Here is a 45,015-nt window from a genome sequence, read left to right on the forward strand (position 1 = left end):
AACTGGAATGAGTGGTGCCGGAGCATGCGTCTGATGTGGCGCAGGCGCGCGCATCAACATCTTGTCATTCTCAGCCATGCTTTCATTGCTGCAGATCCGGGATTGCTGTCTCGTCTTGCACATACACAGGAACTGGCGGTGTCATTGATTATGACAGTGCATGCGTTCGGTATGGCGGTCTTGCTGGCTGGGCAATGATTGGGGCTGCGGCTGAGATGGCTGCTTACGGCCCTGCCTGCCAGTGGCTTTTTCTTGAAGGTGAGACTGATGCCTGGGCAGTGACGCTCGGAAACGCCGCCCCCGCAGTCGGGCACGATCATTTCGTTATTCAGCCACCCTTTCCCGGGGGCTCTGTTCTGATGGCATTGCTGCTGAATGTCGGGCTGTACAGCCTGATGATCCATTACTTCCCATCAACTGCATTCTCCTGGTTGGGGGTAACTCTTCTTCTGCTGTCACTGATAGTGACATTGCCTGGGCTGGCCATTTTGCTGAAACGAATTACAGCCCGTCTTCAGCGCCCAGGATTTATCAGGGTTGCACGACACTCCGGAAAGGAATAACCGGTATGAAAAAGGTTTCAAAGCCCCTGGGAGCTGGATTACTCATTGTGGCAGTTCTGCTGATGGTGCTCTTTGTTCTTGCACAGACAACGCAGTTGCCCTCTGACAATAATGACGATAATTTCTGGTATGTGCTGTCTGGTTTTATCACTCTCACTGCCGCGCTGTGCACCATGGTCTTTTTTACGTTGTTCAGGCAGCAAAATCCTTCTCCCGTTACGCCTGATGGCGAAAATAATCACGCTCAAGAAAAATCGCCGGATCATTATGATTTTACTGCACTAAGCAAATATCTCAGAAGACGTTACTCGTCGTTCTGGCGGCGCAAGGTTCGTCTGCTGCTGGTCACCGGCGATGAGGCGGCAATCGAACTGCTGGTTCCAGGCCTGCAGGAAAACCAGTGGCTTGAAGGCAACCGTACCGTTCTGATTTACGGCGGCAGTCTGACTGCTGAGCCCGATAAGGAAAAATACACCGCGCTGCGTAAACTGCGTCGCGGGCGCCCACTGGACGGGATTGTCCGGATCATGCCTCAGTCGCTTAATCTGACCCCGCAAATCAGTGACAGCGACCTTCGCGGGCTGGAAAAAATCAGTGAATTGCTGCATTACTCAGCACCTGTCTGGCTGTGGCAGTTGTGTGACAGCAAATGGGCGCAGACAACGCGCACTGAGCAGGCGGTCGGGGCAACGTTCCCGCTGCGTGCAAAAGCTGATGATATTGCCCGTCAGCTCAAGCTGATGCTGTCGTCCCTGCGAACGCAGGGAGTGAGCCAGATCGCGGAAAACAACAGTCATGACTTCCTGCTGCGCCTGGGCCAGCACTTTAAAGACGGTGGCATCGCTCGCTGGGCTCAGCAACTGCTGCCATGGCTGGCCGCCTCCCAGCAACGCGTTCCGCTGCGTGGCCTGATGTTCAGTCTGCCAGGGTATAAACCTGTCGATACGTCAGAGGAAACAGCCGGTGCTGAGACATTTATCCCTGAGTCACAGCGCCATGCGCTGACCCTGCCGTTAACCTGGCAGGGCATTGTGGATGACTGTACCCGCGTGCGTGGCCGTCGTGTCGGTATGGCATGGGGAGCTTTCTGCGCTGCCGCCGGACTGGAATCTTCGCGCCGGCCAGGATCTGATAAACCAGGCTCACGCGCTGTGGCCGGGGCTTTCCGGGGCCGAACAGTTGGGCACTCAGTGGCAGCAAAAGCTTGCCCTGAACGGGACTCCGGATGATTCGCTCGCAGGCTGGCATCAGGGCATGCTTAAACTTCAGAGCCTGAGCGAACAGCTCAACGCCCTGGATGGGCAGAAGGGGAAATACATGACCGTCAGCGAGCTGAAATCGCAGGTGTTTGCCGCCATTCAGGCATTTAATAAATCCGTGCCGGTGGAGGAGCAGCTCCGTCAGATATCGGAGCGGCAAGAGCCAGGGATGATCCCGCAGGCGCAGAAGCTTCAGGTGGAGCAGCACTTACAGCAGCTCATCACCCGATACTCGGCGCTAACCAACCGGGAATAGCACTCCTGGCCGGGCAGTTTGTTTGCACTGCAACCGCGCTGAATAGTCATGTGAAAAAGCGCCTAAGGGCATTTTTTCGCGCTGCGGCAGCGTCAGATACAAAAAACCACGCAGTTGCGTGGTTTTTTTATGCTGTCTTCCAGCTGTCATGAGATTCCGTGAAGCCCCATGAGCCAACGGCAACTCTTAGACGTTGAACAGGAAGTTCATTACGTCGCCATCTTTAACGATGTAGTCTTTGCCTTCGGCGCGCATCTTACCGGCTTCTTTCGCGCCTTGTTCGCCTTTGTAAGCGATAAAGTCTTCATAGGCGATAGTCTGAGCGCGGATAAAGCCTTTTTCGAAATCGGTGTGAATTTTACCCGCCGCCTGCGGCGCGGTCGCGCCGACAGGGATCGTCCACGCGCGGACTTCTTTAACGCCGGCGGTGAAGTAGGTTTGCAGGTTCAGCAGCTCGTAGCCTGCGCGGATAACTCGGTTCAGGCCCGGCTCTTCCAGGCCCAGTTCGGCCATAAACTCATCGCGGTCAGCGTCGTCAAGTTCCGCAATATCGGATTCAACGGCGGCGCAGACGGCAACCACCACTGAGCCTTCGGCGGCAGCGATTTCGCGGACTTTATCGAGATACGGGTTGTTCTCGAAGCCGTCTTCGTTGACGTTAGCGATGTACATGGTTGGCTTCAGGGTCAGGAAGCTCAGGTATTTGATGGCGGCTTTATCTTCGTCCGTCAGCGCCAGCGCGCGCAGCATGCCGGCGTTTTCGAGCTGCGGCAGACATTTTTCCAGCGCGACCAGTTCAGCTTTCGCGTCTTTATCGCCGCCTTTTGCCTTCTTCTGTACGCGATGAATTGCGCGTTCGCAGGTATCAAGATCGGACAGCGCCAGCTCGGTGTTGATAACGTCGATATCGTCAGCCGGGTCCACTTTGTTGTTCACGTGGATGATGTTGTCGTTTTCAAAGCAGCGAACAACGTGGCCGATAGCTTCGGTTTCGCGAATGTTGGTCAGGAACTGGTTACCCAGGCCTTCGCCCTTGGATGCGCCTTTTACCAGGCCCGCGATGTCGACGAATTCCATGGTAGTCGGCAGGATGCGCTGTGGTTTAACGATTTCGGCCAGCTTATCCAGACGCGGATCGGGCATCGGTACGACACCGGTGTTCGGCTCAATAGTACAGAAGGGGAAGTTGGCCGCTTCAATACCCGCTTTGGTGAGCGCATTGAACAGGGTGGATTTGCCGACGTTGGGCAAACCGACGATACCGCATTTGAATCCCATGATTTAAATCACCTTAATCTTTGGATAATCAACCTGTTACATTGAACAGATTGTAGAAAAGTAAATAGCTTCGCCTATTATACACGGTGTGCGGCAAAAATTCCGCACGTCGGCCGGTTATTGCGCTTTAAATGCGTGTAAACGGTTGGTCGCTTTGGTCAGGCCTTCTTTCAGCCAGACTTCCGTGCAGCGCGCGGCTTCATCAACGGCCTCATCAATCAGTTTCTGCTCGCTAAGCGGCGGTTTACCTAATACAAAGCCGACAACTTTGTTTTTATCGCCCGGATGGCCGATTCCGACGCGTAAGCGATGAAAGTTCGGGTTATTGCCCAGTTTGCTGATGATATCCTTCAGGCCGTTATGCCCGCCGTGGCCGCCGCCGAGCTTAAATTTCGCCACGCCGGGCGGTAAATCCAGCTCATCGTGCGCGACCAGGATCTCATCGGGATTAATCCGGTAAAAGGTGGCCATCGCCGCCACGGCTTTACCGCTGAGGTTCATAAAGGTGGTCGGCACCAGCAGACGGACATCCTCGCCGGCAAAGTTAATCCGCGAGGTGTAGCCGTAGAATTTGCTCTCTTCGCGCAGCGGGGCGCGGTGGCGGTCGGCCAGGAGGTCTACATACCAGGCGCCCGCGTTATGGCGTGTTGCCGCGTATTCCGCACCGGGGTTAGCCAGGCCGACAATCAATTTTATCGTCACTTTTATATCCTGCATGGGTCGTTCTCTGGCGCGTAGTGTACTGTCTGCGAGCGCGCTTGACAAAATTCTGCCAGCGCAGCGCTATCGCCACGATAATTTCGCCGGTGAACCATTAGAATTTGATGTTGTTCAGTAAGTTATTTGTAAACTTTTGTTGGTTTGATGTTCGCTAATGTGATCGCCAACGCAATCACTCTTCTGCCCGTTGTCTATACTAGACCTATAAGTTCTGAGGGTACTCTCAGATAACCCAAGGTTCCGGAGGTGACATATGAAACGCAGAAACGCTTCGTTACTCGGTAATATACTGATGGGTTTAGGGTTGGTCGTCATGGTTGTTGGCGTCGGCTACTCCATTTTAAACCAGCTTCCGCAGCTTGACCTGCCGCAGTTTTTCGCGCACGGCGCAATTCTAAGCATCTTCGTCGGTGCCGTTCTTTGGCTTGCCGGCGCGCGCATCGGCGGTCATGAACAGGTCGGCGACAGATACTGGTGGGTGCGTCACTACGACAAACGCTGCCGTCGCGACCAGCATCGCCACAGCTAAGTCAGTCCGTTGCCTGCACCTGTCGCCAGGCGGGTGCAATTTTGTGAACTTATCCGCACTGCCGCCAGCCGCGATCTAACCGGCTGGCTGACTATGTTACTCCTGCTTATTTTACTCCCGCAACGCCCGTCCCGCTGATATTGTTGCCCCAGTTGATAAATATGCGCTTGACCCTGACGTAACGTCAGGCTGCAGAGTAGCGCCACTGGCAGACAAAAGGAGCAGTCATGTTAATTCAGGTGGGGGAACTGGCGAAACGCGCCGGAATGACCGTCCGTACGCTGCATCACTATGAACAAACCGGGCTGCTGACGCCTTCGGCCAGAAGCGCGGCGGGTTATCGGCTGTACGATCTGGCGGCCGTTCAGCGGCTGCATATGATTAAGGCGCTGGCACAGGCCGGGCTGGAACTCGCCGCTATTAAGGAGCATCTCGATCGCGGTTCGCTTTCGTTATCCGATTTGCTGGTGCAGCAAATTGCCACCCTTGATACGCAGCTGCGCACTATTTCAACGCTGCGCGAAAGGCTGGCGCTGCTCCGCGATGAGCTGGGTAGCGGGCATGAACCCGATCTGGAGTCCTGGCTACAAACCCTGGAGCTTATGAAAATGTACGATCGTTGGTTTAGTCCGCAGGAGCTACAGACGCTGCCGTTCGCAGAACAGGATGAACAGCGCAATCAAATCTGGCAGGCGCTGGTCATTGAAGCGCGGCAGCTGATGCAGGAGAACTGCTCGCCTGATTCGCCGTCGGCGATGGCGCTGGCTACCCGCTGGATGGAGCGCCTGGAGCTTGACACCGCCGGGCGGCCGGAGTTTCTCACCCGCCTCAATGAGATGCACGCTGCGGAACCGCAAATGCGCGCGCAAACCGGTATCACGCCCGAGGTCGTGGACTACATTACCCACGCCTTTGCGCAAAGTAAGCTGGCGATTTGGGCGCGCTATCTGAACGCCGACGAGCTGGCGTTTACCCGTGAGCACTACTTCGATCGGCTGATGGAGTGGCCGGGGCTGGTATCGGCGCTGCATCAGGCCTGCGCTGAGCAGACCGATCCGGCATCCGAGGCGGGGCAAAATCTTGCGCGGCAGTGGCTGGCGCTGTTCCAGTCGTATGCCGGCACCAGCCCGCAGACCCAGCAAAAGTTTCGCCACGCGATGGAGCGCGAACCGCATCTGATGAAGGGGACGTGGATGACGCCGCCGGTGCTCGGCTGGCTCCAGCAGGCGATAGGCGTGATGATGCAGGCGCGAACGCCCGCATCCCGCTAGTTAAATATCCGCCAGCGCGGCGTTGCGATCGGGGTAGAAGCTCAGGCGTCCGGCAATGGGCTGGACTCCGGCGCGCGCCAGGGTACGCAGCGGCTGAAACTCCAGATTAGACACCCGCAGCTCGCAGCCTTCCGGCAGCTTTTTCACGAAGCGCTGGAAGGCATCCAGGCCGCCGGCGTCCAGCACCGGCACCGCATCCCATTTCAGCACCACGATCCGCTTACCCTCAATCCGCGTTTCCAGATCGTTAAACAGCCCCTCGGCGGCGGCGAAGAACAGCGGGCCGATAACCCGCAGCACCAGCACGTCGTCGGGCACGTCTACGTTGACCGGGGCCAGGCGCGTCATGCGGGCGATACGGCGCATAAACAGCAGCGAAGCCAGCACGATACCGACGCTAATCGCGATGACCATATCAAACAGCACCGTCAGCGACATGCACATCAGCATGACCACGATGTCGTCTTTTGGCGCGTAGCGCAGCAAATTCACCACCTTGTGCGCTTCGCTCATATTCCACGCCACCATCAGCAGCAGCGCCGCCATCGCCGAAAGCGGCAGCCAGGAGAGCAGCGGGGCAAGGATCAGCAGCGCCATGATCACCAGCAGCGCATGGATCACCGCGGAGATCGGTGAGGTCGCCCCGGCGCGCACGTTTGCCGCCGAGCGGGCAATCGCCGCGGTCGCGGTAATGCCGCCGAAGAAAGGCGCGACGATATTGCCCAGACCCTGACCAATCAGCTCGCTGTTAGCCTTATGCTTGGTGCCGGTCATACCATCCAGCACCACCGCGCACAGCAGCGATTCAATGGCGCCGAGCATCGCCATTGAGAATGCCGCCGGCAGCAGCGCCTGCAGCGAAGCCCAGCTGAGGGTGAAATCAGAGCCCGGCATATCCCAGGGCAGCACCAGCTGCGGCAGCAGCTGCGGAATGCCGCTTCCCTGGCTGCCGTCGGCGAGCGTGTAGTGGAACTGGGAGCCGATGGTAGCGACGTGGCCGCCCAACAGGGTGACAACCGCCATCACCGCACAGCCCGCCAGCAGCGCGGGAAGATGACCCGGCAGGCGGATCCCAAGGCGCGGCCAGATGATGAGGATTGCAAGCGTCACGATGCCAATCGCGGCGTCGCCAACGTTGATCGTCGGCAGCGCCATAATCAGTGCGGAGACTTTCTGCAAATAGTGCTCCGGCACGTGCGCCATCTGCAGGCCAAGGAAGTCCTTAATCTGCATGGTACCGATAGTAATCCCGATACCTGAGGTAAACCCGAGGGTCACCGAGAGCGGGATATATTCAATCAGCCGCCCGAAGCGGGCCAGGCCGAAGAGAATTAAAAAAATACCGGACATCAGCGTCGCGACCAGCAGCCCGGCGAGGCCAAACTGCTGCGATACCGGGTAGAGGATCACCACAAAGGCGGCGGTCGGGCCGGAAACGCTAAAGCGCGAGCCGCCGGTCAGCGCAATGATGATCCCGGCGACGGCGGAGGTATAGAGTCCGTACTGCGGCGCTACGCCGCTGCCAATTGCCAGAGCCATTGCCAGCGGAATGGCAATAATCCCCACCGTTATCCCGGCAATCAGGTCGCGGGTGAAGCGCGAAGCGGTATATTTTTCTTTCCAGCAGGCGTCGATGAGAGCGCGGAAAGGCATCACGTGTGAGGAGAATAATCTGTTCACGATAATGTTTCATCCATGGGCATGGGCGCATCATCTGTCAACTAAATGGCAGGTGAAGGAGGCAATAGTCATACAAATTGGTTTGAGAGACAAAAAAACCCGCCTCAGCGGGTTTCTTTGGGCCGTGCTCGATTAATGCTCGAACATTGCAGAGATAGATTCTTCGTTGCTGATACGACGAATCGCTTCTGCCAGCATACCGGAAAGCGTCAGGGTGCGGACTTTTTCCAGCGCTTTGATTTCTGGCGCCAGCGGGATGGTATCGCAGACGACGAATTCATCAATCACAGAGTTTTTAATGTTCTGGATAGCGTTGCCGGAGAAAATCGGGTGAGTAGCGTAAGCAAAGACGCGTTTAGCACCACGTTCTTTCAGCGCTTCAGCCGCTTTGCACAGCGTGCCGCCGGTATCGATCATGTCGTCAACCATGACGCAGTCGCGGCCTGCCACGTCGCCGATGATATGCATCACCTGGGAGACGTTAGCGCGCGGACGACGTTTGTCGATGATTGCCATATCGGTATCGTTCAGCAGTTTGGCGATAGCGCGGGCGCGCACGACGCCGCCGATGTCCGGAGAAACCACGATCGGGTTATCCAGATTCAGCTGCAGCATATCTTCCAGCAGGATTGGGCTGCCGAATACGTTATCAACCGGAACGTCAAAGAAGCCTTGGATCTGTTCAGCGTGCAGGTCAACGGTCAGCACGCGGTCAACGCCAACGCTGGACAGGAAGTCCGCAACCACTTTAGCAGTGATTGGCACACGGGCGGAACGAACGCGGCGGTCCTGACGAGCATAGCCGAAGTAAGGAATAACAGCGGTGATACGACCCGCCGAAGCGCGACGCAGGGCATCAACCATAACAACCAGTTCCATCAGGTTGTCGTTGGTGGGAGCACAAGTGGACTGGATGATGAAAATATCACCACCGCGTACGTTTTCATTGATTTGTACGCTGACTTCGCCGTCGCTAAAACGACCTACAGCGGCGTCGCCAAGAGAAGTGTACAGGCGGTTGGCAATACGTTGTGCTAGTTCCGGGGTGGCGTTACCAGCAAAAAGCTTCATATCAGGCACGAGAAGAACCTCAGGCATGCGTCCAGTGGTGGATGAAAAGGGCCAAAAACTGTGCGGCGGCGCCATTCCATCCAGGCGGTGTATTTAAAGAGAGCGATGCAACGTCTGGAACAGGGTGACGTTGTCACCGTAACTCAATTTGCCCGGCGTACTTATCGTTGCTCACGCTAAAACGGAGCAACTTAGAGTAGGGCTAGCCTGAGCGGCGAGATGTTAACTCCTCGCGCAACAAAGCCTTGTAGCCATTCCGGGGCTTTCTCCAGCACCTGACGAGCGGCAGATTCGGTGTCAAATTCAGCAAAGACACACGCTCCTGTGCCAGTCAGGCGCGACGGCGCATATTCTAACAGCCAGGAAAGCGCCGCATCAACCTCGCGAAAACGTTTTCTTGCGATAACCTCGCAATCGTTGCGAAATTCACATTTTAGCAACGTATTTATTGACCTGATTGGGGTATCTCGTGGTAGCTCGGGGTCGCGAAAGATGATCGGAGTAGGAATGCTGACGCCAGGGTGGGCGACGAGGTACCACTTTTCCTGCGGTTCGACCGGGGTCAGAATTTCGCCGATGCCTTCGGCAAAGGCCGCATGACCGCGGACGAAAACCGGCACATCGGCGCCGAGCTGCAGCCCGAGCGTTGCCAGCTGGTCTTCAGACAGCCCGCAGCCCCAAAGCTGATTCAGCGCTACCAGCACCGTGGCGGCGTTGGACGAACCGCCGCCCAGCCCGCCGCCCATCGGCAGGCGCTTCTCGATGCTGATATCGGCGCCGCTGCCGGCTGCCAGCCGCCCGCGTTCTGCCGCCGCCTGCATCAGCAGCCTGGCGGCGCGAATAATCAAATTCTCTTCATTCGGCACGCCGTCCACCGGCGTCAGCAGGCGCAGTTCGCCGTCATCGCGCGCTTCTATGGTTAACGTATCGCCATAATCGAGAAACTGGAACAGCGTCTGCAGCTGGTGATAACCGTCGGCGCGCTGCCCGGTAATATATAAAAACAGGTTCAGCTTCGCGGGAGAGGGCCAGCGGGTCATCATTTCACAATCCAGTTATCCATTTTCAGCTTGATGCGCTGACTGCCGTTGTTGAGCTCCATATTGGCCGGCAGCGATGGCGTGGTATCGCTGGTATATCCGCCGTAGGTGACGCGCCAGGTTTTGCCGTTTTGCGTATAGTTCAGGGTGCTCAAACGATACTGCTGATCGAGGGTGTAGTCGGTCGCATCCCCCGGCAGGCCGACGATCCACTGACGCAGGCTGTTCAGCGGGATCGGCATTCCGGTCAGACGGCCAATCATCTCTTCCGCGTCGGTTGCGGTGTAGGTCTGACCCTTGTTATCGATCAGCGTCACGCTACCCGGCTGCGCGGTGAGCGACAGCTCGGTGCTGCCCAGCGGGTTGGTCAGCAGCAGGCGGTAGCGATCCTGACCGGTCTGCTGCCAGAAGAAACGGGCGTAAACCTTTTGCTCGTCTGAAAGATAAGCAAAGGCGCCGCGGGTCTGGAACTGGCTAAGATTGCGGACATCCTGCTGGTGCTGACGCCACTGCGGCGAGTCCGGGCTTTTACCGGGGCCTTTCGGGGCGTTGAGCGTACAGGCGGTCAGGACCAGGCTTGCCAGGGGCAACAGGCGGAGCAGTCGATTCATAATGATGACAAATCCTTGATGTCTACAGTGAAATCCGGCGAAGAGTGAATACGCACACGATTTGTGTAGCGGGTTACAATAATAACCTTTAATGCTAGCGTTGCCCGGCGGTAGCGTCTACGTTCAAATTGTCTGAAATCAAAAAATTACCGTTAGTGGCTGTTACGCATTGGCTATTACTCCAAAAGGGGAGCGTCTCTTTTATTGATTCCGCGCATCCTGTATGATGCGCTCAGACTAACCTTAGCAACGCTGGTACTACTCCCTCACAATGACCCTTTTAGCTCTTGGCATTAATCACAAAACAGCCCCGATAGCGCTGCGAGAACGCGTAACGTTTTCGCCGGACACGCTCGATGAGGCGCTGGAGAGCTTGCTGGCTCAGCCAATGGTGCAGGGAGGTGTGGTGCTGTCGACCTGTAACCGCACGGAGCTCTATCTCAGCGTTGAGGAGCAGGATAATCTGCAGGAAGTGCTCATCCGCTGGCTGTGTGATTACCACCATCTTAATGAAGACGATCTGCGAAACAGCCTCTACTGGCACCAGGATAACGATGCGGTCAGCCATCTGATGCGCGTCGCCAGCGGCCTGGATTCGCTGGTGCTCGGCGAGCCGCAGATCCTCGGCCAGGTTAAAAAAGCCTTTGCTGATTCCAGCCGCGGGCATCTCAACGTCAGCGAGCTGGAGCGGATGTTCCAGAAGTCATTCTCCGTTGCTAAGCGCGTGCGGACCGAGACGGACATTGGCGCCAGCGCGGTCTCCGTCGCATTCGCCGCCTGTACGCTGGCGCGACAAATCTTTGAATCGCTGTCGAGCGTTACCGTACTGCTGGTTGGCGCCGGGGAGACCATCGAACTGGTGGCCCGCCACCTGCGCGAGCACCACGTACGCAAAATGGTCATTGCCAACCGCACCCGTGAACGCGCCCAGGTGCTGGCTGATGAAGTCGGCGCTGAGGTTATCGCCTTGAGCGACATCGATGAACGGCTGAAAGACGCCGATATTATTATCACTTCCACCGCCAGCCCGCTGCCGATAATTGGCAAAGGGATGGTGGAACGTGCGCTGAAGGCGCGCCGCAATCAGCCGATGCTGCTGGTCGATATCGCGGTGCCCCGCGACGTCGAGCCTGAAGTGGGCAAGCTGGCGAACGCCTATCTCTACAGCGTGGACGACCTGCAAAACATCATTCAGCACAACCTGGCGCAGCGTAAAGCCGCCGCGGTGCAGGCGGAATCGATCGTCGAGCAGGAAACCAGCGAATTTATGGCTTGGCTGCGCGCCCAGAGCGCGAGCGAGACTATCCGCGAATATCGCTCCCAGTCCGAACAGGTCCGCGAGGAGCTGACGCTAAAAGCGCTGGCGGCGCTGGAGCAGGGCGGCGATGCCCAGGAAATCATGCAGGACCTGGCGCGTAAGCTGACTAACCGCCTGATCCACGCGCCAACCAAATCTCTTCAGCAGGCTGCCCGTGACGGGGACGATGAACGTCTGCATATTCTGCGCAACAGCCTCGGGCTGGAATAGCGCCATTTCTCTCTTTTTTCAGGACAGGGTTAATTCACACCTATGAAGCCTTCTATTGTTGCCAAACTGGAAGCTCTGTACGAACGCCATGAGGAAGTTCAGGCGCTGCTGGGGGATGCTGCGACCATCGCCGATCAGGATCGGTTCCGCGCGCTGTCGCGCGAGTACGCGCAGCTGAGCGACGTTGCACGCTGTTACACCGAATGGCGCCAGGTGCAGGATGATATTGAAACCGCGCAGATGATGCTTGACGATCCGGAGATGCGCGAAATGGCGCAGGAAGAGCTGCGCGACGCCAAAGATAAGAGCGAAGAGATGGAGCAGCAGCTGCAGGTTCTGCTGCTGCCGAAAGATCCGGACGATGAGCGTAACGCCTTTGTCGAAGTCCGCGCCGGTACCGGCGGGGACGAAGCGGCGCTGTTTGCCGGGGATCTGTTCCGCATGTACAGCCGCTATGCGGAAGCCCGCCGCTGGCGCGTGGAGATCCTCAGCGCCAACGAAGGCGAGCACGGCGGCTATAAAGAAGTGATTGCTAAAATCAGCGGCGACGGCGTCTACGGCCGGCTGAAGTTCGAGTCCGGCGGCCACCGCGTACAGCGCGTGCCGGCGACCGAATCCCAGGGGCGTATCCACACTTCCGCCTGTACCGTCGCGGTGATGCCGGAGCTGCCGGAAGCCGAAATGCCGGACATCAACCCGGCCGATCTGCGTATCGACACCTTCCGCTCCTCCGGGGCGGGCGGGCAGCACGTTAACACCACCGATTCCGCTATTCGTATTACCCACTTACCGACCGGTATCGTCGTTGAGTGCCAGGACGAACGCTCCCAGCACAAAAACAAAGCGAAAGCGCTGTCGGTGCTGGGTTCGCGCATTCGCGCCGCGGAAGTGGCCAAGCGTCAGCAGGCGGAAGCGTCTACCCGACGTAACCTGCTGGGCAGCGGCGATCGTAGCGATCGTAACCGCACCTATAACTTCCCGCAGGGCCGCGTGACCGACCACCGCATCAACCTGACGCTCTACCGTCTGGATGAAACGATGGAAGGTAAGCTGGATATGCTCATTGAGCCGATTGTCCAGGAGTACCAGGCCGATCAGCTGGCAGCGCTTTCCGAGCAGGAATGATGATTTTTCAACAGTGGCTGGCGCAGGCGATTGCCCGACTGAGCGACAGCGAAAGCCCGCGCCGCGACGCGGAGATCCTGCTGGGACACGTGACCGGCAGGGCGCGGACCTGGCTCCTCGCCTTTGGCGAAACGGCGCTCACTGACGACCAGCTGGCCGAGCTGGAGGCGCTGCTGAGCCGCCGTCAGCGCGGCGAGCCGATCGCGCATCTGGTGGGGCAGCGCGAATTCTGGTCGCTGCCGCTGCTGGTGTCACCGGCGACCCTGATCCCGCGTCCGGACACCGAGTGTCTCGTCGAGCAGGCGCTGGCGCGGCTGCCGGCGACGCCGTGTCGGATCCTCGATTTAGGTACCGGCACCGGCGCGATTGCGCTGGCGTTAGCCAGCGAGCGTCCGGACTGCCGGGTGACGGCGGTCGATTTTATGCCCGACGCCGCCGCGTTAGCCGCGCGCAACGTGGCTCAGCTCGGCATCACCAACGTGACGGTGCTGCAGAGCAACTGGTTCAGCGCGCTGGCGGGCCAGCAGTTTGAAGCCATCGTCAGCAACCCGCCCTATATCGACGAAACCGACCCGCATCTTGCGCAAGGCGACGTTCGCTTCGAGCCGAAAACGGCGCTTGTCGCCGCCGATAACGGTCTGGCCGATCTGGCGCACATCGTTCGCCAGGGGCGTCATTTCCTGACGCCTGATGGCATAATGCTGCTGGAGCATGGCTGGACGCAGGGCGCCGCGGTGCGCGGGCTGTTCCACGACGCGGGATATATTGATGTTGTGACCTGCCGCGATTACGGCGATAACGACCGCCTGACGTTAGGACGTTTCCCGGCTACGGATAAGAAGGTTGACGTATGAATCTGTTTAACGCGGTGCTGTATCTGCATATCGCGGCGGTGGTCGTGTCGGTCAGCCTGTTCGCGTTACGCTACTGGTGGAGCTACAGCGGCAGCCCGTGGCTTAATCGGCGCTGGGTACGTATCGTCCCGCACTGTAGCGACACGCTACTATTTCTTAGCGGCGCCGGATTAATGGCAATAACGCACTATCTGCCGTTTACTGAAGACGGCACATGGCTGACTGAGAAGCTGTTTGGCGTTATTATTTACATTGCATTGGGTTTTATCGCGCTGGGCCGTCGGCGTCCGCGCAGCCAGCAGAGCAGGTTTATCGCTTTCCTGCTGGCTTTGGTGGTGTTGTTCATCATCATACAACTCGCCATCACAAGAACACCGTTACTGGGGTAAGTCATGAGGTCACTAGCTGATTTCGAATTTAATAAAGCGCCACTGTGCGATGGAATGGTCCTCATTTCTGAATTGATCCGCGACGACTTTCCAACAGGTTACGTGCAGGACGAGCTGGAGCGGCTGCTGAGCCTGGCGCAGGAAGAGATCGCGACCTCGTGGGATCAGGAGCGTCAGCTGGAGCGGCTGCTGGAGCTTTTCTATCATGAATGGGGCTTCAGAGACTCCCACGGCGTCTACCGGCTGTCCGATGCCCTGTGGATTGATAAGGTATTGATTAACCGTCAGGGGAGCGCCGCGTCGCTGGGGGCGATCGTGCTGTGGATTGCCCAGCGCATGTCTCTGCCGGTGGTGCCGGTGATTTTCCCGACGCAGATGCTGCTGCGCGCAGACCCTGAAACCAGCGAAGAGATGTGGCTGATTAACCCGTTCAACGGGGAAACGCTGAACGAGCACACGCTGGAAGTGTGGCTGAAGGGCAATATTAGCCCGGTGGCCGAGCTGTTCAATGAGGATCTTGATGAAGCGGATAACGCGGAAGTGATCCACAAGCTGCTCGACACCTTAAAATCGGCGCTAATGGAAGAGCGGCAGATGGAGCTGGCCCTGCGCGCCAGCGAAGCGCTGCTGCAGTTCAATCCGGAAGACCCGTACGAGATCCGCGACCGCGGGCTGATTTACGCCCAGCTCGAGTGCGACCACGTTGCGCTGCTGGATCTGAACTATTTCGTCGAACAGTGCCCTGAAGACCCGATCAGCGAAATGATCCGCGCGCAAATCAACACGATTTCGCACAAACAAATTACATTGCATTAGTCGATATACGCGAATACGCCGCGCTGAGGCGGCGTTTACGTATGACGCGTATTTATCTGGAATGATTCCGGTTACACCCTGATAAGGCGATCTTATGAAACAAAAAGTGGTTAGCATTGGTGATATCAACGTAGCAAACGACCTGCCTTTCGTCCTGTTCGGCGGGATGAACGTGCTGGAATCCCGCGATCTCGCGATGCGTATCTGCGAACACTACGTGACGGTGACGCAGAAGCTGGGCATTCCTTATGTGTTCAAAGCCTCTTTTGATAAAGCCAACCGTTCTTCCATCCACTCCTATCGCGGTCCGGGTCTGGAAGAAGGGATGAAGATTTTCCAGGAGCTGAAGCAGGCTTTCGGCGTGAAAATCATCACTGACGTTCATGAAGCAAGCCAGGCGCAGGCCGTGGCCGATGTTGTCGATGTGATTCAGCTGCCGGCGTTCCTCGCTCGTCAGACTGACCTGGTTGAAGCGATGGCGAAAACCGGGGCGGTGATCAACGTTAAGAAACCGCAGTTCGTGAGCCCGGGCCAGATGGGCAATATCGTCGACAAGTTCATTGAAGGCGGCAACGACCAGGTGATTCTGTGCGACCGCGGCGCTAACTTCGGCTACGACAACCTGGTTGTTGATATGCTGGGCTTTGGGGTGATGAAAAAAGCCTCCAACAACTCGCCGGTTATCTTTGACGTTACCCACGCGCTGCAGTGCCGTGACCCGTTTGGCGCCGCTTCCGGCGGCCGTCGGGCGCAGGTTGCTGAACTGGCGCGTGCGGGTATGGCGGTTGGTATCGCGGGTCTGTTTATTGAAGCGCACCCGGACCCGGATCATGCGAAATGCGACGGCCCGTCCGCGCTGCCGCTGGATAAGCTGGAGCCGTTCCTGAAGCAAATGAAGGCTATCGACGATCTGGTTAAAGGCTTTGACGAGCTGGATACCAGCAAGTAACGGCCCCTGATAAGACAAAAGCCTGTCGGTTGCAAAACCGGCAGGCTTTTTTATGCGGCAGACCGCAGCGAATCTCCCCCGGCCGGGGGGCGGTGAATCAGGCAAAAATGGTCATCAGATAGGCGGCGAATAGCGCCAGGTGCGCCGCGCCGTTCAGCACGTTCGTCCGTCCGGTCGAGAAAGATATCTGGCACAGCAGCAGCGAGGCGACCATCACCACCATTTCCGGCGCGCCGAGGCCAAAGTGCAGCTCATTGCCGGTTAAAAAGGCAATCAGGGTCACTACCGGTACGGTCAGAGAAATGGTGGCCAGCACCGAACCGAAGAACAGATTCATCGCGCGCTGCACCTGATTGTTTAACACCGCCTTCAGGGCGCCCAGGCCTTCCGGCGAGAGGATCAGCAGCGCCACCAGGAAACCGGTAAAGGCCACCGGCGCGTTCATGCTGGTCAGGAGCGTCTCCAGCGGGTTGGCGTTCATCTTAGTTACCGCAATCACGGCAATCAGGTGAATGAGCAGCCAGACGGTGTGCCAGCCGCTGCTGTGCGCCGACGGCTTACCGTGATGCGGGTCATCGTCATCGCCGTCATCTTCATGCTCATAAATAAACAGGCTCTGGTGCGTTTTGGTCTGAATCAACAGGAACACGCCGTACATGGCCGCAGAAATAAGCGCCACCAGCAGCGCCTGGCCGGTCGAGAAATTGGCGCCAGGCAGGGCCATTGGAAACACCAGCACGATAATCGCCAGCGGGAACAGGGCGATTAAATACTGCTTAATACCGAACAGATTCATATACTGCGTGGCGAATTTACGCCCGCCCAGCAGCAGCGAGAAGCCGACCAGGCCGCCGGTAACGATCATGATGATGGAATACAGGGTATCGCGCATCAGCGTCGGCGCGGCGTCGCCGGTAGCCATCAGCGCGGAAATCAGGCTGACTTCAAGAATAACCACCGACAGGCTTAAAATTAACGATCCGTACGGCTCGCCCAGGCGGTGGGCCAGCACGTCCGCGTGGCGTACTACGCTGAATGCGCTACTGAGAATACCGACTAACGCCAGAATATTAATCGCAATAACCACTGGCAGTGACTGGCTACTTCCGAAGAAGAAAAGCACCGCCAGTGCCAGCAGCGGAAATACGAGGGACGTCTCCTTGTGGCGGGTTTTTACCGCCTCATGTGCATGGGTCATGAACCATCTCCATATTGTGCAGGTGTTATAATTATAGATACTGTAAGTTGATAAAATAACAGACATTACGGAAATTGATTTGTTTTTTTACTTAAATTTACCGCTATCAACCACTAATGGTGTTAGATTGCTATAACCTGCTGTTATTATGCTTTTATATTTACTATTCAGATAATTACTAAAGTCCACTTCTCACTCCCTCGCGCCTTGCGTAGCGCAATATTGCGTTCCAGACTTAAATTCCAGCCCCTTTCTGGAGAACACTATGCCTTATCACAGTAAAAAAGACCTACCCGACAGCGTCCGCCACGTCCTGCCTGAACATGCCCAGGAGATTTATAAAGAAGCCTTTAATAGCGCCTGGGACCAGTACAAGCATAGCGAGGACCGTCGGGGCGACGCCAGCCGCGAAGAGACGGCGCATAAAGTGGCCTGGGCGGCGGTAAAACATGACTATCAAAAAGGAGACGATGACCGCTGGCACAGGAAGTCATAGCCGATCCTGCTACCCGCGCGGCGCCTGAGCGGCGTTAATTGCTAATTGCCAAATAAAGCTGGATAATAATTCAGCAATGTTTCACAAGAATGTTTCACAGGGATGGCATCAGATAAACGCCGGGAAGCGGGCAGTGGCGGAGGTAGTAGAAGTGTTAACACGTGATTTCTTAATCAATGCGGATTGTAAAACGGCGTTTGGCGCTATTGAGGAATCGCTACTCTGGTCGGCAGAGCAACGGGCGGCCTCGCTGGCGGCCACGTTAGCCTGTCGTCCGGATGCGGGATCGGTCTGGATTTTTGGCTACGGTTCGCTGATGTGGAACCCGGCTCTGGAGTATCGCGAGTCCTGTACCGGTACGCTGCCGGGCTGGCACCGCGCCTTTTGTCTGCGACTCACCGCCGGGCGCGGAAGCGCGCATCAGCCCGGACGCATGCTGGCGCTGAAAGAGGGCGGGCGCACCACCGGCGTCGCCTATCGCCTGCCTGACTGCACGCTGGAAGAAGAGCTAACCCTGCTCTGGAAGCGGGAGATGATCACCGGCTGCTATCTGCCGACCTGGTGCAAGCTGGAGCTTGACGACGGCAGGACGGTCAACGCGCTGGTCTTTATTATGGATCCGCGCCATCCGCTGTTCGAAGCCGATACCAGCGCCCAGGTGATCGCGCCGCTGATCGCCAAAGCCAGCGGTCCGCTAGGCACTAACGCTCAGTACCTTTTCTCGCTGGAGCAGGAGCTGCGCAAGCTCGGCATGCACGATGATTGCCTCGACGAGCTGGTCGGCAAGGTGCGAAACCTGCTGGGTGATAGCAGCCAGCCGGGGCTGGCCTGAGAAATGCCCGGGAAACCCGGGCATGAAGACGCGTTTGAATCTGTAGTCAGAACGAGCTCAGCGGATGCCTCAGGCGGGAACGTAGCTGATTGAGTGCTCCAGCGACTGGCTGTGGCTGTCGATAAGCACGTTCCAGGTTCCGCTGTAGGGCACGGTCATATACGCGCTGTCCCGGTCCTGCACGCTCAGCACATCCGCGTGGCTGTCGCCTGGAACCTTTGCGCTCATCAGGTGAATATGGCAGCGCTCTGAACAACGAACCACCAGCGTATCACCGCCAAACAACGTCAAACTTGCTTTTACCATTGCCATTTTCCTACCCCGTATTTGTCAGTCCACAGCATCCTGCCCGTTCAATCCTGTGCGTGATATTGTTCACACTTTGCTCATGGCATAACACCAAATGGGGAAGGTACGGATGATGATTTTGATCAAAAAAAAGGATAAAGATTAAACAAAAATGATGTTGTTCCTGAAAGCATTCAGCTGGCATATTTTTTAACGCAATAAACGCTGCCAGCCTGACATTTAATCCTGCTAAAGAGGGTTAACTCAGAAGGTCAGGACTTTATCCGCCGCCAGCGTCCACTGCGCCAGCTCAACCAGCGTACCGATCTCGACGCCCTCAATCAGCGGCAGGGAGGTTATCCCGCGGCCGTCGGTGCAGGTTTTGCACAGCTTCACCGGCACATTCTGCGCGGTGAGGATCTCCAGCATCTGCTGAATGTTATAGCCTTCCGCCGGTTTTTGACCGCGCAGCCCCGCGGTGACCGCATCGGACATTAAAAACACCTTCAGCACCAGTTCGGACTGCTGTTCACGCAGGGCAATCGCCAGGCGCAGGCTGTTGAACAGGGATTCGCTACCGTAGGCAGCGCCGTTGGCGATAAGCACAATACTTTGCATAAGGACTCCTTTGTATAAGGCACGGTTATTGCTTAGCTGAAGTATAAAGCGTTAACCCGGGAGGGGGTATGAATAATACGGCTGGCACTGTGCCTGAAGCAAACGACTGGTTCCAACATGCGCGTCAGCTCCAGAAGCAGCAGCTGCGTCAGCTGGCGCAGCAGGGAGCGCTGGCCAATCAGATCAGCGCCCTGGTGCATATGCTGCAGTGCGAGCGCGGGGCGTCCAATATCTGGCTGTGCTCCGGCGGCCGGCTCTACGCCGCGGAGTGTCGCGCCGGCGGGGCGCTGGTGAATGAACAGCTGGTCGCCTTTCGCCTGGCGCTGGAGCCGGCGCGCAGCAGCGCCAGCAGCGCCCTGTGCTGGCGTATCGCCAGCGCGGTGTGGTATCTCGGGCAGCTTCCCGCCCTGCGCGAATCCGTAGGCCTTCGCACCATTGCCGCCGAAGAGGCGACCGGCCAGTTCAGCCGCATTATCCGGCATCTGCTGAATATCGTCCCGCAGCTGAATGACAGCATCGACGATCCGCAGATAGCCGGAGGGATGGTGGCGCTCTACAGCTTTATGCAGGGCAAGGAGCTGGTGGGGCAGGAGCGCGCGCTGGGGGCGTCAGGCTTTGCCCGCGGTCAGTTCAGCGACGAGCTGCGCCAGCTGCTGGTGGACCGAATCGACGGGCAGCAGCCGTGCTTTGACAGCTTTCTGGCCCTGGCCGACGCCGCGCAGACCGCGCTGTTTAATGAGCAGTGCCAGGCCGGCCTCGAAATAGAGCAGCTTCGGCGCATCGCCTGCACCCGTCTGCCCTCGGCGGATAGCGGCGAGACGGCGCTGCGCTGGTTCTGCGCCCAGACGCAGCGGCTGGAGCTGATGCGCGGTCTGGAAGAGCGGCTGATTAGCGATCTGCTCGATGCCGCCGATCGGCTGCTGCAGGGGAGCGGACCGGAGATGCCCCCCGACCGGTGGCCGGAAGAAGAGGGCGGCGATGACGTTGCGCGACGGCTGGACAGGCAGCTGCTGCCGCTGGTGCGCCGGCAGGCGTATGAGCTGCAGCAGCTCTCCGGCCAGCTGGCGTCGCTAAAAGATAGCCTCGAAGAGCGCAAGGTCATTGAGAAGGCCAAAAGCGTCCTGATGTCCCATCAGGGAATGAACGAAGAGCAGGCCTGGCAGGCGCTGCGCAAGATGGCGATGGATAAGAATCAGCGGATGGTGGAAATCGCCCGCGCCCTGCTGATTGTGAAGTCATTATGGCCGCTAACCCCAAAGGAGTAGGTGCACAATGAGTGGGCATTCTCTGCCTGTAGACGGTGCAATTTTGGCCCTGACCGCCGCCGCAGCAGGGGGAAAACCGGCAAAAACGGCCATATGGAAAACTGGCATCCCGTTTGCATTAGATAAATCGAGTTAGTTCATCATTTTTGGGCAGCAGGCCAACGGCGGCATGCGGGTCCATGGATAAAGGCGTCCTGCAGTGCGTAAGCACTGTCGGGCGCTTTTTTTTTGCGCGTTCTGGAGCGGGTATGGGCGATAAGATTTCGATAACACGGCGGCGTTTTCTACAGGCAGGGGCCGCGCTTGGCGGCGCGATGCTGCTGCCTGGGGTGATGCAGTCAGCGTGGGCGGCAGGCTCCGATAAGCCGGAGCAAACCACCGTGCGGGTGGGCTTTATTCCGCTAACCGACTGCGCGCCTTTGGCGATCGCATCGCTGAAAGGCTTTGATAAAAAATACGGCATTACTCTTGTGCCGACCAAAGAGGCCAGTTGGGCGGCGGTGCGCGACAAGCTGATCTCCGGCGAGCTGGATGCGGCGCATATCCTCTACGGCCTGCTGTACGGCCTCGAGCTGGGTATTGCCAGCAAACCGCAGTCAATGGCCAACCTGATGACCCTCAACCGCAACGGGCAGGCCATCACCTTGTCGCGCGATCTGCAGGACAAAGGCGTCACCGATCTTGCCGCACTGAAGCGGCTGGTTAGCCAGAGCGCGCCGGGCAGCTACACCTTTGCCCATACCTTTCCTACCGGCACCCACGCGATGTGGCTCTATTACTGGCTGGCCAGCGGCGGCATCAATCCGTTTGATGATGTGCGCACCGTCGTCGTGCCGCCGCCGCAGATGGTGATGAACATGCGGATCGGCAACATGGTGGGCTTCTGCGTCGGTGAGCCGTGGAACGCGCGGGCCATCAACGATCGCATCGGTTTTACCGCCGCGACGTCGCAGGAGATCTGGCCGGATCATCCGGAAAAAATTCTCGGCACCCGCAGCGAGTGGGTGGAGCGTAACCCGAACACCGCCCGGGCGCTGGTTGCGGCGGTGCTGGAGGCTTCGCGCTGGATAGAGGCTTCGCCAGACAACACCCGCGAGACGGCGCGCATCCTGGCGAAGCGCGCGTGGCTGAATACCAAAGAGCAGTACCTCACCGGGCGGATGCTGGGTGAATACGACAACGGATTGGGGCGCCGCTGGCAGGACGCGCACCCGATTCGTTTCTACGATCGCGGCGAAGTCAGCTTCCCGTGGCTGTCGGATGGCATGTGGTTTATGACCCAGTTCCGACGCTGGGGGCTGCTCAAAGCGGCGCCGGATTATCAGGCGGTGGCGCAGCGTATTAACCGGATTGACGTCTGGAAAGAGGCGGCGCAGGCCGTTGGCGGCATCAGCGCGCCGGGTCAGGTGATGCGTAGCAGCACATTGATGGACGGAACGGTCTGGACGGGGGCCGATCCTGAAGGCTACGCCCGCGGCTTTGCGATTCAACGTAAGGGGGCATGAGATGAAACACGCGCAAAAAAATAGTACCCAACCGGCAGTAGCCCGCGCTGAAAACGCGCCGGGCGAAGTGATTATCCTGCCTCCGGTGCAGGTCCGGCGCCCAACGCCCGCCGTCAGGCGCTGGCTGCGCGAAAGCGTCCAGCGGGTGCTGCCGCCGCTGCTGGGGCTAGGGCTGCTCCTGCTCTGCTGGCAGCTGGCGGCGATCAACGGCAAAGGTTTTCCAACGCCGCTCAGCACGCTTGATTCGGCGCTGACGCTGTTTGCCGATCCGTTTTATCAGGATGGTCCTAACGATATGGGCATCGGCTGGAACGTGCTGGCATCGCTGCAGCGCGTGGCGGTTGGCTTCGGTCTCGCGGCGCTGGTCGGCATTCCGCTCGGCTTCCTGATTGGCCGTTCGCTGTTCTTTGCCCGCATGTTTAATCCGCTGATCGCGCTGCTGCGTCCGGTCAGCCCGCTGGCCTGGCTGCCAATCGGCCTGCTGCTGTTCCAGAAAGCCGAACCCGCGTCGAGCTGGACCATTTTTATCTGCTCCATCTGGCCGATGGTGATAAATACCGCCGAAGGCGTACGACGTATCCCGCAGGACTACCTCAACGTAGCGCGCGTTTTGCAGCTCTCCGAATGGACGGTGATGCGCCGCATTCTCTTCCCGGCGGTGCTGCCCGCGGTGCTGACCGGGGTGCGCCTGTCGATAGGCATTGCCTGGCTGGTGATTGTCGCCGCCGAGATGCTCACCGGCGGTCTGGGGATTGGGTTCTGGATCTGGAACGAATGGAACAACCTCAACGTGGAAAACATCATTATCGCCATCGTCATTATCGGCGTCGTCGGCCTGCTGCTTGAGCAGGGCCTCATGCTTATCGCCCGCCGCTTCAGCTGGCAGGAAAAATAGGGAGTCGTTATGAAACCACTAATTCAGGTACAGGCCGTCAGCCAGCGTTTCAATACTGCCAGCGGCGAGTTTCTGGCTCTGCAAAACGTCTCCTTCGATATCTACGAAGGGGAAACCGTCAGCCTGATTGGCCACTCCGGCTGCGGCAAATCGACGCTGCTGAATCTGATTGCCGGGATCGCGCTGCCGACGGAAGGGGGCCTGCTGTGTGATAACCGCGAAATCGCCGGGCCGGGACCGGAGCGGGCGGTGGTGTTTCAAAACCACTCCCTGCTGCCGTGGCTGACCTGCTTTGACAACGTGGCGCTGGCGGTGGATCGGGTCTTTCGCCGCACCATGAACAAGGCCGAGCGCAGGGAGTGGATTGAGCACAACCTCGATCGGGTGCAGATGGGCCATGCGCTGCACAAGCGCCCGGGGGAGATTTCCGGGGGAATGAAGCAGCGCGTGGGGATCGCCAGGGCGCTGGCGATGAAGCCAAAGGTGCTGCTGCTGGATGAACCGTTCGGTGCGCTCGACGCCTTGACCCGCGCCCATCTGCAGGACGCGGTCATGCAAATTCAGCAGGCGCTGAACACCACCATCGTGATGATTACCCACGACGTTGATGAGGCGGTGCTGCTGTCGGATCGGGTAATGATGATGACCAACGGCCCGGCGGCGACGGTCGGTGAAATCCTCGATATCAATCTGCCCCGGCCGCGCAATCGCGTGCAGCTGGCGGACGATAGCCGCTATCACCACCTGCGCCAGCAGATCCTGCATTTCCTCTACGAAAAACAGCCGAAAGCGGCGTAGGGGGCGGCGATGAAGCGGCAACTGGTGATTATCGGCAACGGGATGGCGGCCACCCGATTAGCGGAAACGCTGGCGGCGCGGGCGGACGGCGCGTTTCACATCACGATTATCGGGGATGAACCTTGCCAGGCCTATAACCGCATCCAGCTGTCGCCGGTGCTCGGGGGGGAGAAAACGCTGGCCCAGACGCTGCTGCTGCCCGCGCAGTGGTATCAGCAGCACGACGTGACGGTACGGACCGGGGAGACGGTTGAGGCCGTCGACGTGCGGGCGCAAACCCTGCGCACCACCCGGGGCGAGCTGCGCTGGGATGAGCTGATTTTCGCCACCGGCTCGCAGGCAGTGATTCCGCCGCTGGCGGGCGCCGGGCTGCCGCACGTTTACGCCTTTCGCACGCTTGCCGACGTCGAGGGCATTCTGGCGACCGGCGGCCCGGCGGTGGTGATTGGCGGCGGCGTGCTGGGCGTTGAGGCCGCCGCCGCCCTGCGTCGTTCTGGTGATGAGGTCACTTTACTGCACCGCGGCGAGTGGCTGATGGAGCAGCAAACCGATCGGTTTGCCGGCCAGCAGCTGCAGAGCCAGCTGGAGGCGCGGGGAATTGGCTGCGTGACGGCGTGTCGTATCGCGGCTATTGGCGAGCGCGACGTGGTGCTGGAGGACGGCAGAACCTTTGCCGCCAGCCGCGTGGTGCTGGCAACCGGCGTCCGTCCCAATATTCAGCTGGCGCAGCGCAGCGGCCTCGACTGCCGGCGCGGAATTGTCGTCGATCGCCAGATGGCTACCGCGCTGCCGGGCGTCAGCGCGATTGGCGAATGTTGTGAAATAGACGGCCGCACCTGGGGGCTGGTGGCGCCCTGCCTGCGCCAGGCCGAAGTGCTGGCCGCGAGGCTGTGCGCAACGCCGGAGGCGGACTTTAGCTGGCAGGACAGCGGGACCCGCCTGAAGGTGACCGGTATTGAGCTGTTCAGCGCCGGCGAGCTGCGGGCCGAGGAGCGGGATGAGCAGTGGACCAGCTGGGATCCGCTGGCCCAACACTACCGCCGGCTGCTGCTGAGAGACGGCAAGCTGCGCGGCGTTTTATTGCTCGGCGACTGCGCGAACGCGGCGCCGCTGACGGCACAGCTGGGAACCAGCGCGCCGCCGGAATGGCTTTTTGATCCTTCTTCAACGCAGCCGCGCGCTGCAGGACAAATCACTATGACAAAACCTGTTTTGGTGCTGATCGGACACGGCATGGTCGGCCACCACTTTCTTGAGCAATGCGTCAGCCGGAACCTGCATCAACAGTATCGTATCGTGGTGTTTTGCGAAGAGCGCTACGCCGCCTATGACCGGGTGCATCTGTCGGAATATTTCGCCGGCCGCAGCGCAGAATCGCTGTCGCTGGTGGCGGGGGACTTCTTTACCGATCACGGGATCGAGCTGCGCCTGAGCGAGCCGGTTGCCGCCATTGACCGCGAGGCGCGGGTGGTTCGCGATGCCCGCGGCCACGAAACCCACTGGGACAAGCTGGTGCTGGCTACCGGCTCTTACCCCTTCGTCCCGCCGGTACCGGGCCACGATCTTGACGGCTGCTTCGTCTACCGCACGCTGGACGATCTCGACCGGATCGCCGCCAGCGCCAGCGGGGCGAAGCGCGGAGTGGTGATTGGCGGCGGCCTGCTGGGGCTGGAGGCCGCCAATGCGCTCAAGCAGCTGGGGCTGGAAACCCACGTGGTGGAGTTTGCGCCGAACCTGATGGCGGTGCAGCTGGACGGCCCGGGGGCGGCGATGCTGCGGGAGAAAATTAGCGATATTGGCGTCGGAGTGCATACCAGCAAAGCGACCCAGGCCATCGTGCGCGATGCCGGGGGGCTGACGCTTAATTTCGCCGACGGCGGCTCGCTCGGTACCGATATGGTGGTGTTCTCCGCCGGCATCCGCCCGCAGGATGCGCTGGCGCGCAGCGGCGGGCTGGCGGTAGGTGAGCGGGGCGGTATCTGCATCGACGATCGCTGCCGTACCTCCGACCCGGACGTGCTGGCTATCGGCGAGTGCGCCCTGTGGGAGAATAAAATTTACGGACTGGTGGCACCGGGCTATCAGATGGCGAGAACGGCGGCGGCGAACCTCGCCGGAGAGGAGGCGCGCTTCAGCGGGGCGGACATGAGCACTAAGCTCAAGCTGCTGGGCATCGACGTCGCCTCCTTCGGCGACGCTCAGGGGCGCACGCCCGGTAGCCAGAGCTATCAGTGGACCCACGGGCCGGAGCAGATCTATAAAAAAATCGTCGTCAGCAAAGATGGCAAAACGCTGCTTGGCGGCGTGCTGGTCGGCGACGCCAGCGATTACTCCACGCTGCTGCAGATGATGCTCAACGACATGGCGCTGCCGGCGCGCCCGGAAAGCCTGATCCTGCCCGCTCTCGAAGGGAGCGCACCGAAAGCGCTCGGCGTAGCGGCGCTGCCGGACAGCGCGCAAATCTGCTCCTGCCACAACGTCAGCAAAGGCGATATTTGCCAGGCGGTCAGCGGCGGCGCGGGCGACATGGCGGCGATCAAAAGCTGTACCAAAGCCGCTACCGGCTGCGGCGGCTGTAGCGCGCTGGTCAAGCAGGTGATGGAGTATCAGCTCTCCGCCCAGGGCGTCGAGGTCAAAAAAGATATCTGCGAGCACTTCCCGTGGTCGCGGCAGGAGATTTATCACCTGGTGCGCGTGAACCACATTCGCACCTTTGAACAGCTGATTGCCCGCTACGGACAGGGGCACGGCTGCGAAATCTGTAAACCGCTGGTGGCCTCGGTGCTGGCTTCCTGCTGGAACGAATATCTGCTGAAGCCGGCGCATTTGCCGCTGCAGGATACCAACGACCGCTACTTCGCCAACATCCAGAAGGACGGCACCTATTCGGTGGTTCCGCGGATGGCGGCCGGAGAGGTGACGCCGGATGGCCTGATTGCCATTGGGCAGATTGCCAAACGCTATCAGCTGTACAGCAAAATTACCGGCGGCCAGCGTATCGATCTCTTCGGCGCCCGCCTGGAGGAGCTGCCGGCTATCTGGCGCGAACTGGCGGAGGCCGGGTTTGAAACCGGCCACGCCTACGGGAAATCCTTGCGCACGGTGAAGTCCTGCGTCGGCTCCACCTGGTGTCGCTACGGCGTGCAGGATTCGACCGGCCTGGCGGTGACGCTGGAGCATCGCTACAAGGGCCTGCGCGCGCCGCATAAGATCAAAATGGCGGTCTCCGGCTGTACGCGGGAGTGCGCCGAGGCGCAGGGCAAAGATATTGGGGTGATCGCTACCGAGAAGGGCTGGAATCTTTACGTCTGCGGCAACGGCGGCATGAAGCCGCGCCATGCGGATCTGTTTGCCAGCGATATCGACGACGCGATGCTGATCCGCACCGTCGACCGCCTGCTGATGTTCTATATCCGCACCGCCGATCGCCTGCAGCGCACCAGCACCTGGCTGGATAACCTTGAGGGCGGCATCGGCTATCTGCGCGAGGTGATCCTCGAGGATAGCCTCGGGATCGGCGAGGAGCTGGAGCAGGAGATGGCGCGGGTGGTGGAGAGCTATCAGTGCGAGTGGCAAACCACCCTTAACGATCCGCAGCGACTGGAGCTGTTCCGCTCTTACGTCAACAGCGAGCAGCCGGATGACGCGGTGCAGCGCCGGTCGCTCCGCGGCCAGCCGCAGCCGGTGACGGCGCCCGTGCTGCACGAAGGCGCGCCTTCGGCCCGCCCGTGGCAGGCGATTTGCGATCTCGAAGCGATCCCCGCCGAGGCCGGGATCGGCGCGCGGCTCGGCGAGCGGCAGATCGCGCTGTTCCGCTTTGGCGAGCAGATTTACGCGCTCGATAACCTTGAGCCGGGCAGCGACGCCAACGTGCTGTCGCGGGGGATCCTCGGCGACGCCGGAGGAGAGCCGATCGTTATCTCCCCGCTTTACAAACAGCGTATTCGCCTGCGCGACGGCCGCGCCTGCGATGGCGGCGAGCAGGCGGTACGCGCCTGGCCGGTAAAAGTTGAGAACGGTAAAGTGTGGGTGGGCAACCAGGTTCTGCTGGCGCGGGCGGAGGCTTCCTGATGGCGGAGACGCGAACTACCTGCCCCTATTGCGGAGTGGGCTGCGGCGTGCTGGCTGAAGTCGATGCCGGGGGCCAGGTCAGCGTGCGGGGCGATGCCGAACATCCGGCTAACCTCGGACGCCTGTGCGTAAAGGGCGCGGCGCTCGGGGAAACCACCGCCCTGGCCGGACGGCTGCTGACGCCGGAGCTGGATGATAAACCCGTCGGGTGGCCGCAGGCGCTGGCCGCCGCCGGTTCACGGCTGCGGGAGATCATCGACCGCTACGGTCCGCAGGCGGTGGCGTTCTATGCCTCAGGCCAGCTGCTGACCGAGGACTATTACGCCGCCAACAAGCTGATGAAGGGCTTTATCGGCGCGGCCAATATCGATACCAACTCGCGGCTGTGTATGTCCTCGGCGGTGACGGGCTACAAGCGGGCCTTTGGCGCCGACGTGGTTCCGTGCAGCTACGAAGACGTTGAGAACAGCGATCTGGTGGTGCTGGTGGGCTCGAATGCCGCCTGGGCGCATCCGGTGCTTTATCAACGTCTGGCGCAGGCAAAGCGCGACAACCCGCAGCTGCGGGTGGTGGTTATCGATCCTCGACGCACCGCCACCTGCGATATCGCCGATGTGCACCTGGCGCTGGCGCCCGGCAGCGACGGCGGTCTGTTTGTCGGCCTGCTGAACGCCATTGCCGGCGCCGGGCCGCTGGCCGGCCATTTTAGCGATCAGCAGCAGGCGCTGGCGGCGGCGCAGGAGTGGGATGTGGCAACCGTCGCCGAATTCTGCGGCCTTGAGCCGCAGCAGGTTGCCGATTTCTATCGTGACTTTATCGCCGCGCCGCGCGCCGTCACCCTCTACACCATGGGGATTAACCAGTCGGCCAGCGGCAGCGATAAGTGCAACGCCATTATTAATGTTCACCTGGCGAGCGGTAAATATGGCCGCTGCGGATGCGGGCCGTTTTCGCTGACCGGACAGCCAAATGCGATGGGCGGTCGCGAAGTGGGCGGGCTGGCAACCATGCTGGCGGCGCATATGAACTTCGAAGCGCAGGATTTACATCGCCTCTCGCGCTTCTGGGGTACCGAACGGCTGGCGCAGACGCCGGGGCTGACGGCGGTCGATCTGTTTGCCGCCATCGGGCGCGGGGAGGTGAAAGCGGTATGGATCATGGGCACCAACCCGGTGGTTTCGCTGCCGGATAGCCACGCGGTGAGCCAGGCGCTGGCCGCCTGTCCGCTGGTTATCGTCTCCGACGTTGCCGCTGACACCGATACCGGCCGCTTTGCCCATATCCGTTTTCCGGCGCTGGCGTGGGGCGAAAAGAACGGCACCGTCACCAACTCGGAGCGCCGTATCTCCCGCCAGCGCAGCTTTCTGCCGCCGCCGGGCGAGGCGAGGGCCGACTGGTGGATCATCTCCCGCGTCGCGGCTGAGCTGGGCTTTGGCGAAGCCTTTTGCTGGCAGCATGCGCACGACGTCTTCAGCGAACACGCCGCGCTTTCAGGGTTCGAGAATGACGGCCAGCGGGCGTTTGATATCGGCGGGCTGGCCAGCCTTAGCCGCGAGGAGTGGGACGGCCTGGCGCCGGTATGCTGGCCGGTCAGCCGCAGCGGAGCCGCGCTGAACCTGCACCAGGGCTGGCACCGCGATGGCAAGCTGCGCATGGTGCCGGTGACGCCGCAGGGCACCCGCGCCGAAACCGACGCCTTCTATCCGCTGATCCTCAACAGCGGGCGCATCCGCGATCAGTGGCACACCATGACCCGCACCGGAACCGTGCCGCGTCTGATGCAGCATATTGCCGAACCGGTGGTGGAGGTGGCTCCGGCGGATGCCCGGCGCTGGCAGCTGCAGAACGGCGAGCTGGCGCGGATCTGGTCGCGCAATGGCGTCATGGTCGCCAAAGTGCTTATCAGCGACGGGCAGCGCTGCGGCTCGCTGTTTGTGCCGATGCACTGGAATAATCAGTTTGCCCGCCAGGGACGGGTGAATAATCTGCTGGCCGCGGTGACCGACCCGCACTCCGGCCAGCCGGAAAGCAAGCAGGTGGCGGTGGCGATCGCCGCCTGGCTTCCGGCATGGCACGGCGAGCTGTTCTGTCGTCAGCCGGTTCCGCTACCGGAATGGCTCCACTGGCGGCGGCGGGCGGCGGTGGGGGTAACGCACCTTTCTCTGGCCGGGGATAAAAGCCCGCGCGCCTGGCTTACCGACTGGTGCCAGCGCCAGGGCTGGCAGGTACAAGTCGCTCAGGCCGGGGCGCTGTGGAATCTGCTGGCGTGGCATGAGGGCGCCCTGATGCTGGGCTGGTGGAGCGACGCGCGCGAACCCGTCGTGGAAAGCGAATGGATTATCGCGGCCTTTAGTTCCCCGCCGCCGACGGCCGAGCTTCGCCACGCGCTGCTGAGCGGCAGAAAAGGGGGCGAAGTCGCGCCGCGCGGGCGGATCATCTGCAGCTGCTTTAGCGTCGGCGAACGGGCGATTAGCGACGCTATCGCCGGGGGCTGCCGCACGCCGGCCGAGCTGGGGGAGAAGTTAAAATGCGGCACCAACTGCGGCTCCTGTATCCCGGAACTGAAAGCGCTGTTAATGGAAAATAAGGCCCAGGCATAAGATTCAGCATATTCCTGAAATTGGCCAAAGGGCTGCGGGCGATGGCAAAAAACGGTAAACTTAGGTTCTGTTGCCATCCTTCGCGAGCCTATGTCATCCGTTTAATGCCTTTGCCATTCCGCCTTACGCCACTCCTCCCCGTACTCCTGCTGCTGGCCGGCGCACCGGTTTGTGCCCTGCAGGGAAGCAACGCTTTTAGCGAGAAACAGACGACGCTGCCCGATCTTGGCATCGCTCCCCAGCTTGATGAAGATGCGCAGCATTTTGCCGAAATGGCGAAAAAGTTCGGCGAGGCCAGCATGAGCGATAATGGTCTTACTACCGGCGAGCAGGCGCGGATGTTTGCGATCGGCAAGATTGGCACCGAGGTCAGCCAGCAGCTGGAAAGCTGGCTATCGCCGTGGGGCAACGCCAACGTTGATTTGCTGGTGGATAAGGAGGGCCGCTTTACCGGCAGCAAGGGCAGCTGGTTTGTGCCGCTGCAGGATAACGGCGACTTCCTCACCTGGAACCAGTATGCGGTGACCCAGCGCGATAGCGGCCTGGTGGGCAATATCGGCCTGGGGCAGCGCTGGCGGGTCGGAACATGGCTGCTGGGCTATAACTCATTTTACGATAAGGTGCTGGATGAAAGCCTGGCGCGCGGCAGCATCGGGGCCGAGGCGTGGGGAGAGTCGATACGCCTGTCGGCTAATTACTACCATCCGCTGGGCGGCTGGCAGCAGGGTGAGAGCCTGGCCCAGGAGCAGCGCATGGCAAGCGGCTACGACGTTACGGCCCAGGCGCGGCTGCCCTTTTACCAGCATATTAATACCAGCGTCAGCGTCGAGCAGTATTTCGGCGACAGCGTTGATCTGTTCCATTCGGGCACCGGCTACCATAATCCGGTGGCGGTCTCGGTGGGGCTCAACTACACCCCGGTTCCGCTGGTGACGGTTACGGCAAAGCATAAGCAGGGCGAAAGCGGACTCAGTCAGAACAACGTCGGGCTGAATCTGAACTATCGCTTCGGCGTGCCGTTAAAACAGCAGCTGGCGGCCGACGAGGTGGCGATCAGCCGCTCCCTGCGCGGCAGCCGCTACGACAGCCCGGAGCGCGATAATCTGCCGGTGGTTGAGTATCGTCAGCGCAAATCGCTGTCGGCCTATCTGGCTACGCCGCCGTGGGATCTGCAGTCCGGGGAAACGGTACAGCTTAAGCTGCAGGTTCGTAGCCTGCATGGGATTAAATCGCTGAAATGGCAGGGGGATACGCAGCTGCTGAGTTTGACATCGCCCGTGGATGCCAGCAGCCCTGACGGCTGGAGCGTGATTTTGCCGGCCTGGAGCGGTGAGCCGGGCGCGACCAACCTGTGGCATCTGTCGGTGGTGGTAGAAGATAAAACGGGTCAGCGCGTCTCTTCCAATGAGATCGCACTGGCGCTGACCGAGCCGCTGGTAAAATTCTCGGCCCAGGGCGTATCCTGGCGGGAACTGCCCTAGAAAACTCGCTCCTGGTGTACCCAGACCGCGGCTTCGACGCGCGATTTCAGCTTCATTTTCTTCAGCATATGCTTAACGTGTACCTTGACGGTACTTTCGGTGATCTCAAGACGGCGCGCGATCATTTTGTTCGGCAGGCCCTGGGCGATAAGCTTGAGAATATCGCGCTCGCGCGGGGTCAGCTGGCTGATATCGCGGTCCGAGGTGGCGCGGTTGGCGCGCAGGCTGGCCGCCAGCACCGGCGTTAACGCCTCGCTCAGCACCATCTCGCCGGCAGCCGCCTGCTGCAGGGCTTTCAGCAGATCTTCCGGCTCCATGTCTTTGAGCAGATAGCCGTCAGCGCCGCGTTTTAAGGCGGTGACCACGTCCTCTTCATGGTTGGAGACGCTGAATACCACCACCCGGCCGGAGAGCGATTTCTCGCGCAGCTTATCGAGGGTTTCCAGGCCGTTCATGCCCGGCATGTTGAGATCCAGCAGGATCAGGTCTGGATCCAGCGACTCCGCCAGCGCAATACCTTGTTCGCCGTTACTGGCTTCGCCGATCACCTGGATGTCGGATGCCATGCTAACCAGCTGTTTAACGCCGGTGCGCAGCATCGGGTGATCGTCAATGAGAAGGATGGTTGCCCGTTCCTGTTGACTCATGGGGTTCTCCTATTGGATTGAAAACGATTTTTCCGGGATAAAAGTGACGACCACTTCGGTACCGCCCGTCTCGCGACGGCGTACCTGGCAGTCTCCGCGCAAACTCTGGGCGCGATCCCGCATAATAATTAAACCGTAATGGTTACTACGTTCGGCATGGTCGGGTACGCCGCGGCCATTATCCGCGACCGCCAGCCTGACCTGATTATCCCGCAGCGACACGGTTACGGTGACTTCCGTCGCTTTGGCGTGCTTCAACGCATTACTGAGCGCCTCGCGGGCGATTTGCAGCACATGGATCGCCTGGTGCGAGGGGACGAAACGCGGCGGCAGCTGGTAGTCCAGCTTTACCGTAAAGCCGAAATGGGCGCTATATTCCAGGCAGCTCGCTTCCAGCGCCGGACGCAGTCCCGGTTCGGTTAACTGTAGCCGGAAGGTGGTCAGCAGCTCGCGCAGCTGCGCCCAGGAGGTATTCAGCTCATTACGAATCTGGCCCAGCAGCTGGCGACTCTCTTCCGGTAAATTCTCTCCCTGCATCTGCAGACAGCTGACCTGCATCTTCATGCAGGAGAGCGACTGGGCAATCGAGTCATGCAGTTCGCGAGCGATAGTGGCGCGCTCCTCCATGACGATCAGCTGCTGCTGATGCTCCTGATGCCTGTCCAGCGCCAGCGTCGAGGTCAGCTGCTCGACCAGGGTATCCACCAGCTGCTGCTGATCGTGGCTCAGATGGCGGCCCACCGGCAGGGTGGCCAGCAGAATGCCGTACTGGTTATGGGCATCAGACAGCCGCCACTTCAGCGTTGCGCCGCCGTCGGGCAGGGGCGGCAGATCGCGCGGACATAAATAACAGCCTTTATCATCGCAGTGAAAATCTGAATGACAGGCGAATTCCTGATGGTTGTCTTCATCTTCGAAGTCATAGACCCTGACTTCAATATCGCGCAGCAGCGTCAGCCCCTGCAGGCCGTTGAGCACCGGCGAGATTCGCTCGCAGAGCGGGGCGCTGGAGTGCAGGCGGCGGTTGGCCTGCCACAAAAAAGCGAGGATTTCGTTTTTCTGCTCCAGACCCGCGGTTTTTTCCTGCACCCGCCGCTCGAGCACGGAATAGCTTTCCGCCAGCTCTTCCGACATGTTGTTCAGCGCCATCCCGAGGGTGGCCATTTCATCGCGTCCGCGGATGTGCACGCGCTGGGTAAAGTCGCGATGGCTGATCGCGCGGGCCATCTCCAGCAGCTGTTTCCACGGGCGTAGCAGCCTCGCCCGCAGCCAGACGATGGTGAACAGAAACAGCAGCGCCATGCCGCAGCCTAAGATCCGCTGGATCCAGACAACGTGCCTGATGCGCTGTTCGGTCGTATGGTCAAAGGCGGTGACCAGATGGTCTATCCGGTCGACAAAGCTGGCGACATCGGTGGCGACGGTCGCCTGATTTTGCGCATGCCGCATCCCCGGCGCCAGCTCCTGCTGCCAGTAGTGCTGTAGCGCTTTAAGCTGGTTTTGCTGGCCGTCACGCAGGGCGGCGTCCTGCAGCTCTTTGCTAAATACGGTGGCGGTCATTTCGTCGATCAGCCTGCTGTCGCTCGCGTTGAGCGGCACCGCGGCCAGCAGGCGATAGCTCTGCATTCTCAGCGAGCCCGCTTTGTTAATCGCGTGCGCGCTGCCCTGGACGCCGTGCACCAGCCGCGCGGATATGCCGATCCCGGTGACGCCAATGGCCGTCGAAAGCAGGACAATCAGCGCCAGTTGATTCACCAACGTGAGCGGGGTAAAAAGACGTTTTAACATAGAATGAGTGGCTCCTGACCGGCAAACCATCCGGGAGTGGGACCTATTCTCGGATATCCGATGGAGTATACCCATACCTATAAAGGATTACCCCTTAATTGTCGGTGGTAGGTGGTCTGCCAGGAGGGGATCGGTCAAAGCTGGCAGCCTTGTGAAAAACCACACTTTTTTAAGCGAAAATAACTACCCCCTTCGGAGGATGATTTTTTTTTAAGCCAATTGGTGACAACTTTTCCTTTGATTTATATCAACTTACTGCCGCCTGTAACCCCTAATGTATCTGCGGGATATATGAATAATCAGAGGTATATATGAGTCAATCTTCCCTCCCGGAGAAGACTACCACTTCGGTCATCACCGACTGGCGTCCGGAAGATCCTGAGTTTTGGCAGCAGCGCGGTCACCGTGTCGCCAGCCGCAACCTGTGGATCTCCGTGCCGTGTCTTTTGCTGGCGTTTTGCGTTTGGATGTTGTTCAGTGCCGTGGCCGTTAACCTGAATAAGGTCGGCTTTCAGTTTAGGACCGATCAGTTATTTATGCTGACCGCGCTGCCGGCGCTGTCTGGCGCGCTGCTGCGCGTGCCTTATGCGTTCATGGTACCGCTGTTCGGCGGCCGCCGTTGGACGGCATTCAGTACCGGGATCATGATCGTACCTTGCGTCTGGCTGGGCTTCGCGGTGCAGGATACCTCTACGCCGTTCAGCGTCTTCGTTATCATCTCCCTGCTGTGCGGTTTTGCCGGGGCAAACTTTGCTTCCAGCATGGCGAACATCAGCTTCTTCTTCCCGAAACAGAAGCAGGGCGGGGCGCTGGGTATTAACGGCGGTCTCGGCAACATGGGCGTCAGCGTCATGCAGCTGGTTGCGCCGCTGGTGGTGTCTGTGTCTATTTTCGCCGTCTTCGGCGGGACCGGCACCGAGCAGCCGGATGGTTCAATTCTGTATCTCGAAAACGCGGCCTGGATTTGGGTTCCGTTCCTTGTCGTCCTGACTCTGGCGGCATGGTTCTTTATGAACGACCTGTCGGCCTCGAAAGCCTCGCTGCGCGAGCAGCTGCCGGTGCTCAAGCGTGCGCATCTGTGGATCATGGCGCTGCTGTACCTGGCGACCTTCGGCTCGTTTATCGGCTTCTCCGCCGGCTTTGCGATGCTGTCTAAAACGCAGTTCCCGGACGTGCAGATCCTGCACTACGCCTTCTTCGGGCCGTTTATTGGCGCCCTGGCGCGCTCTACCGGCGGGGCTATCTCTGACCGTCTGGGCGGGACCCGCGTCACGCTGGTCAACTTCGTGGTGATGGCTATCTTCTGCGGCTTGCTGTTCCTGACGCTGCCGACTCACGGTGAAGGCGGTAGCTTTATCGCGTTCTTCGGCGTGTTTATGGTGCTGTTCCTGACCGCCGGGCTGGGGAGTGCATCTACCTTCCAGATGATTTCGGTTATTTTCCGTAAAATGACCACCGATCGGGTGAAGGCGCAGGGCGGTAGCGAAGCGCAGGCGATGCGTGAAGCGGCGACTGATACGGCGGCGGCGCTGGGCTTTATCTCAGCGATCGGTGCGATTGGCGGCTTCTTTATCCCGAAAGCGTTCGGTATCTCTTTGGATCTGACCGGCTCTCCGGCGGGGGCGATGAAAGTCTTCCTCGTGTTCTACGTGGCCTGCGTAATCATTACCTGGCTGGTTTACGGACGTAAGCAGAAGTCCTAAGCGACGCGGTTTACCGGCAAAAGGCGCAATCTGATTTGCGCCTTTTTTTACCCCGCAAATCGTTGCCGCTGCCGTCGCGCGGCGGCGCGCAGAAATTCAGCAAAACCGTCCCCGGTCGTCCGGTCTACCCCTTAATACCTATATGGATAATGCTCGTGCTTCGAATGGCGTACTTTTCCACTAAAAACCTTATAAAACAGTTAGATAAAAAATAGAAAAAGCTAATACCAAAGTGGTATCTGGCGATTTGGGCGATGTTTATAAGGCATTTCGCATTGATCGTTATCAATTCTCTCCCTCTTTCATAGCGTTACCTTCGCTGCAAATCCAGCAATGTCGATTTATCAGAGAGCCGTCAGGCTCCAAACAGGAGAAACCCATGAGTAAATTCCTGGACCGGTTTCGCTACTTCAAACAGAAGGGCGAGACCTTTGCCGATGGGCACGGCCAGCTTCTACACACCAACCGGGACTGGGAGGATGGATACCGCCAGCGTTGGCAGCATGACAAAATCGTGCGTTCCACCCACGGTGTAAACTGCACCGGCTCATGCAGCTGGAAAATTTATGTCAAAAATGGCCTCGTCACCTGGGAAACCCAGCAGACGGACTATCCGCGTACCCGCCCGGATCTGCCCAATCATGAGCCTCGCGGCTGCCCGCGCGGCGCCAGCTACTCCTGGTACCTGTACAGCGCTAACCGCCTGAAATATCCGCTGATGCGTAAGCGCCTGATGAAAATGTGGCGTGAGGCTAAGGTTCAGCACAGCGATCCGGTTGCGGCCTGGGCTTCGATTATTGAAGATGCTGATAAAGCCAAAAGCTTCAAGCAGGCGCGCGGCCGCGGCGGCTTCGTACGCTCATCCTGGCAGGAAGTGAATGAGCTGATTGCCGCGTCCAACGTTTATACCGTCAAAACCTACGGCCCGGACCGCGTCGCGGGCTTCTCGCCGATCCCGGCGATGTCGATGGTCTCCTACGCTTCCGGCGCGCGCTACCTGTCGCTGATTGGCGGCACCTGCCTGAGCTTCTACGACTGGTACTGCGACCTTCCGCCGGCGTCTCCGCAGACCTGGGGCGAGCAGACCGACGTACCGGAGTCCGCCGACTGGTACAACTCGAGCTACATTATTGCCTGGGGCTCTAACGTTCCGCAGACCCGTACCCCGGACGCCCACTTCTTTACCGAAGTCCGCTATAAAGGCACCAAAACCGTTGCCATCACGCCTGACTACGCCGAAATCGCCAAGCTGTGCGACCTGTGGCTGGCGCCGAAGCAGGGTACCGATGCGGCGATGGCGCTGGCGATGGGCCACGTTATGCTGCGCGAGTTCCATCTCGACAAGCCGAGCCAGTACTTCACCGACTACGTCCGTCGCTACACCGACATGCCGCTGCTGGTGATGCTGGAAGAGCGCGACGGCTACTACGCGGCGGGCCGTATGCTGCGCGCGGCCGATCTGGTCGATTCTCTCGGCCAGGAAAACAACCCGGAATGGAAAACCGTGGCGATTAACGCCAACGGTGAGATGGTGGCGCCGAACGGTTCAATCGGCTTCCGCTGGGGTGAAAAAGGCAAATGGAACCTTGAACAGCGCGATGGCACATCCGGCGAAGAAACTGAACTGCAGCTGAGCCTGCTGGGCAGCCAGGATGAGATCGCGCAGGTCGGCTTCCCGTACTTTGGCGGCGAAGGCACCGAACACTTCACCAGCGTTGAGCTGGAAAACATCCTGCTGCATAAGCTGCCGGTAAAACGCCTGCAGCTGGCGGATGGGACGACCGCTCTGGTGACCACCGTTTATGACCTGACTATGGCCAACTACGGCCTGGAGCGCGGTCTGGACGATGAAAACTGCGCCAAAAGCTATGATGACGTCAAGGCGTACACGCCGGCGTGGGCTGAAAAAATTACCGGCGTTGCCCGGGCAAACATTATTCGTACCGCCCGTGAATTCGCCGATAACGCCGATAAGACGCACGGCCGCTCGATGATCATCGTCGGAGCGGGTCTGAACCACTGGTATCACCTCGATATGAACTATCGCGGCCTGATCAACATGCTGGTGTTCTGCGGCTGCGTCGGCCAGAGCGGCGGCGGCTGGGCGCACTACGTGGGTCAGGAAAAGCTGCGTCCGCAGACCGGCTGGCAGCCGCTGGCGTTTGCCCTTGACTGGCAGCGTCCGGCACGTCACATGAACAGCACCTCTTACTTCTATAACCACTCCAGCCAGTGGCGCTACGAGTCGGTAACCGCGCAGGAGCTGCTGTCGCCGCTGGCGGATAAATCCCGCTACACCGGCCATCTGCTGGACTTCAACGTGCGCGCCGAACGTATGGGCTGGCTGCCGTCCGCGCCGCAGCTTGGAACTAACCCGCTGCGCATCGCCGAAGAGGCGAAGAAAGCCGGTATGACGCCGGTTGACTACACCGTGAAGGCGCTGAAAGAGGGCTCCATCCGCTTTGCCGCGGAGCAGCCGGAAAACGGTAAAAACCACCCGCGTAACCTGTTCATCTGGCGTTCTAACCTGCTGGGCTCTTCCGGTAAAGGTCATGAATATATGCTGAAGTACCTGCTCGGTACCGAGCACGGTATTCAGGGGATGGATCTGGGCAAACAGGGCGGCGTGAAGCCGGAAGAAGTGGAATGGCAGGATAACGGCCTCGACGGCAAGCTGGACCTGGTGGTAACGCTGGACTTCCGCCTGTCGAGCACCTGCCTGTACTCCGACATCGTGCTGCCGACCGCGACCTGGTACGAAAAAGACGACATGAATACTTCGGATATGCATCCGTTTATTCACCCGCTCTCTGCCGCCGTCGACCCGGCCTGGGAATCGAAAAGCGACTGGGAGATCTACAAAGGCATCGCGAAGAAATTCTCCGAAGTCTGCGTCGGGCACCTCGGAAAAGAGACCGACATTGTGACCCTGCCAATCCAGCACGACTCGGCCGCCGAACTGGCGCAGCCGCTCGACGTGAAGGACTGGAAAAAGGGCGAATGCGACCTGATCCCAGGGAAAACCGCGCCGCACATTATTCCGGTTGAGCGTGACTATCCGGCAACCTGGGAACGCTTCACCTCCATCGGCCCGCTGATGGAGAAAATCGGCAACGGCGGTAAGGGGATTGCCTGGAACACCCAGAGCGAGATGGATCTGCTGCGCAAGCTCAACTACACCAAGGCCGATGGCCCGGCGAAAGGCCAGCCGATGCTGGATACGGCGATTGACGCGGCTGAGATGATCCTCACCCTCGCGCCGGAAACCAACGGCCAGGTGGCGGTGAAAGCCTGGGCGGCGCTGAGCGAGTTTACCGGTCGCGATCACGCGCACCTGGCGCTGAATAAAGAAGACGAGAAAATTCGCTTCCGCGATATCCAGGCCCAGCCGCGCAAGATTATCTCCAGCCCGACCTGGTCAGGACTGGAAGATGAGCACGTCTCCTATAACGCCGGCTACACCAACGTTCATGAGCTGATCCCGTGGCGTACGCTCTCGGGTCGTCAGTCCCTCTATCAGGACCACCAGTGGATGCGTGACTTTGGTGAAAGCCTGCTGGTGTACCGTCCGCCGATCGATACCCGCTCGGTGAAAGCGGTGATGGGTAAGAAATCAAACGGCAACCCGGAGAAAGCGCTCAACTTCCTGACGCCGCACCAGAAATGGGGCATTCACTCGACCTACAGCGACAACCTGCTGATGCTGACCCTCGGTCGCGGCGGGCCCATCGTGTGGATGAGCGAAGCGGATGCCAAAGAGATGGGCATTGAAGATAACGACTGGATTGAAGTCTTCAACAACAACGGCGCCCTGACCGCGCGTGCGGTAGTGAGCCAGCGCGTGCCGGCCGGGATGACCATGATGTACCACGCGCAGGAACGAATCATGAACCTGCCGGGTTCGGAAATTACCGGTCAGCGCGGCGGGATCCACAACTCGGTGACCCGCATTACGCCAAAACCGACGCATATGATCGGCGGCTATGCGCACCTGGCATACGGCTTTAACTACTATGGCACCGTCGGATCGAACCGCGATGAGTTTGTGGTTGTACGTAAGATGAAGAACATTAACTGGCTGGATGGCGAAGGCAATGACCAGGTACAGGAGAGCGTAAAATGAAAATTCGTTCACAAGTCGGCATGGTGCTGAATCTCGATAAATGCATCGGCTGTCATACCTGCTCAGTCACCTGTAAAAACGTCTGGACCAGCCGTGAAGGGACCGAGTACGCGTGGTTCAACAACGTTGAAACCAAGCCGGGCGTCGGTTTTCCGACCGACTGGGAAAACCAGGAAAAATGGAAGGGCGGTTGGGTTCGTAAGATCAACGGCAAACTGCAGCCGCGTATGGGCAACCGCGCGATGCTGCTGGGTAAAATCTTCGCTAACCCGCATCTGCCGGGTATCGACGACTACTACGAGCCGTTTGATTTTGACTACCAGACGCTGCATAACGCGCCGGCTGATAGCAAAGCGCAGCCGATTGCTCGTCCGCGTTCGCTGATCACCGGCCAGCGCATGGCTAAAATCACCAAGGGTCCGAACTGGGAAGACGATCTGGGCGGTGAGTTCGAGAAGCTGGCGAAAGATAAGAACTTCGAGAACATGCAGAAGGCGATGTACGGCCAGTTCGAAAATACCTTCATGATGTATCTGCCGCGTCTGTGCGAGCACTGTCTCAACCCGGCGTGCGTGGCGACCTGTCCGAGCGGCGCTATCTACAAGCGTGAAGAAGACGGCATCGTGCTGATCGACCAGGACAAGTGCCGCGGCTGGCGGATGTGTATCACCGGCTGCCCGTACAAGAAGATCTACTTCAACTGGAAGAGCGGTAAATCTGAGAAATGCATCTTCTGCTACCCGCGCATCGAAGCGGGCCAGCCGACCGTGTGTTCAGAAACCTGCGTCGGCCGTATCCGCTACCTTGGCGTACTGCTGTATGACGCGGATGCGATTGAAACCGCGGCGAGCACCGAAAACGAGAAAGATCTGTACCAGCGTCAGCTGGACGTCTTCCTCGATCCGAATGACCCGAAAGTCATCGAGCAGGCGCTGAAAGACGGCGTACCGCAGGGGGTTATCGACGCCGCCCAGAGGTCGCCGGTCTACAAGATGGCGATGGACTGGAAGCTGGCGCTGCCGCTGCATCCGGAATACCGCACGCTGCCGATGGTCTGGTACGTGCCGCCTCTGTCACCGATTCAGTCCGCGGCGGATGCCGGCGAGCTGGGGAGCAACGGTATTCTGCCGGACGTGGAAAGCCTGCGTATTCCGGTTCAGTACCTGGCAAACCTGCTGACCGCAGGCGATACCCAGCCGGTGCTGCTGGCGCTGAAGCGCATGCTGGCGATGCGTCACTTTAAACGCGCTGAAAGCGTTGATGGCGTCGTGGATACCCGCGCGCTGGAGGAAGTGGGTCTGAGCGAAGCCCAGGCGCAGGAGATGTATCGCTACCTGGCGATTGCCAACTACGAAGACCGTTTCGTGGTACCGAGCAGCCACCGCGAGCAGGCGCGTGACGCCTTCCCGGAAAAAAGCGGCTGCGGCTTCACCTTCGGCGACGGTTGCCACGGTTCGGACAGCCAGTTCAATCTGTTCAATAGCCGCCGCATCGACACTATCGACGTGACCAGCAAAACGGAGCCGCACCCATGATTGAACTCGTGATCGTGTCGCGCCTGCTTGAGTATCCTGACGCTGCCCTGTGGCAGCATCAGCAGGAGATGCTGGAGGCGCTGGCGTCATCGGAAAGATTCGCCGCGGAGGATGCCCGCAGGCTGGGCGACTTCCTGCGCCATTTGACCGCCCGGGACGTGCTGGATACCCAGTCGGATTACAGCGAACTATTTGACCGCGGACGGGCGACGTCGCTGCTGCTGTTCGAACATGTTCACGGTGAGTCCCGCGATCGTGGTCAGGCGATGGTCGATCTGATGGCGCAATATGAGCGTCATGGCCTGGAGCTCGACAGCCGTGAGCTTCCTGACCACCTGCCGCTGTACCTGGAGTATCTGGCGCAGCTGCCGGGAGATGAAGCTATCGCCGGCCTGAAGGACGTGGCGCCGATTCTGGGTCTGCTTAGCGCCCGCCTGCAGCAGCGCGAAAGCCGTTATGCGGTACTGTTCGAACTGCTGCTGAAGCTGGCGGATACCCGGGTTGATAGCCAGAAAGTCGCGGAAAAAATCGCCGATGAAGCCCGCGACGATACGCCGCAGGCGCTGGACGCGGTATGGGAAGAAGAGCAGGTTAAATTCTTTGCCGATAAAGGCTGCGGCGAATCAGAAATTGCCGCTCACCAGCGTCGTTTTGCCGGAGCTGTGGCCCCGCAATATTTGGATATCTCTAACGGAGGACAGCAATAATGCACTTCCTGAATATGTTCTTCTTTGACATCTACCCGTACATTGCCGGTTCGGTATTTCTGATCGGTAGCTGGCTGCGTTACGACTATGGTCAGTACACCTGGCGGGCCTCTTCCAGCCAGATGCTGGATCGCAAGGGGATGAACCTGGCGTCTAACCTGTTCCATATCGGGATCCTCGGTATTTTCGCCGGCCACTTCCTCGGGATGCTGACGCCGCACTGGATGTATGAGTCCTTCCTGCCGATGGACGTGAAGCAGAAGATGGCGATGATTGCCGGCGGCGCCAGCGGCGTGATGTGTCTGGTCGGCGGCGTGCTGCTGCTCAAGCGCCGTCTGTTCAGCCCGCGCGTGCGCGCAACCACCACTAGCGCAGATATCCTGATCCTCTCGCTGCTGCTGGTTCAGTGCGCGCTGGGCCTGCTGACGATTCCTTTCTCGGCGCAGCATATGGACGGGAGCGAAATGCTCAAGCTGGTCGGCTGGGCGCAGTCGGTGGTGACCTTCCACGGCGGCGCTTCACAGCATCTGGACGGCGTGGCGTTTGTGTTCCGCCTGCACCTGGTGCTGGGGATGACGATGTTCCTGCTGTTCCCGTTCTCCCGCCTGGTGCATATCTGGAGCGCGCCGGTAGAGTACCTGACGCGCAAATATCAGATTGTTCGCGCCCGTCGCTAATGACGCTATCGGTCGTATCAAACCCCGCTTCGGCGGGGTTTTTTGTCGCCCAGCGCCAGCCCATCTCCCCAGCCCAGATTATTTCCCGCCGCCGCAAGCAGAATCAGCACGCCTCCGGCCAGCTGCACCGGCGCCAGCGCATGATTAAAGACCAGATAATCGACAACGATCGCCACAATCGGATAGATAAAGGAGAGCGAACCGATCGCGGGCGTCGGCAGTTTCTGAATCGCACTGTAGAGCAGCTGGTACATGATGCCGGTATGCACGATGCCCAGAATCAGCAGATGTCGCCAGGGGAGCGCCGCGATAAAAGCGGGGGCGTGAACCAGCGGCAGCAGCATAATTGTCCCGACGATGACCTGAATAAAGGCAATGTGCTGTGGCGGGAGCGGGCGCAGCTTACGGGCGATTATCGCCGTTAACGCGTAGAAAAAGGCGGCGCCAAGGGCCAGTGCAATGCCCGCAGCCAGCTGACCGCCGTGCGCCTGCATCAGCTCGCTGGACAGCAGGATCACCACGCCGAAAAAGGCCAGCGTCAGCCATCCCCATTTAATCAGCGTAACCCGCTCACCTGCCAGCATCCCCATTAATACCAGCATAAACGGCTGGGTGTTATAAACGACGGTGGCCATGCCAATAGAAATTCGGGCGTAAGCGGCAAAAAGCAGCAGCCAGTTAATGACCAGGGCTACGCCTCCGAGGATCGCCAGCAGCAGCGTCAGGCGCGTGAGCTGGCTGAACGGCTGATGGCTGAGGTAGATAAAGCCCGCCAGGGTCAGCGCGCCAATCAGGCAGCGCCAGAAGACAACGTCGATAACCGGCAAACCGGAGAGTAAAACGAATGCGCCAATCGAACCCGAAATTATCATCGCCAGGCTCATTTGCCAGACGCCCGTCACTGTATGTGTCATTTTTCTACCTCCGTTTTCATATCGCTATTGTCGTTCATCAGATGACAGGTTGATATGCATGATATAAGGTGAAAAACGAGTATTGCTTTTATTTATAAGGTAAAAACGGTGGAAAACTTAATTGATAATATCGACCGCGCCATTCTGGCCTGCCTGGCGGAAGATGCGCGCATATCGCTAAAGGTGCTGAGCGCCCGGGTGGGGCTGAGCTCGCCAGGTACCGCCGAACGGGTAAAGCGCCTGGAAGAGCGCGGGGTGATTCAGGGATATGGCGCCCGGATTAATCTGACAGCGCTGGGATATGGCCTACAGGCGCTGGTCCGCGTCAGGCCCCTGCCGGGGCTACTGCAGAAGGTCAATAAATATATTCAGGCGATGCCGGAATGTATCGAATGTGACAAGGTTACGGGGGAGGATTGCTTCGTCATGCGCCTGACGGTGCGGGATATTGCGCAGCTTGATACCCTGCTGGACGGCCTGGCAGAACATGCCCAGTGCAACACCTCAATAGTAAAAAGCTCGCCGGTGACGCGCCGTCTGCCGCCGATGTAGCTTTTAGCGCGACGAGATATCCGGAAGCGATGGTGGTGGGGGAAGGATTATTCGCAGCTGAAGCTGCTCACCCTTCGGGCCGTTGCCTGCGGCAACGTTCTCTCGCTGACGCTCGGGTCGAACCTTGGTCGAAGCTTCCCATCCTTCCCGCATGGGTAGGATATGCAACGCTGGCGTTTATTTGGGAGTGATGAGATATCTGGCAGTGATGGTGGTGGGGGAAGGATTATTCGCAGCTGAAGCTGCTCACCCTTCGGGCCGTTGCCTGCGGCAACGTTCTCTCGCTGACGCTCGGGTCGAACCTTGGTCGAAGCTTCTCATCCTTCCCGCATGGGTAGAATGTGCAACGCTGGCGTTTATTTGAGAGTGACGAGATATCTGGC

General features: G+C 59.4%; 38 protein-coding genes, 2 other RNA genes and 1 pseudogene (1 of these 41 cut by a window edge). 27 read left to right on the plus strand and 14 right to left on the minus strand.

Annotation, left to right across the window (positions count from 1 at the left end):
* From GO007_RS29180 to GO007_RS17170, 4 genes and pseudogenes are all read left to right on the plus strand, one after another.
* A protein-coding gene (locus GO007_RS29180; RefSeq protein ID WP_223261791.1) for a hypothetical protein crosses the window boundary here: on the plus strand, nt 1-198 show its 3' end. Its footprint begins 252 nt before the window's first position; only the last 198 of its 450 coding nucleotides appear in the window; its start codon lies beyond the left edge, outside the window; its stop codon occupies nt 196-198.
* 17 nt (nt 199-215) lie between these two features.
* Nucleotides 216-563, plus strand: coding sequence for a hypothetical protein (locus tag GO007_RS29185; protein WP_227839908.1), 348 nt, complete (start codon nt 216-218; stop codon nt 561-563).
* Between the two features lie 5 nt (nt 564-568).
* Nucleotides 569-1,642 (plus strand): annotated as a pseudogene (locus GO007_RS17165) (type VI secretion protein VasK); the annotation flags it as partial.
* Nucleotides 1,599-2,078 (plus strand): VasL domain-containing protein, encoded by a 480-nt coding sequence (locus tag GO007_RS17170; RefSeq protein WP_095101953.1) that lies wholly within the window; start codon nt 1,599-1,601, stop codon nt 2,076-2,078. The pseudogene GO007_RS17165 and the gene GO007_RS17170, both read left to right, overlap by 44 nt.
* Nucleotides 2,079-2,264: 186 nt before the next feature.
* Here the strand turns inward: GO007_RS17170 and ychF are convergent, their stop codons facing one another.
* Both ychF and pth read right to left on the minus strand, forming a co-directional pair.
* A complete protein-coding gene (gene ychF, locus GO007_RS17175; protein ID WP_095101955.1) occupies nt 2,265-3,356 on the minus strand; it encodes a redox-regulated ATPase YchF in 1,092 nt (363 codons plus the stop codon).
* A gap of 117 nt (nt 3,357-3,473) precedes the next feature.
* On the minus strand, nt 3,474-4,058 hold the full coding sequence (gene pth / locus GO007_RS17180) for an aminoacyl-tRNA hydrolase (protein ID WP_041147674.1): 585 nt from the start codon (nt 4,056-4,058) through the stop codon (nt 3,474-3,476).
* Nucleotides 4,059-4,329: 271 nt separating this feature from the next.
* Here pth and ychH point away from each other — a divergent pair, with 271 nt between their 5' ends.
* On the plus strand, nt 4,330-4,605 hold the full coding sequence (ychH, locus tag GO007_RS17185) for a stress-induced protein YchH (protein WP_095101957.1): 276 nt from the start codon (nt 4,330-4,332) through the stop codon (nt 4,603-4,605).
* 227 nt (nt 4,606-4,832) lie between these two features.
* Nucleotides 4,833-5,876: a MerR family transcriptional regulator gene (locus GO007_RS17190; protein WP_095101959.1), complete on the plus strand. Its 1,044-nt coding sequence runs from the start codon at nt 4,833-4,835 to the stop codon at nt 5,874-5,876.
* Here GO007_RS17190 and dauA read toward each other — a convergent pair whose 3' ends face one another.
* The 4 genes from dauA to lolB form a co-directional block, all read right to left on the minus strand.
* The gene (gene dauA, locus GO007_RS17195) at nt 5,877-7,556 is read right to left on the minus strand and encodes a C4-dicarboxylic acid transporter DauA (protein WP_095101961.1); all 1,680 of its coding nucleotides are present in this window, start codon (nt 7,554-7,556) and stop codon (nt 5,877-5,879) included.
* Nucleotides 7,557-7,688: 132 nt separating this feature from the next.
* On the minus strand, nt 7,689-8,636 hold the full coding sequence (gene prs, locus GO007_RS17200) for a ribose-phosphate diphosphokinase (protein WP_004863536.1): 948 nt from the start codon (nt 8,634-8,636) through the stop codon (nt 7,689-7,691).
* A gap of 182 nt (nt 8,637-8,818) precedes the next feature.
* Complete coding sequence (ispE, locus tag GO007_RS17205; RefSeq protein WP_189339889.1) at nt 8,819-9,667, minus strand: 4-(cytidine 5'-diphospho)-2-C-methyl-D-erythritol kinase; 849 nt, start codon at nt 9,665-9,667, stop codon at nt 8,819-8,821.
* Nucleotides 9,667-10,278, minus strand: coding sequence for a lipoprotein insertase outer membrane protein LolB (gene lolB / locus GO007_RS17210; protein WP_095101965.1), 612 nt, complete (start codon nt 10,276-10,278; stop codon nt 9,667-9,669). Before lolB ends, ispE begins: the two co-directional genes overlap by 1 nt.
* A 271-nt stretch (nt 10,279-10,549) precedes the next feature.
* Here lolB and hemA point away from each other — a divergent pair, with 271 nt between their 5' ends.
* The 6 genes from hemA (at nt 10,550) to kdsA (ending at nt 15,939) form a co-directional block, all read left to right on the plus strand.
* A complete protein-coding gene (hemA, locus tag GO007_RS17215) occupies nt 10,550-11,806 on the plus strand; it encodes a glutamyl-tRNA reductase (RefSeq protein WP_095101968.1) in 1,257 nt (418 codons plus the stop codon).
* 42 nt (nt 11,807-11,848) lie between these two features.
* Nucleotides 11,849-12,931 (plus strand): peptide chain release factor 1, encoded by a 1,083-nt coding sequence (gene prfA / locus GO007_RS17220; RefSeq protein ID WP_045858977.1) that lies wholly within the window; start codon nt 11,849-11,851, stop codon nt 12,929-12,931.
* Complete coding sequence (gene prmC, locus GO007_RS17225; RefSeq protein ID WP_095101970.1) at nt 12,931-13,785, plus strand: peptide chain release factor N(5)-glutamine methyltransferase; 855 nt, start codon at nt 12,931-12,933, stop codon at nt 13,783-13,785. Before prfA ends, prmC begins: the two co-directional genes overlap by 1 nt.
* The gene (sirB2, locus tag GO007_RS17230) at nt 13,782-14,174 is read left to right on the plus strand and encodes an invasion regulator SirB2 (RefSeq protein WP_095101972.1); all 393 of its coding nucleotides are present in this window, start codon (nt 13,782-13,784) and stop codon (nt 14,172-14,174) included. Before prmC ends, sirB2 begins: the two co-directional genes overlap by 4 nt.
* A gap of 3 nt (nt 14,175-14,177) precedes the next feature.
* Nucleotides 14,178-14,990: an invasion regulator SirB1 gene (sirB1, locus tag GO007_RS17235; protein ID WP_045858970.1), complete on the plus strand. Its 813-nt coding sequence runs from the start codon at nt 14,178-14,180 to the stop codon at nt 14,988-14,990.
* Nucleotides 14,991-15,084: 94 nt separating this feature from the next.
* Nucleotides 15,085-15,939 carry a 3-deoxy-8-phosphooctulonate synthase gene (kdsA, locus tag GO007_RS17240; protein ID WP_095101974.1) on the plus strand — a complete coding sequence of 285 codons (855 nt, stop codon included), beginning with the start codon at nt 15,085-15,087 and terminating at the stop codon, nt 15,937-15,939.
* Nucleotides 15,940-16,036: 97 nt separating this feature from the next.
* Here kdsA and chaA read toward each other — a convergent pair whose 3' ends face one another.
* On the minus strand, nt 16,037-17,137 hold the full coding sequence (chaA, locus tag GO007_RS17245; protein WP_095101976.1) for a sodium-potassium/proton antiporter ChaA: 1,101 nt from the start codon (nt 17,135-17,137) through the stop codon (nt 16,037-16,039).
* A 265-nt stretch (nt 17,138-17,402) separates the two neighbouring features.
* On the opposite strand from chaA, the gene chaB reads away from it, so the two are divergent.
* Both chaB and GO007_RS17255 read left to right on the plus strand, forming a co-directional pair.
* Nucleotides 17,403-17,633 carry a putative cation transport regulator ChaB gene (gene chaB, locus GO007_RS17250; protein WP_041146096.1) on the plus strand — a complete coding sequence of 77 codons (231 nt, stop codon included), beginning with the start codon at nt 17,403-17,405 and terminating at the stop codon, nt 17,631-17,633.
* Between the two features lie 151 nt (nt 17,634-17,784).
* Complete coding sequence (locus tag GO007_RS17255; protein WP_095101978.1) at nt 17,785-18,465, plus strand: gamma-glutamylcyclotransferase; 681 nt, start codon at nt 17,785-17,787, stop codon at nt 18,463-18,465.
* 69 nt (nt 18,466-18,534) lie between these two features.
* On the opposite strand, the gene GO007_RS17260 is transcribed toward GO007_RS17255, so the two are convergent.
* Nucleotides 18,535-18,777, minus strand: coding sequence for a DUF1883 domain-containing protein (locus GO007_RS17260; protein ID WP_076947669.1), 243 nt, complete (start codon nt 18,775-18,777; stop codon nt 18,535-18,537).
* Between the two features lie 240 nt (nt 18,778-19,017).
* On the minus strand, nt 19,018-19,371 hold the full coding sequence (locus GO007_RS17265) for a DsrE/DsrF/TusD sulfur relay family protein (RefSeq protein ID WP_095101980.1): 354 nt from the start codon (nt 19,369-19,371) through the stop codon (nt 19,018-19,020).
* Between the two features lie 68 nt (nt 19,372-19,439).
* Here GO007_RS17265 and nasR point away from each other — a divergent pair, with 68 nt between their 5' ends.
* The 7 genes from nasR to GO007_RS17300 all read left to right on the plus strand — a co-directional run bounded on the left by nasR (nt 19,440) and on the right by GO007_RS17300 (nt 31,986).
* The gene (nasR, locus tag GO007_RS17270) at nt 19,440-20,636 is read left to right on the plus strand and encodes a nitrate regulatory protein NasR (RefSeq protein ID WP_095101982.1); all 1,197 of its coding nucleotides are present in this window, start codon (nt 19,440-19,442) and stop codon (nt 20,634-20,636) included.
* Between the two features lie 248 nt (nt 20,637-20,884).
* Nucleotides 20,885-22,141: a CmpA/NrtA family ABC transporter substrate-binding protein gene (locus tag GO007_RS17275; RefSeq protein ID WP_095102284.1), complete on the plus strand. Its 1,257-nt coding sequence runs from the start codon at nt 20,885-20,887 to the stop codon at nt 22,139-22,141.
* Nucleotide 22,142: 1 nt separating this feature from the next.
* Nucleotides 22,143-23,036: a nitrate ABC transporter permease gene (gene ntrB / locus GO007_RS17280; protein WP_095101984.1), complete on the plus strand. Its 894-nt coding sequence runs from the start codon at nt 22,143-22,145 to the stop codon at nt 23,034-23,036.
* A 9-nt stretch (nt 23,037-23,045) separates the two neighbouring features.
* Entirely contained in the window at nt 23,046-23,834 is a 789-nt protein-coding gene (locus tag GO007_RS17285; RefSeq protein WP_095101986.1) for an ABC transporter ATP-binding protein, read from the plus strand.
* A gap of 9 nt (nt 23,835-23,843) precedes the next feature.
* Nucleotides 23,844-27,905, plus strand: a complete 4,062-nt coding sequence (gene nirB, locus GO007_RS17290) for a nitrite reductase large subunit NirB (RefSeq protein ID WP_095101988.1) — start codon at nt 23,844-23,846, stop codon at nt 27,903-27,905.
* Nucleotides 27,905-30,505 carry a nitrate reductase gene (locus GO007_RS17295; RefSeq protein WP_095101990.1) on the plus strand — a complete coding sequence of 867 codons (2,601 nt, stop codon included), beginning with the start codon at nt 27,905-27,907 and terminating at the stop codon, nt 30,503-30,505. Before nirB ends, GO007_RS17295 begins: the two co-directional genes overlap by 1 nt.
* Before the next feature lie 104 nt (nt 30,506-30,609).
* Complete coding sequence (locus GO007_RS17300; protein WP_095101992.1) at nt 30,610-31,986, plus strand: YchO/YchP family invasin; 1,377 nt, start codon at nt 30,610-30,612, stop codon at nt 31,984-31,986.
* Here GO007_RS17300 and narL read toward each other — a convergent pair.
* Both narL and narX read right to left on the minus strand, forming a co-directional pair.
* Nucleotides 31,983-32,633: a two-component system response regulator NarL gene (gene narL, locus GO007_RS17305; protein WP_041146087.1), complete on the minus strand. Its 651-nt coding sequence runs from the start codon at nt 32,631-32,633 to the stop codon at nt 31,983-31,985. The two genes, GO007_RS17300 and narL, sit on opposite strands and share 4 nt — an antisense overlap.
* Nucleotides 32,634-32,642: 9 nt before the next feature.
* Complete coding sequence (narX, locus tag GO007_RS17310) at nt 32,643-34,421, minus strand: nitrate/nitrite two-component system sensor histidine kinase NarX (RefSeq protein WP_095101994.1); 1,779 nt, start codon at nt 34,419-34,421, stop codon at nt 32,643-32,645.
* A gap of 311 nt (nt 34,422-34,732) precedes the next feature.
* Here narX and GO007_RS17315 point away from each other — a divergent pair, with 311 nt between their 5' ends.
* From GO007_RS17315 to narI, 5 genes are all read left to right on the plus strand, one after another.
* Nucleotides 34,733-36,124: a NarK family nitrate/nitrite MFS transporter gene (locus tag GO007_RS17315; RefSeq protein ID WP_095101996.1), complete on the plus strand. Its 1,392-nt coding sequence runs from the start codon at nt 34,733-34,735 to the stop codon at nt 36,122-36,124.
* Between the two features lie 379 nt (nt 36,125-36,503).
* Nucleotides 36,504-40,247, plus strand: coding sequence for a nitrate reductase subunit alpha (locus GO007_RS17320; protein WP_095101998.1), 3,744 nt, complete (start codon nt 36,504-36,506; stop codon nt 40,245-40,247).
* Nucleotides 40,244-41,782 (plus strand): nitrate reductase subunit beta, encoded by a 1,539-nt coding sequence (gene narH, locus GO007_RS17325; protein ID WP_095102000.1) that lies wholly within the window; start codon nt 40,244-40,246, stop codon nt 41,780-41,782. The genes GO007_RS17320 and narH overlap by 4 nt, the downstream gene beginning before the upstream one ends.
* Nucleotides 41,779-42,489 (plus strand): nitrate reductase molybdenum cofactor assembly chaperone, encoded by a 711-nt coding sequence (narJ, locus tag GO007_RS17330; protein ID WP_095102002.1) that lies wholly within the window; start codon nt 41,779-41,781, stop codon nt 42,487-42,489. Before narH ends, narJ begins: the two co-directional genes overlap by 4 nt.
* Nucleotides 42,489-43,166, plus strand: coding sequence for a respiratory nitrate reductase subunit gamma (gene narI / locus GO007_RS17335; RefSeq protein ID WP_095102003.1), 678 nt, complete (start codon nt 42,489-42,491; stop codon nt 43,164-43,166). The genes narJ and narI overlap by 1 nt, the downstream gene beginning before the upstream one ends.
* 17 nt (nt 43,167-43,183) lie before the next feature.
* Here narI and GO007_RS17340 read toward each other — a convergent pair whose 3' ends face one another.
* Nucleotides 43,184-44,080, minus strand: a complete 897-nt coding sequence (locus tag GO007_RS17340; RefSeq protein ID WP_095102004.1) for a DMT family transporter — start codon at nt 44,078-44,080, stop codon at nt 43,184-43,186.
* 108 nt (nt 44,081-44,188) lie between these two features.
* On the opposite strand from GO007_RS17340, the gene GO007_RS17345 reads away from it, so the two are divergent.
* A complete protein-coding gene (locus tag GO007_RS17345) occupies nt 44,189-44,632 on the plus strand; it encodes an Lrp/AsnC family transcriptional regulator (RefSeq protein ID WP_095102005.1) in 444 nt (147 codons plus the stop codon).
* Nucleotides 44,633-44,662: 30 nt separating this feature from the next.
* Here GO007_RS17345 and GO007_RS17350 read toward each other — a convergent pair.
* Both GO007_RS17350 and GO007_RS17355 read right to left on the minus strand, forming a co-directional pair.
* A non-coding RNA gene (locus GO007_RS17350) (RtT sRNA) lies at nt 44,663-44,795 on the minus strand.
* Nucleotides 44,796-44,841: 46 nt separating this feature from the next.
* Nucleotides 44,842-44,974, minus strand: a non-coding RNA gene (locus GO007_RS17355) — RtT sRNA.
* Between the last annotated feature and the right edge of the window lie 41 nt (nt 44,975-45,015).

Origin of the sequence: Klebsiella sp. 10-1 (genome assembly GCF_009758445.1) — a bacterium.
GTDB lineage: Bacteria > Pseudomonadota > Gammaproteobacteria > Enterobacterales > Enterobacteriaceae > Klebsiella > Klebsiella scottii.

Excerpts from the sequence above, each read along its gene's own strand:
- GO007_RS29185 (WP_227839908.1), top strand. The coding sequence starts at position 216 with ATGGCTGCTTACGGCCCTGCCTGCCAGTGGCTTTTTCTTGAAGGTGAG.
- GO007_RS17170 (WP_095101953.1), top strand. The coding sequence starts at position 1,599 with ATGACTGTACCCGCGTGCGTGGCCGTCGTGTCGGTATGGCATGGGGAG.
- ychF (WP_095101955.1), bottom strand. The coding sequence starts at position 3,356 with ATGGGATTCAAATGCGGTATCGTCGGTTTGCCCAACGTCGGCAAATCC.
- ychH (WP_095101957.1), top strand. The coding sequence starts at position 4,330 with ATGAAACGCAGAAACGCTTCGTTACTCGGTAATATACTGATGGGTTTA.
- GO007_RS17190 (WP_095101959.1), top strand. The coding sequence starts at position 4,833 with ATGTTAATTCAGGTGGGGGAACTGGCGAAACGCGCCGGAATGACCGTC.
- ispE (WP_189339889.1), bottom strand. The coding sequence starts at position 9,667 with ATGACCCGCTGGCCCTCTCCCGCGAAGCTGAACCTGTTTTTATATATT.
- lolB (WP_095101965.1), bottom strand. The coding sequence starts at position 10,278 with ATGAATCGACTGCTCCGCCTGTTGCCCCTGGCAAGCCTGGTCCTGACC.
- hemA (WP_095101968.1), top strand. The coding sequence starts at position 10,550 with ATGACCCTTTTAGCTCTTGGCATTAATCACAAAACAGCCCCGATAGCG.
- prfA (WP_045858977.1), top strand. The coding sequence starts at position 11,849 with ATGAAGCCTTCTATTGTTGCCAAACTGGAAGCTCTGTACGAACGCCAT.
- prmC (WP_095101970.1), top strand. The coding sequence starts at position 12,931 with ATGATTTTTCAACAGTGGCTGGCGCAGGCGATTGCCCGACTGAGCGAC.
- sirB2 (WP_095101972.1), top strand. The coding sequence starts at position 13,782 with ATGAATCTGTTTAACGCGGTGCTGTATCTGCATATCGCGGCGGTGGTC.
- sirB1 (WP_045858970.1), top strand. The coding sequence starts at position 14,178 with ATGAGGTCACTAGCTGATTTCGAATTTAATAAAGCGCCACTGTGCGAT.
- kdsA (WP_095101974.1), top strand. The coding sequence starts at position 15,085 with ATGAAACAAAAAGTGGTTAGCATTGGTGATATCAACGTAGCAAACGAC.
- chaA (WP_095101976.1), bottom strand. The coding sequence starts at position 17,137 with ATGACCCATGCACATGAGGCGGTAAAAACCCGCCACAAGGAGACGTCC.
- chaB (WP_041146096.1), top strand. The coding sequence starts at position 17,403 with ATGCCTTATCACAGTAAAAAAGACCTACCCGACAGCGTCCGCCACGTC.
- GO007_RS17260 (WP_076947669.1), bottom strand. The coding sequence starts at position 18,777 with ATGGCAATGGTAAAAGCAAGTTTGACGTTGTTTGGCGGTGATACGCTG.
- GO007_RS17265 (WP_095101980.1), bottom strand. The coding sequence starts at position 19,371 with ATGCAAAGTATTGTGCTTATCGCCAACGGCGCTGCCTACGGTAGCGAA.
- nasR (WP_095101982.1), top strand. The coding sequence starts at position 19,440 with ATGAATAATACGGCTGGCACTGTGCCTGAAGCAAACGACTGGTTCCAA.
- GO007_RS17275 (WP_095102284.1), top strand. The coding sequence starts at position 20,885 with ATGGGCGATAAGATTTCGATAACACGGCGGCGTTTTCTACAGGCAGGG.
- ntrB (WP_095101984.1), top strand. The coding sequence starts at position 22,143 with ATGAAACACGCGCAAAAAAATAGTACCCAACCGGCAGTAGCCCGCGCT.
- GO007_RS17285 (WP_095101986.1), top strand. The coding sequence starts at position 23,046 with ATGAAACCACTAATTCAGGTACAGGCCGTCAGCCAGCGTTTCAATACT.
- nirB (WP_095101988.1), top strand. The coding sequence starts at position 23,844 with ATGAAGCGGCAACTGGTGATTATCGGCAACGGGATGGCGGCCACCCGA.
- GO007_RS17295 (WP_095101990.1), top strand. The coding sequence starts at position 27,905 with ATGGCGGAGACGCGAACTACCTGCCCCTATTGCGGAGTGGGCTGCGGC.
- GO007_RS17300 (WP_095101992.1), top strand. The coding sequence starts at position 30,610 with ATGCCTTTGCCATTCCGCCTTACGCCACTCCTCCCCGTACTCCTGCTG.
- narL (WP_041146087.1), bottom strand. The coding sequence starts at position 32,633 with ATGAGTCAACAGGAACGGGCAACCATCCTTCTCATTGACGATCACCCG.
- narX (WP_095101994.1), bottom strand. The coding sequence starts at position 34,421 with ATGTTAAAACGTCTTTTTACCCCGCTCACGTTGGTGAATCAACTGGCG.
- GO007_RS17315 (WP_095101996.1), top strand. The coding sequence starts at position 34,733 with ATGAGTCAATCTTCCCTCCCGGAGAAGACTACCACTTCGGTCATCACC.
- GO007_RS17320 (WP_095101998.1), top strand. The coding sequence starts at position 36,504 with ATGAGTAAATTCCTGGACCGGTTTCGCTACTTCAAACAGAAGGGCGAG.
- narH (WP_095102000.1), top strand. The coding sequence starts at position 40,244 with ATGAAAATTCGTTCACAAGTCGGCATGGTGCTGAATCTCGATAAATGC.
- narJ (WP_095102002.1), top strand. The coding sequence starts at position 41,779 with ATGATTGAACTCGTGATCGTGTCGCGCCTGCTTGAGTATCCTGACGCT.
- narI (WP_095102003.1), top strand. The coding sequence starts at position 42,489 with ATGCACTTCCTGAATATGTTCTTCTTTGACATCTACCCGTACATTGCC.
- GO007_RS17340 (WP_095102004.1), bottom strand. The coding sequence starts at position 44,080 with ATGACACATACAGTGACGGGCGTCTGGCAAATGAGCCTGGCGATGATA.